Genomic DNA, 55,560 nt, shown 5'->3' with positions numbered 1-55,560 from the left:
TTGTTGGCTGCACTGGCGGGGACTTGCTCTACATGCGGCTTGTTGACGCGTCACCTCGCGCGCCAGTCTGCACGCTGAGCGATGCGGCCGTCATTGCGCCGATGCCGCGCCGAGGTTCGACACACACGCCGCACCACGAAACGCGCGAGGCATTAGCGCTTACCGGCTCTCATCAACGAAAGCGGAATTGCGACATGCCAGCTCATGGAGTGCCGCCACTTGCGCTTCCGCAGTGTGCATCAGGGCCCCGCGATTGCGCTGATCGTGACACAGCATTCGCGCCTTGGTGGCCCGCCCATGTCGGAAGGCCGCGCCGTGGCGGCACCAACGGCGCTCAGGAGAAAGGCACAAGAGTGGTGGGCGCTCCGCTCCGCTCTGCGCTCCGGAGAAATGAAATGATGAAGCAGGATGGGCCCGGTGCACCCCAGACCCGTCTTGCTGCTCGGGGGGAACCTTCTCGCAGCGGGGAGGCAGGTAGGTGAGCGACAGGATCAAGTTTGGGCTGTCCATGCCGAAGTCGCTCGAGAAGCGAATAAGCGTGTGCGCCAACCGGGCGCGCATGGATCGATCGCCCTACATCGTGTCCGTTCTCGACGACGCACACCCGGAGCCGACCCCGGCATTGGCTGCCCTCGGGGAGATCATGGCGATCAAGGAGTACCTGCTGTTGTCCGGGGAGCGATCGGTCGACATGGAGCGCCTGGAATCCCTGGTCCTGCAGCTCTGTAGAGCGGCCGCCCGTGAGGCCGGACAGTGATCGGCAAGCTGATCACGATGCGAGGGACTCGCCTATGGAAAGGCGTACCTTGGGCTGCCCAGCGCGTGCGCGGTATACGGAGCAGCGTGGTTGCGCTCACCACCTACATTGTCGATGCCGACCCACATGCCCTTGTCGTTGAGCGCGCGGCCGAGGTGCTTTCGCTGACCAGCTACGCCATGGCTCTGGACATGCTTGGGGTTGAACCGGGCGAAAAGGTCGAGGAGTGGGGCAGCCGCAATCTGGTCGGCCAAGATCTCGAAAGCTGGCAGCAGCAGATGATTGCGGTAGCAACGATGGCACCAGCAACAGCCAAGCCCATGCTCCACATCATACTTAGCCTCGTGAATGGGGAGGAATGGGCGGAGGGGCAGGCCGACGAAGCCATGGACATCCTTCTCCAGATTCTTGGACTGGCACGGTGCATGATAGTCTGGTCACGGCACGGGAACACAGCGAACCCACACCTTCACTTGTGTGTCATCAGAGTCGATCCGGTAACTGGCAGCACAGTCGGGTCGGACTGGTTGATCGACGACCTGCACCAAGCGGTGGCGCTAATCGACGAGCGTCAAAATCGGGCGAGGACGCCGGACGCGCTTTATGTTGCGCGTGGCGGCGCCGTTTATGACGTCGCCACAAATGCGCTCGTTCGCGACGCGCAGGGAAAGTACCAGGCCGGGTGGTACAAGCCGTTCGACCGGAAGAGAAACCACCTTCCGGCCGCTCTCCGTGAGGCCAAGGCGGAATTGATTGCGGCTGCCCAGCAAGCGTCCACTTGGGCCGAACTTCATCTCGCGTTCGCCGAGGCAAAAGCCGTGTACGAACGCAAACCCAGTGGTGCCCGCATCCGCCGTGGCAGTAGCGAAGTAAAGGCGTCACTGGTCGATCCCAGACTATCGCGCACGCGGTTGGAAGAGCGACTGGGAGCGTTCGAGCCCGACCCGGCCAAGGTGAATCTTGCCTTCGAGGCCTTTCGAGCCAATCTTGATGCCCAGCGGGCAGACCTCCGGGCGCGCCGGGAACGCGAAAAGGAGCGCGTCAGGACGCGAGCGGCGGAGACCCTGACGCGCCTCCCGGCCGGAAAGAAGGCCGTTTTCAAGGAATTGATCGAGGCGGAGGCCCAAGCAGCCCGTTCCGCAATCGGTGATGCTTTCAAGGCGGCCATCAAGCATTGCACGGATCAGCGCCGCGTCGAACATAAATGGATGGCGGAAGGCCAGCCGGCCTACGCGCCCGTCTCTATCCCAGCTATCTTTCTGCCCGGAGATAACTCGGTTGACGCCGAAACGCGGGGCAAACGCGATTCCCTCCCGAAAACCTTGGACTGGTCGACCGAATACCGGGACGAGGCCGCGCGGCACCTGTTCACGGACCATCGCCATCTGATCACCCTGGATGAACCGGAATGCATACAGGCAATCGACGATGCTCTTTCTCTCGCCGCGGAGCGGTGGCGAGATGTTTTAGCAAAAGGCCCTCCAGCATTCCTGCATCTCGTCGCAGAGCGATCGGCCGAGCTTGGCTTGAATGTTGTCGGCGAAGACGGCCACGCCCTTGAGCGGAAGCCCGACATTCCGTCGCCTGCAGAAGAGACCGAACCGAAGCCGGCTCGTGAAGCCGACCCGGTTCCCGACCCCGAACATGAAAAACGCGTGGCAGAGGCAATCGAGCGGCTTTTGGCGCTGACTTACCTGCCCCTGCGGCGAACGAGGCCTTCAGTAGATGGAAAGTCGCGGAGGACTGGTGACCTTGAGCTTGTACTCGACGACCCCTTTGGCTTTTACGATGACTATTTGAAGGACGTTCCATCTCTCGCGGCGGATAGGCGTATCCAGGAGGTGTTTGAGGAGCATCGGGAAGCGCTTTTCATGGACCTCAGCGCGAGGCTGCTCTCGTCCCCTGCTGGCGCTTTTCCGACAACATTTGAGGAGTTTCGCGAGTGTCTCCCGAAAACAGATCTCAAGCTCCATCGGGCATTTCGCCTTGTGCGAGATGATGAGGATTTCGGCGCGATGGTTCAAAAGACGCATACTATCAGGTCACGCCTTGAGCGCGAGGCGCAGACATTCAGCCGGCAGCAGCAACGACAGCCGCCGCTGCAACACACTCAGAAGCAACAGGATGCGGCAACTTTGAGCGTCCCGTCAGGGCCTGAGTTCGACGTTCTGGACGCAGTTTGGTCCAAGACTCGCGGAAAGTCTCACGAGTAGGGCTAAGGCAGGATCGTCCTTCTGTCTCCATCTGGCCAGCTTGCCGAAGCGTCGCCGGTCAGCCGTGTTGCGGTCTGAACGACGCTACCCAGTGGGATATCGCAAAGACTTAGGCCGGCGCCCCGCGAAGGAGAGGATCGCCGCGAAAGCGCGGCTCGAAATCAGGAAGAGGGAAGGCTGGTTGAACCGGAAAGATGAAAATGCCGCGTGGCGGCTCGGTTCGGCTGATGCCTCAACCTCTGGAAAGACAAGAATATGCTACCTGTGCTCGACCTCGCACCCGACGGTCACATCGACCCGATCCCGCCCGTCTGCGCCCGCCTCCAGCGCCTGATGCTCGCCACTGCCACGATCCACGAAGGAGACGTCGTTACATCGCCCGAGCAGCGTTACCCCGAACTTCGGAACACGTTCTTGATGCCGATCGCCGGCACGATCATCGCAGCCACCAAATGCGACCGGCCGCTCGGCACCCGCGAAGTGCAGGGTGTAGCCTCTGTCCTCAATCAGGATGCAATCGTCATTCGACCGAACGAGAAGGCGCTCGCAACCTTCGACGTGATCCTTCGCGGGGCTGCGCGACCGTTTTGCGGCTACCGGCTGTGGGTTGCTCAACCCTCGGGTTGTGCTTGGCTTGTGCCTACCGCTGGCGAGATGGCATTCATCCGCTTTGATCCACTCGGCCTCGAGGTCACTTGCCTCCCGCCATATGACAGCCAAACGCAGCGGCAACGCGGCTTGCGCCACGGCCGCGAGTTTCTCAACGTTGCCATGCAGGGCTGGTTCTGATGTCGCGCGCAAGGAAGAAAAAGCTCCTCGCTGAGGCCGCCGCGCCTGAATTCTTGCGGGCGTTGAGAACGTTCTACCACGGGCGGCCCGGCGATCTGTTCACTTCTGCACGCTTTTACTGGCCGGCAGGAAGCGGGCTTCGTCAAAGCATCGCCACGCACTTCCTTGCGAAGCGTCGGCCCGCAGGAGCAGACAGCCTGGTTGATACTGCTGCCAAGGTTGAGGTTCTGCTGCCTGCGGACGTGCCGGAGGACTATACGGATCCGGACTTTCTGGTCGCGAGTTACATGGCCAGGCTGCCGGTTGAAGAAACATCCGCCTTCGCGCAGCTTACAATGAGTTTTCCGGATGCCACGAACCTGCACGGCCCATGGGAAGCGGCCCGGTCCTGGCTGCGGGACTATTACGTTGAACGTTTGGGGGTGCCCGTGGTGGCGATCCTCCACGCACCGTTCCTCGCGGAGAGTGCCTCACCCGTGCATCTGCACGCCTTAGTCTTGCTACGGAAGGCTACGGCGTTCGGATGGTTGTCGACGCGTCGCGACTTGGCAGGAGATAGCGGGCTTGAGGCCGCGGCGGCGAGCTGGCAAGCTTGGCCTATGCGCTAATCTTTCGGGGGGTCGAATTCTCAATGAGTTCGACCTCACCACCCGAAGGACAGTCGCGAGCCCATGATGAGGGATTTGAGAATGCTTGTGGGCGTCAGTTGGGCAGATAATAGTTTTGATACTGCTAAGTGCATGGTAAAACGATCAAAAATCCTTCCTAGTCCCGGCATTGACATCGCAGGGGTCGCAAGTTGAATCCTTGCTAACCCCCACTTTGCCTTCAATCGCTGGAGATTGCCTAGCTCAGCGCGGCTTCACAAACTTGAGTGTCATACGGTCGCTTTCACCGATGGCGGCATATTTGGCGCGGTCCGTATCCTTCAATGCGTAGCTGGGCGGCAGCGTCCAGACGCCGTTGGGCCAGTCCGCCGTATCTTTCGGATTGGCATTGATTTCCGAGGCGGCTTCCAGCTTGAAACCGGCGGCTTCCGCGAGACGGCGAACTGTAGAAACCTTGATGTATCCGCTGCTGCGCTCGCGCTCGTCGCTGGCGTCTTCGGGCAGGCGGTGATCGACTACTCCCAGAACTCCGCCTGGCTTCAGCATGGCGTATGCTTGGCGGAAGGCCTCCGCGCTGTAATCCTGCTTGTCGTCGCGGCGATACCCCATGCGCCAGTTGTGCACGTTGCGGAAGGTCAGCACGACGTCGGCGGTTCCATCCGGAACGCGCGTTGCGTTGGCATCGAATGCAGGGAAGTCCGCGGTCTCGATTGAACCATAGAGCGGCGCATTAGCATCCTTCAGCTTTTTGATTCCGCTCATCCCCCAATCTGGCGCCACGGCGTACAATCGCCCGCCACCGGCCGCGAGATAGGGGGCAAGGATTTCCGTGTACCATCCGCCGCCGGGCCAGATTTCGACAACCGTGTCAGACGGCTTCACACCGAAAAAGCGCAGCGTCTCTGCAGGATGGCGATAGGGGTCGCGCAGCCGGTTGGCTTCACTGCGGGTCGGGGCCGCGACGGCGGCGGTCAGCGCGGCGTCCTGCGCAGCGCCCCACTGGGTTCCAGCGACGGTCTGGCAAGCGGCAATCGGAAGCGCCGCTCCCAGCAGGATGGCGGCGAACAACGGCTTCACGGTCATCGATCTTCCCCTAGAGATGGACTGGGGAAGATGTGTGGCAAGACCGACGGCGGCACGCAACCGCCGCCCGTCGAAAACCAAAGTTAGAGGCAGCTTTCCAGGTAAGGCTGGTCGAAGCCGAACTGCTTGGCCTTTTCGAGCGTATAGGGACGGAGGCCCATCGAGCGATATTCGCCGATGATTTTTCCGTCCGCGGTCTCGTCCAGATATTCGAACTTAAACAGTTCCTGGGTGACGATGACTTCGCCTTCCATCCCGATAACCTCGGTGATGTTGGTGGTGCGGCGCGAGCCGTCGCGAAGGCGCTTGACCTGAACGATCAGATCGACCGAGTCTGCGATCTGGCGCGAAATCGCATCCTTCGGGATCTTGATGTCGCCCATCATGACCATGTTTTCCATACGGGCGAGGCATTCGCGCGGGCTATTGCTGTGGAGCGTAGCCATCGAACCGTCGTGACCCGTGTTCATGGCAGCCAGAAGATCGAAGCACTCCTGGCCACGAATTTCGCCGAGGATGATGCGGTCGGGACGCATACGCAGGGCGTTAATGACTAGATCGCGAATCGTGATCGCGCCCTGGCCTTCGAGGTTAGGCGGACGGGTTTCCAGCGGCAGCCAGTGCGGCTGTTGTAGCCGGAGTTCGGCCGCGTCTTCGATGGTGATCACGCGCTCGCCCGGGTCAATCATCTTCGACAGGGCGTTAAGCATGGTCGTCTTACCGGAACCCGTACCGCCGGAAATAACGATGTTCATCCGGCTGGCGCCTGCGATCTTCAGGCAAGTCGCCATTTTCTCCGACATCGACCCGAACCCGCGCATCATGTCGAGCGTGATGGGTTTCTCGGAGAACTTACGAATGGAAATTGCCGTGCCACGCAGCGACAGGGGCGGGATGATGACGTTGACGCGGCTGCCGTCCTGAAGGCGGGCGTCAGCCAGCGGCGTGGTCTGGTCGACGCGGCGGCCGACCTTGTTGACGATACGCTGGGCGATCTGGAACAGGTGTTCCTCGTCGCGGAACTGGATTTTTGCCAGTTCAAGCTTGCCCTTGCGTTCGATGAAAGTCTGGTCTGGGCCATTGACCATGATGTCGCTAACGGCCGGGTCGGCGAGCAATTCTTCCAGCGGACCGAGGCCGAGCAATTCATCGACCAGCACCTTTTCCAGCGCAAAGGTTTCGCGGCGGTTGAGGTTAATCTTCAACTCGGCAAGGACTTCCGAGATGATCGGCCGGAATTCCTCGGCCAACTCGTCCTTACCCAAAGTGGCTGCTGCTTCGGGATCGACACGCTCCAGCAGGCGGGGAAGCACTTGCTCCTTGATACGGTGAACCGCCGCTTCGAAACCTTCAGTCTTCGATGAGGCAGCGTCGCCACTGGCGTTCTGGCGGTTGTTAAGCCGGTCCATCGCCCCCATTGGCGGCCCGGAAGAAGCGGGGGAATCGCTCTCCGGCTCGGATTCGGCCGGGAAGTCGTCGACTGGCGGAAACTGATCGCCACCGACTGGTGCCCCGCCGCCCTTCATGGGACGCGCCACGCCGAAGGAAGGACGCTGACCTGCGCCACCCAGTCCATTGCGTTTGCCGAATGCGTTCATGAGAGCCAACCGTTCCCGTTTTGCATCAATTGAATTGGTGAATAGCCGGCAAACTTTGAGAAAAGACTAACTTCAATCAAAGAAGGCACGGCTTAGCGCTTGGTCCAGGTGAGCCAACCGCTCGCGACATAATTCCAGACGGAGCCGACGATCGCACCGGCGATGCCGGCCAGCCACCAGCCATGATATTGTTCGTAGACCAGGCTGCCGATCCCGACGTTGGCGATCGCTCCAAGCGCGCAGACCAGATAAAAGGACAGGAGGCCGCCGACCCAGGCGAAGCCTTTCAACTGCCGATCGCGATAGGTGAAGCGGTTGTTCAGCGCGAAGTTGAAGGTCATTGCGCCAAGCACGGCAGCAGCCTGTGCTACGGCGAACGCGGTCCCGAGCATGTTGAGGGTGAAGTAAAGCAGCGCGAGGTGGACGGCGACGCCGAGTGTCCCGATTGCTCCGAACTGGACCAACTTGACCGGAACGAAGCGCCCGACGGTCTTGTCGAGTAACAACTCGAGATATTCGAGCGCTACCATTTCATCGAGCTTGCTGGCGCCATGCTGGCGAGTACCGAATGTGTAGGGAACTTCGCCGACGCTTAAGGGACGGGGCGATGACGCCACTAAGTCGAGCAAGATCTTGTACCCGACATTGCTGAGCCTTGGCGCCGCTTCCAGTAGCACGTCGCGGCGTACGGCGAAAAAGCCGCTCATGGGATCGGACAGGCGGGTCTTCATGATCGGCGAGGCGAGGGCGGTAGCAAAGCGGCTTATTTTCAGGCGCGTGTCGTCCCATTCACCGGTAGAGCCAGCGCCCGCATAACGGGTGCCGATGGCAAGCTCATGTCCCTCGCGCGCAACGGCGCGGAACAAGTCGGGCAGCACTCGCTCGTCATGCTGGAGGTCAGCGTCGATGACTGCGACGATGGGGGTTGTCGATGCAAGGGCGCCTTCGACTACTGCGGAAGACAGGCCGCGTCGGCCGATCCGACGGATCAGACGAACCCGGCGATCTGCCTGCGCAATGGTCGTCAGGAGTTCAGGCGTGCCATCAGTCGACCCGTCATCGACGAAAATCGCCTCCCACTCGATACCAACAAGCGCGACGCCCAGCTTTTCAAGGAGCAGCTCGACATTTCCGACTTCGTTCAGCGTCGGGACGATAACGCTGAGTTCGAGCGGTGCATCGGCGACCGTAAGACTGCGTTCGACGACTTGGTGAAACATGGACGAGTGACCCCCTGGAAGGAGCCGCCACCCAAGCAGCTTAAGGTAAAAGGCTAGTTAACGTTGCCTGCCCTTGGTCCGACCTTCAGCTGCCACACGGTCACGCCGTCGACGCTTTTCGATTCTCCGTCCGCTGTCCGAAGCACGGGCCGATAATCTCTTCCCAGCGCCTGGCGGAGGATGGCGATAATCTCGCGCGGATGGCGACCCTTGCGAGCCTTCCGCGTCACGACAACCGCCGGCCGCGCAGCCAGGATGAGCGATAGCTCATCCGCCGTGTCCACGCCAACGGCATCGCGCTCGGTGATAAGGACGAGGTGGTCGGGGAACAGGTATCGGGTGGGGCGGCAGTCGGGGAAGTCCATGTACAGCCTACTCGGCCCGTCCGCGACATAGACACAACCATCACCTTTAGCTTGCCGTACCGTCTCCCGAATGTCCCGATAGAGCGCAGCTTCGCGCCGGTTGTCGGGCCAGTCGAGGATAGACCCCTGGATCAGGCAGAAAGCCATGTAGCCGGCGAAGAACAAACGGCCCGGCCGCAGGTCGTAGAAGATTGCCGCGGCTACGCACAAGGGCGAGATCAGAGGCAGCGCGTAGTGATCGAAGAATGCGGGGACGGACAGGTAACCGAGCAGCGCCGCCCCCAGCCAGCCGGCCAGCAAAGCCGTTGCCGTAGTCCACCGCGATACCCGCGCCAGACTCACCATCCCGATGCCGCTCATGATGAAAAGCGGGAAGAGATAAAGGAACAGCAGGCCGACGCCGGCAACGCGAGCCAGAGGCGACCAGCTCTGCCTCTCGAAGATTGAAACGAAGTTGGCGTAGACGTAAGCATCGGCCGACGCCGGTCCTTGGAGCCAATACGTGACGAAACAGGCCAGCGTCGGCGAGAGTGCTACGCCAACCATGGCAATGGCCGCCCCGACAATAAACGCTAGGCTCCTGCCGGAGTGGTGAAGCAGCCAAAGGAAGCCTAAACCGACAAACGCGCCCTCGACGAAGGTCGTCTGTTTTATTGTCATCGCTAGACCGCACAGGAGCATCGCGACGAGCGCATTCGGAACGATCGCTGCCTTCCGCTCAATCGAACGGAAAAGGAGCAGGACTGCGCCTGCGATCAGCAGGTTGTAGAAAACGGGGCTTTGGCCATTTTGCCCGCCGTAGAGCGGCAGTACGACCAAGTAGGTGACGGCCGCCATCAGCGCCGCAATCGGACTGGTGAACCGTAGCGCGATCTGCCGGATGGTCATCGCGGTTGCTGCTGCAAAGGCGGTCGCAACCAGGTTCAACGCGATGATCGAGCCCCCGCCGATCGCTGCGACTAGGGCATAGACTACAAACAGGCCGAGTGGCTTGCGGTCCCACACATCGAGATAGGGCCAATGGCCGCGCAGCAATTCCTGCCCGGCGAGCAGATAGAATTGGTCGTCGACGTGCGCGACTGGGTTCCACCAGCTAACGATCCGCGTGGCGATCGCTACTGCAATGATGATTGCGAAAGCAGGCGCGGCGGCGGCGAGGCGTTCGCCGCCCTTCGAAACTGGCTGCACGGTCTGCATATTCCCCCGAACCCCCGGCGTCACGGCCGACGGTCATGCATTCCTTAATGGGGGAGCCTTGTCTAGGCTTCGGCGCTTTCCGCTAGAACGGTCAGGCCCTTGTCGCCGACTTCAGCGAAGCCGCCCGAGACCTTGATGGTTTCCGGCTGGCCGCCCGCGGTCTTGAACACCTGCAGGCTCCCGTCCTTCAGCGTCGTCATGAACGGCGCGTGGCCCGCCATCACGCCGAAATCGCCCTCGACGCCCGGCACGACGACCATGTGCACTTCGTCCGAACGGACGAGCTTTTCCGGAGTCACCAGCTCGAAATGAAGGTCGGCCATCGTCTTACTTCTTTCCCTGGGCGGCGGCGTCGAATGCCGCGGTCGCCTTTTCGAACTTGTCCCGGCAACCCGGGTTGCAGAAGCCGACGACCTGACCTTGATAGAGCGTCAGGCTGTCGGCCTGCACCGGGTCGCCCGACCAAGGGCAGACCCGGTTGATGCAGTCGTCGAGGCGGAGAGAGCCCGCCATGACTTCTTAGGCGTCCTGCGCCAGCTTCTCAGCCTTGGCGACGGCTTCTTCGATCCCGCCGACCATGTAGAACGCCGCTTCCGGCAGGTGGTCGTATTCGCCGTTCACGACCGCCTTGAACGATGCGACGGTGTCTTCGACCTGGACGAACTTGCCCGGAATGCCGGTGAACACTTCGGCCACGTGGAACGGCTGCGACAGGAAGCGCTGGATCTTTCGCGCGCGGCTTACGACCAGCTTATCTTCTTCCGACAGCTCGTCCATGCCCAGAATGGCGATGATGTCCTGCAGCGACTTGTACTTCTGCAGCGTCTCCTGAACCGCACGGGCCACTTCATAGTGCTCCTGACCAACGACCGCCGGCGTAAGGACGCGGCTGACCGAGTCGAGCGGGTCGACCGCCGGGTAGATGCCCAGCTCCGAGATGGCGCGCGACAGCGTGGTGGTGGCGTCAAGGTGGGCGAACGAAGTTGCAGGCGCCGGGTCGGTCAAGTCGTCCGCCGGCACGTAAATGGCCTGCACCGAGGTGATCGAGCCCTTGTTAGTCGAGGTAATGCGCTCCTGAAGCGCGCCCATGTCGGTCGACAGGGTCGGCTGGTAGCCCACGGCCGACGGAATACGGCCGAGCAGCGCCGACACTTCCGAACCCGCCTGGGTAAAGCGGAAGATGTTATCGACGAAGAAGAGCACGTCCTGGCCTTCCTGGTCGCGGAAATATTCCGCCTGGGTCAGGCCCGACAGCGCGACGCGGGCACGGGCGCCCGGCGGCTCGTTCATCTGGCCGAACACGAGAGCGACCTTCGAACCTTCCGGCGTCGGGTTGCCGTCGGCGTCCTTGGCGATAACGCCCGCGTCGAGGAACTCGTGGTAGAGGTCGTTGCCTTCGCGGGTGCGCTCGCCGACGCCGGCGAACACGCTAACGCCGCCGTGGCCCTTGGCGATGTTGTTGATCAACTCCTGGATCAGAACGGTCTTGCCGACGCCGGCGCCGCCGAACAGGCCGATCTTGCCGCCCTTGGCGTAAGGGGCGAGGAGGTCGATGACCTTGATGCCCGTGACAAGGATGCTGGCTTCGGTCGACTGGTCGACAAAGGCGGGGGCTTCCGCGTGGATCGAGGCGGTCATGTCGCTGCCGATCGGACCGCGCTCGTCAATCGGTTCACCGATGACGTTCATGATGCGGCCGAGTGTCTTCGGGCCAACGGGCACGCGAATCTGCGAACCGGTGGCGGTAACGCGCTGGCCGCGGGTCAGCCCCTCGGTCGAGTCCATCGCGATCGTACGGACGACGTTCTCGCCCAGATGCTGCGCGACTTCGAGGACCAGGCGGTTGCCGCCGTTGTCGGTCTCAAGCGCTGCGAGGATCGGGGGAAGCTCGCCTTCGAACGCGACGTCGACGACGGCGCCGATAACCTGCGCGACGGAGCCGACGAGGTTGCCGCCGGTGGTCGTTGCGGTCGCTGCGGCGGCGGCCTTCTTCGGCGCGGCCTTCTTGGTCTTGGGTTCAGCGGCGGTGGCCATGATCGGTATCCTTGCCTGTGTTCTTTAGAGCGCTTCGGCGCCGGAGATGATTTCGACGAGTTCGGTGGTGATCGCCGCCTGGCGTTGGCGGTTATACTGGATTGACAGGCGATTGATCATGTCGCCCGCGTTGCGCGTCGCATTGTCCATCGCGGTCATCTGCGAGCCGTAGAAGCCAGCGGCGTTCTCCAGCAGGGCGCGATAGATCTGAATGGCGACGTTGCGCGGCAGTAGGTCGGCGAGGATCGCTTCCTCGTCCGGTTCATATTCGACCGCAGCTGATGCGGTGCTGCCCTTGTTGTTCGCGGCGGCGGGTGCCGGGACGACCGGGATGATCTGGTCGACCTGCGGCTCCTGCGCCAGCACCGACTTGAACTCGCTGTACGCGAGGTGGGCGACATCGAACTGGCCGCTCAGGAAGCGGTCGGTGATGTCGTCTGCGATCGCCTGGGCGTCGGCATAGGCCGGCGACTTCATCCCGCTGGTATCGTGGTCGGCGATGATCGATTTGGGGAAGGAGCGGGCAATCACCGGCCGGCCCTTGCGGCCAACGATGTAGAACAGGACAGTCTTGCCCTGCGCCTGAAGTTCTTCCGCCTTCTTGCGAGCTGCACGGACGATGTTGGTGTTGAACGCACCCGCGAGGCCGCGATCGCCGGTGGCGAGCACGATCAAGTGGGTCTCGTCCTTACCGGTGCCCGCAATCAGCTTCGGCGACTGCGGACCGACGGTCACCCGGCTCGCCAGCGAACTGACGACTTCCGACAGCCGTGTCGCATAGGGGCGGCCGGCCTCGGCGTTCTGCTGCGCACGGCGCAGCTTCGCCGCTGCGACCATCTTCATCGCCTTGGTGATCTTCTGCGTCGACTTCACCGAGCCGATGCGAAGCTTCAATGCCTTGAGGCTGGCCATTGCCTACGCTTCCTTCAGCGACTGCTTAAGCGAACTGCTTGCCGAACGCGGTGAGCGCGTCCTTCAGCTTCTTCGCAGTGTCGTCGTCCAGCGCCTTGGTGTCGCGGATCGTCTTAAGAACGTCGGCGTGGTCCGAGCGCAGGAAAGCGAGCATCGCTGCTTCGTAGCGGGTCACGTCCTTGACATCGACGCTGTCGATGAAGCCGTTGGTGCCGGCGTAGATCGCTGCAACCTGCTCTTCAACCGGCATCGGCTGGTACTGTGGCTGCTTGAGCAACTCCGTCAGGCGGGCGCCGCGGGCCAGCAGCTTCTGGGTCGACGCATCGAGGTCCGAACCGAACTGGGCGAAGGCAGCCATTTCGCGATATTGCGCCAACTCCAGTTTGATGGAGCCGGCGACCTTCTTCATCGCCTTGGTCTGTGCGGCTGAGCCGACGCGGCTGACTGACAGGCCGACGTTAATCGCCGGGCGGATGCCCTGGTAAAAGAGGTCGGTTTCAAGGAAGATCTGGCCGTCGGTGATCGAAATAACGTTGGTCGGGATGTAGGCCGACACGTCGCCCGCCTGCGTCTCGATGATCGGCAGTGCGGTCAGGGAGCCGTTGCCATTGTCGTCGTTCAGCTTGGCGGCGCGCTCCAGCAGGCGTGAGTGGAGATAGAACACGTCGCCCGGATAGGCTTCGCGGCCCGGCGGACGGCGCAGCAGCAGTGACATCTGGCGATAGGCGACGGCCTGTTTCGAAAGGTCGTCGTAAACAATGACGGCGTGCATGCCGTTGTCGCGGAAATATTCGCCCATCGCGGCGCCGGTGTAGGGCGCGAGGAACTGCAGCGGGGCAGGCTCAGACGCGGTCGCGGCGACGACGATCGAATATTCCATCGCGCCATTTTCTTCGAGCGCGCGGACGATCTGGGCGACGGTCGAACGCTTCTGGCCGACGGCGACGTAAATGCAATAGAGCTTCTGGCTCTCGTCATCGCCGGCGTTGGCCGCCTTCTGATTGATGAAAGTGTCGAGCGCGACGGCGGTCTTGCCGGTCTGGCGGTCGCCGATGATCAGCTCGCGCTGGCCACGGCCAACGGGAACGAGTGCGTCGAGCGCCTTGAGGCCGGTCTGTACCGGCTCGTGAACCGACTTCCTCGGGATGATGCCCGGCGCCTTCACTTCGACGCGGCTGCGCTGCTCGGCGACGATCGGCCCTTTGCCGTCGATCGGGTTGCCCAGCGCGTCCACGACGCGGCCCAGCAGGCCCTTGCCGACGGGGACGTCGACGATCGTTCCGGTGCGTTTGGCGGTCGTGCCTTCCTTGATGGCGCTGTCCGACCCGAAGATCACGACGCCGACGTTATCGGCTTCGAGGTTGAGGGCCATGCCCTTGGTGCCGTCCTCGAACTCGACCATTTCGCCGGCCTGGACATTGTCGAGGCCATGGATGCGGGCGATGCCGTCACCGACCGACAGGACGCTGCCGACTTCGGAGACCTGCGCGTCGGCGTCGAAATTCGCGATCTGGTCGCGGATGACGCGGGAAATTTCAGCGGCGCGGATGTCCATCATTCAGCCTTTCATCGCCAAAGCGAGCGTGTTGAGTTTGGTTTTGATCGAGGCGTCGATCATCTGGCTGCCCAGACGGACGACGATGCCTCCAAGAAGCGAGGGATCGACCCGGGCGTCGATCGCGACATCGCGGCCGATGCGGGCCTTCAAATTGGTCTTGAGCGCGGCAATCTGGCCATCGTCCAGCGGGTGGGCTGAAACGACTTCCGCCGTGGTCTCGCCGCGGTGGCCGGCGGCCAACTGGCGAACCGACTTGATCACTGCCTTGAGCTGCGACAGCCGGCCGTTGTCGGCCAGCACGCCCAGGAACTTGGCGGTGATCGGGTCCAGGCCCAGCGAAGGGACAAGGGCACGGACTGCCTTGCCAGCTTCGGCGCGGCCGACCAGCGGACTGGTCGTCAGGGCGCGGAAGTCCGCCGATTCGGCAATCGCCGCCTCAAGCGAATCGAGGCTGCGGCTAACCGCGTCGATCTGATTTTCATCACGGGCAAGACCGAATAGAGCAGTGGCATAACGCCCCGCTAAACTGGCCTGAATGCCGCCGGAATTCTCCACGCGCTCGAAGCTCCAGACAAAGAAATTTGCCCCATGCGTTGAATGGGGCACAGCGGAAAAACCGCGCGCCCCCCATGGGTTGGCGCGCCCCTAGCAGGGGGTGGCGAACTAGGCAAGGCGGCTATCGCTGGTTTCAGCGCAAGCGGCGGGAAGCGGCACGCCTTTGCTCCGCTTATGGGGGCGCCATGACCTACCGAATCCAGGGCCTCGACCCATCGCCATTCGCCCATCTCAAGGGGCAAACCGACCAACAACTCGCGGCCCATGGCGCGACGAGGGTAATCGCCGACGCGCCGGTCGGATTTCCATGCCGCGTTACACTTGATGATGCGCAGCCCGGGCAGGCGATGCTGCTCGTAAATCACGTTTCGCACGACGGTAGGAATCCTTACCGCGCGTCGCACGCCATCTTCATCAGCGAGGATGCCTGCGATCCGGCGGCCTTTGTGGACGAGATACCTCCGGCGCTTGACCGACGTATTCTGTCGCTCCGTGCCTTCGGAACGGACGGCATGATGATCGATGCGGCGCTGGCACAGCCCGGAGAAGCTGATGATGTGATCCGTCGCCTGCTCGATAACGGCGCGGTCGACCATGTCGACGCTCATAATGCAGTCCGTGGCTGCTTCGCTGCGAGGGTCGATCGTGACTAGATCGCCTTGCTGAAAAAGCGGGTGAAAGGCGTGTCTAGGTAATCCGAGAAAGGGCCACTCGGCTCAAAACCTTCTCGCTCGTAGAGTCGGGCGGCCGCCGCAAATTGGGCGGTCGAGCCGGTCTCGAGGCTCAGCCGCGTCATGCCTTCTTCCCGTGCCACGGCGACAATATGGTCGAGGAGCGCTTTGCCAACGCCTCTACCCCGCGCGCCATCCCCGGTCCGCATCGACTTCACCTCGCCATGGTCGGGTCCCAGCCGTTTCAACGCGCCGCACCCGAGCAGTTCATTCTTTTCGCGCAGGGTGAAAAAGCGGATGTCCGGTGACTTGAGGCCGTCGGCCGGAAGGACGTGGCAGGCAGAAGGCGGGGATCCTGCCCTCATCTCCGTAAAATGCTGGTCCAGCAGCTGTTGGACATCGCGATGGTCCAGCTCGCCTTCATGCACCGACCACAACCGTTCGTTTGCAGTGTTGGAATTCATATGCTCGACCAGTTTCCTTTCTTTCAAACTGTCAATTCCTTGGTGCTGAACGTTATAAAGCTGGCGCCACGTTCGTGGTCTGCGCACTAACTTTGGTGCTTTGACCGCAAGCGATGGGAAGCGCGACCTTGGGGCGTGACCTATGTTAGGTCCATGCTGATGCGAACAATTGACGCGATAGACTCTTGGGACGCCGCTTGGGACGCCTTCGACCGGCGGGACCGCAGCTGGGACGGGCGGGTGATTGGTGCCGTGAAATCCACCGGCATTTATTGCAAGCCAAGCTGCCCGGCGCGGCGCCCGAAACGCGAAAATGTCGAATTTTTCCTCGATGCAGAGTCGGCGCGCTCCGCCGGCTATCGTGCCTGTCTGCGCTGCAAGCCCGACGAGGTCGGACGCGACCGCGAGGCGGTGGCGCAAGCGGTACAACTGATCGAAGCGGCAGAAGAGCCCCCGCTGCTTGCTGAACTCGCCGCCGCCGTGGGTTATGCCGAACATCATTTCCAGCGGCTGTTCACCCGCGACATGGGCGTGTCGCCCGCCGCTTACGCCCGCGCCGTCCGCGCCCGCCGGGCGGAAGCCCATTTGCAGGAGGATAAGCCGGTGACTGAAGCAATGTATGATGCTGGCTACGCCGCTCCCAGCCGCTTTTATGCCGATGCCAGGGACCGCCTTGGTATGACGCCCTCCGCATGGCGCGACGGCGGTCGCGGGGAAACGATCCGCTATGTCGTCACGGACAGTCCGCTGGGTTCATTGCTGGTGGCTGCCACAGCTAAAGGGATTTGCAGACTAACTTTTGATGAGGATGATGCGGCGCTCCGCAACCGCTTTCCCAACGCAGATATTCAGCCTGATGACGGTACCATTGCGGCTTGGGTCGAGGGCGCACTGTCAGCCATCAACCATCCGGAATCCGCGCCTGAACTCCCGATTGACGTCCGCGGCACGGCTTTCCAGGAGGCCGTCTGGCGCGAACTTCGCAGGATTCCTGTTGGGCAGACCCGCAGTTATGCAGACATTGCCAAGGCCGTGGGCGATCCTAATGCGACCAGGGCGGTCGGTACCGCGAATGGCGCCAATCCCGTGGCGGTGCTCGTGCCATGCCATCGCGTCATCCGGTCGGACGGGTCGCTGGGCGGCTACGCTGGCGGTCTGGACCGCAAGCGGAAATTGCTAAGTGCCGAGGGAGCCCGCTGGAAAGAGCAGGCGTCCCTCGACTTCTAGTGTCTCAGCTGTCGTCGCCGGACCTGCGCTTGCGCTCGGCTTCAGCCATATCGGCGGATAGCTTTTTGTAAGCTTCGTCCACCTTGTTCGCCTCGATCAGGTCAACGACGTCCCGCATCTTCTTCGCATTCTTCGATTCATGCGGGGCGATTGCGTAGGGCATCAGGATTGACCGGGCGAGTGGGCCCTTCTTCTCGGCTAGCAGCTGGCGCGCCAGCACTAGGCGGACTTCCGGGTCGAACAGCGCCATGTCATAGGCTTTTTCCAAGCCAATCACCGCGCTCTCCGGCGGTGTCACGCCTTCATAATAGTAGGTCAGATAGTTGTAGTAGAGTGGCGTCGGATGGTCGCTGTCGTTCTCGAAGGCCTTCGAGAACCATGTGCGCGCTGCCGCCATCTGCGCTTTATCGGTCCGGCCACGCTCGAAATGAATGCGACCCTTGATGATTTGGGCGTCGATCGAGTCGGGCTTGATCGCCAAGGCCCGATCGACGGCTGCTTCAGCTGCCGGCAATCGGGAAGCGTCGAAGTCCGACCAGTCGAGTTCGGCCTCCGCCAGCGCAAGCTGCGCTGCAAAGCTGCCCGGGAGCCTCTGCGCAATTTGCTGCGCGTCTCGGGCAACGTCTGGAGCCAGCTTCTTGTCGACGCCGCGCTTGCTCCGCATGACGACATCCATGACTGCTTCCTCGTCCGAGGCCAGCCTGCGCATCGTAACCTGCGGCGGAGAGTAGTTGGCAGGACGCACCTGGACGCCAGGCAACCTGCCGCTCTTATACTTGATCAGCTCACGATTGAGCTTGTCGAGGTCGCCGAAAGCGGCGCGGGCGGCCTCGGCCGGAGCGGTGCCAGCGTTGATGGCGCGGAGATACTGCTTGAGCTGGCCTTTGCGGCTCGGTTCGAACGTCAGATAATGGTTCAGCAACCAGCCGACGGAATAATAAGCATAAAAATCTTCGCCGGTCGGCTTGTTGCGACTGGCCAACAGCCGTTCGACCGGAACGTTGATATAGTTTCCGAAGAGCGCGTCGGACCGATATTGGGGCGGATTGCCTAGATGGAAGCTGCCATCGTCGTTTAGCACCATGGTCGCTGCCGTTTCAGCAAAGCCTTCCACATACCAGGACGGATAGGCCGCCGAGAAATGCTGGAACATGAAGTGATGGGTATATTCGTGGAACATCACGCTCTGGGGATCGAGGTCGGTTTTGCTGCTCCGCCCACGGGCACCCAGCAGTTCCCCGGTCCCGCGCTTCTCGTTCTTAGCCGGGGTGAATGAAACCGAACCGCCCAGACGCGGAATATAGAAGCCGGCAACGCTACCGGAGCCTGCGAGCCTGCCGATATCGCGCGTATCGCCGGTGCGGAAGACCGTTAGGCGCTGCGAATCCGACTTGATCGGGCTGAAGTCGACATTCTGGAGAGAGCGAAGCGAAATATCGACGCGTTCCATCTTCTCGGCGAACTCTTTCGCGTCCGCGGCCGAACTCTCGGAGTAAACGATGAAGTGGTCGGTTTTGGCTTCCCACCATTCCGCATAGGCTGCACTCGGAAACATGACTGTTGCGGAAAGCAACGCCGCAAATTGAAAACGCATTCTCACTCCCCCGATAAATCCCCATCAAACTGTAACGAGCCAGAACCGTTTGAAAAGACCCCTTTTTTTGAAACGCCTCAGACAAAGCTATAAGGGTCGACATCCACCGCGACCCTGACTTTCGAACTCCACTCAACCCCGCCCAGCCAGTCGCGAATAACGTCCTGGACGTCCAGCTTCCGCGCCGCGTGCACCAGCAGCCGCTGCCGGTGACGGCCGCGCAGCATTGCGAGCGGGGCGGGCGCCGGACCAAATACCGCCATCCCCTCTACCGACGGCGCGGCTAAGCCGATCCGCCGAGCGACCGCCTCCGATTCCGCCTTGTCTTCACTGGACACGACGATCGCGGCGAGCCTGCCGAACGGCGGCATTCCGGCGTCGCGCCGCGCCTCGGTCTCTGCTGCGTAAAATCCGAGCGCGTCACCGCCCACAAGCGCGGCAATAACGGGTGCATCCGGATCGTGCGTCTGGACTAGCACGCGGCCGGGCTTATCGCCGCGGCCGGCACGACCCGCGACCTGTTGGATCTGCTGGAAGGTTCGCTCCGCCGCTCGAAGGTCACCGCCCTGCAAGCCAAGGTCGGCGTCGACCACCCCGACCAGCGTTAAGTTGGGAAAGTGATAGCCTTTGGTGATAAGCTGGGTGCCGACGACGATGTCGATCTTCCCCGCCTCCATGGCATGGACGAATTCGGCAGCGCGGGCAGGGGACCAGATGGTGTCGGACGTGACCACTGCGGTGCGCGCCTCCGGAAACAGTTCGGCAACTTCGTCGGCGATGCGCTCGACGCCCGGGCCGCAAGCCACGAGGCTGTCCTCGTCACCGCATTCAGGACACTGCTTTGGCGGCGGCATGACATGGCCGCAATGGTGACAGGCGAGCCGGTGCATCAGGCGATGCTCAACCATCCACGCCGTGCAATTGGGGCACTGGAAACGATGTCCACAGGTCCGGCAGAGGGTCAGCGGCGCAAAGCCGCGGCGGTTTAGGAACAGAAGCGACTGCTGTCCTGCCGCGAGGTTCGCCTCCAGCTCCGCGACCAGGCTTGGCGCGATCCAGCGTCCCCGCGGCGGCGGGTCCTGCGTCAGGTCGATCGCGCGGATGGACGGCATTTCCGCCGCCCCGTGTCGCTCGGTCAGTTGGAGTTCGCGATAACGGCCGATCTGGACCATGTGCCTTGTTTCAATTGCGGGGGTAGCCGAGGCCAGCACGACAGGAATCTCCTCGAAGTGCCCGCGCATCACGGCCACGTCCCGAGCATGGTACTGGACTCCTTCTTCCTGCTTGAAGCTCGGCTCATGCGCCTCGTCGACGACAATCAGGCCGAGGTTGGCGTAGGGCAGGAAGAGTGAGGACCGGGCTCCGACCACGACTTTCGCATCGCCGTTGGCGATGGCTCGCCACGCGCGGCGGCGCTGAGAAGATCGCAAATCGCTATGCCAAGCGACCGGTTCACAACCGAATCGGGCCGTGAAGCGAGTAAGGAAGGGCTCGGTCAGCGCGATTTCAGGCAGAAGGACTAGAACCTGCCGACCTTGCCGGATCGCTTCAGCAATCGCTTCGAAGTAGACTTCGGTCTTGCCCGATCCCGTGACGCCGTCGAGCACGACAGGGTCGAACCCGCTGCCGATGGCTGAGATCAGGCTATCAGCGGCCGCGGCCTGTTCTGCGTTAAGAGCCGGCGGTGCAAAATCCGGATCGGGTTCGGGTAACGGCTGGTCGGCGTCGACCTCGACGCGCTCCAGTGCCCCAGCGTTTACCAGTCCGCGAACCACCGCGTCGCTAACCTCGGCGTGGGACGCAAGCTCCCGCACCGTACCTTGCCGTCCTTCGATGCGCGACAGCGCCTGTTCGCGCTGCGGGGTCAACCGAGGCGGCACCAGACCGGTCGGCCGATACTCGATCATCTGGCGGGGACCCGCCAACGCGGATGAAGAGGGCAGGACCATTCGCAGCACGGCGGCGAGCGGCGAGAGGTAGTAATCGGCGGTCCATTCGCAAAGCCGGCGAAGAGGAGCGCTAATCGCCGGAACGTCGACGACGCCGGCCAGCGGGCGAAGCCGGTTGTCGCCAATCTCTTCAGTCGGAAGGCGGTCAGCTTCCCATGCAACGCCAATCAACTGGCGCGGCCCCAGTGGCGCAACGACAACGCTTCCCGGTTTGACCGCCATGCCATCCGGCACCCGGTAATCGAGCGGACCTAGAGCGGCATTTAGCGTAACGACCCGAGCGCGGGGAAGCGGCACCTTGGGTTAGCGGCCGCGCTTCTTGCGGTGGCTGTCGAGGTCGAGCACGGCGGTTTCTTCGCCTTCTTCCGGCATCAGGCCAAGGCGGCGAGCGACTTCCTGATAGGCTTCGGCCTCACCGCCAAGGCTCTGGCGAAAGCGGTCCTTGTCCAGCTTTTCACTCGTCTTCATGTCCCACAGGCGGCAGCCGTCCGGGCTGATTTCGTCAGCCAGGATGATGCGGCTGTAGTCATTGTCCCAGATGCGGCCGAACTCCAGCTTGAAGTCGACCAGCCGGATGCCGATGCCAGCGAACATGCCGCACATGAAGTCGTTTACGCGGATTGCCATGTCGGCAATATCGTTCATTTCGTCTTGGCTGGCCCAGCCGAAGCAGGCGATATGCTCGTCGGCGATCATCGGGTCGCCCAGCGCGTCATCCTTGTAGTAATATTCGATGATCGTGCGGGGCAGCTGCGTGCCCTCCTCGATCCCCAGCCGCTTCGACAGCGAACCCGCCGCGACGTTGCGCACGACGACCTCGATTGGCACGATCTCGACCTGTCGGACCAGCTGTTCGCGCATGTTGATCCGGCGGATGAAGTGAGTTGGCACGCCGATTGTCTGCAGCGCCGTGAAGATATGTTCTGAAATGCGGTTGTTGAGGACGCCCTTGCCGCTGATCGTTCCGCGTTTCTGTGCATTGAACGCGGTGGCGTCGTCCTTGAAATACTGGATCAGGGTGCCCGGCTCGGGACCTTCATAAAGGATCTTGGCCTTGCCTTCGTAAATCTGGCGGCGACGAACCATGGGCGCTGGAGACTCCGGTCGGAACGAGAAGAGGGGCGGCTATAGGCGAGCCGCCCCCCGTCCGCAATCGAACCGTCCTGCCATGTTCAGGCAACGCCCGCGCGCCCGCCACGTGAATGGGCGGAGCCGCTCCACGGGGCCCGAAACTGGATCGCGGCAATCAAGCTGAATGTCCGTGAGGTGCTGGCGATCAGCCGATCGATGCCGTCGTGCAGCGCGTCACGGCCATCCTGGTAATTGCGGTCATAAAGTTCGTCACGCATGTCGTCCTCCCTTTTGGCGTTGAAGATAATCAGGCGGCCAGGTTGACCGGCCGCTCGTCGGACCGTTCCGACCAGTTGCGATGAAGAAGCTCGAAATTGCGCGCCGTGCGTCGTGCCTGGCTGGTCAGCGCCGCGCGAATGGCGGCGCCGTTCTCGACGAACTGCGAAGGTTTGAACTGGTAGGTCATAGCGACATCCTCCTTTCCGGCGGCGCCGGCGGTGGGCTGGGGAGAGGGCCGCCGGCGCTAGGGGGGATTTAATGGACCAGCGCAGTCGCCGCCAATGAAAGACTGGACGGTTTCGATAAGCTCAGCTTATATATTCACCGACATGCGCAGGTTGCCGCCACTATCCGCCATCCGCGTCTTCGAGGCCGCGGGCAGGCTGGAAAATTTCACTGCCGCAGCGAATGAGCTGGGGATGACGCAGGCAGCCGTTTCCTATCAGGTGAAATTATTGGAAGGCCGGCTGGGGGCGGCATTGTTCCTGCGCGAAAAGGGCCGCGCGAAGCTGACTCCGCTGGGCGCCCGCCTGCTTCCCCAACTGACTCAGGCATTTGACGCGATTGCGACCGCCTTCGCCTCGCATCGTGAAGAGGACGAAGGTCTGCTGACCGTTTCGACCACCTTCACCTTTGCGAATACCTGGCTAGCCTGGCGGCTCGGGGGTTTTCAGGTCGAGCATCCCGATCTCGCGGTGCGGCTGGCCACCGGTAATAAGTTGGTAGACCTGAAAGCCGGCGAAGCCGATGTCGCGATCCGTGCTGGAGTGGGTCCTTGGGACGGCCTTGAATCGACCGAGCTGATGCCGGTCGATTTCTCGCCGATGTGTGCGCCCTCATTTCTGAAGCGGATTGAAGCGCAGCTGGGCAGGGCAGTGGAGCCCCGCGACCTGCCCAACCTTCCGCTCATCAGTCCCGAAGACATTTGGTGGGATGCCTGGTTCAAAGCGGCGAACGTCGAAGGATCCAGTCGACCGAGGCGTGCAGGACTCCGGCTGGACAGCCAGGCCGATGAAGGTCACGCGGCGATGGGCGGGCAGGGGTTCGTGCTGCTCACACCCGCTTTCTGGCATAACGACATTTCGGACGGTCGGTTGGTCCAGCCCTTCGACCTCACTGCGACGGCGGGGTTTCGCTACTGGCTGGTGGTTGCGCCCGAGCGACGGCAGGTGCCGAAGATCAAGCGCTTTCGCGAGTGGTTGTTGGCCCAGGTCGCCGAGGCCGGCCTGCCGCCGCAGCCACCGCCTCTTCCTGCTGCCTGATCATAATACAAGAAACCCCGGGAAGCAGCTGCTTCCCGGGGTCGCTTTGCTTGGCCGTAGCCTCGCTCTCGCTTAGCCGCGCTCCGGCTCCGGCGGCGGCGGGGGCGGCGGCGGCGGCGGCGGCGGCGGCGGGCAAGTGTCCGTCGCCAGGATCACCGAACCGTCCGGGCACGTCTGCGTCGCCGGAGGCGGCGGCGGAGGCGGGGGCGGGGGCGGCGGGGGCGGAGGGGGCGGCGCGGCCGATCCGAAGTTGAAGATCAGGCTCGCAAGCAGGCTGTGCGAGCGGAACTTCTGCTCGAAATCAGCAAAAGCCACCGCGTTGGTCGTGACGACGGTCGTGACCGGAGCGGTGGTGCCGACAACAACCGTTTCCGGGTTGCCTGCCAGCGCGAGGCCGACATCATCCGAGAAGTTAAGGTTGCCGGTCCGGAAGTAGCGATACTTCAGGCCCAGGTCGACGTTCGGGCTGAGCGCGTAGCGGACACCGGCGATGAGCTGGTAAGCCCATGCGCTATCCTTCTCGCCGCCGAACTTGACGCGCGCACGGCCGAAACCGCCGCCGCCGTAGAAGGAAAGGCCGTCGTCATCGCCAAAATCAACGAGGGCATTGATCATGCCGGAAAGGACGGTGGCCTTACCGTCAAGATCGAAGTCCGCTGAGCTTAGTGCCGGCAGCGGGTCGACCGGATCCGGCGCAACGTCGGCGTCAGGCCGATTCAGGTCCGCATTCAGCGCATTGATGAAGTCGTCGTCGACCTGGAATTCATCGAGCTTGGCGCGCTTGTAGCCCAGTTCGGCTTCCAGCCGGAACATGCCGAAGTCGTAGCCGATGATGGCGTCGACATCGAGGCCCTTCTTGTAGTCGAAACCGAAGGCGTCTTCGGCGGTGAAGTCGGACGGGCCCGCAATGAGCGGAGTCGTCGCGACAGTCTGGGTGGTGGTGTAGTCGACGAAGACATCGCCGTCCTGGTCCTTGGGGAACATGATGCCCCCTTCGATCCCGACGTAAGCCTGGCCGTCCCGCGCCTGTGCCGGCGCGGCGATCGCGACTACCGCGACCGCTGTGAGTAGGTATCTCTTCATGCAACTTCCCCTTTTCGCTGAACTTGCACCGGCCAAACCGTGGCACCGCATCAAAGGTTGCAGCGAATTAGCGCTGGGAAGCGTTTGGCCAGCCCGCTGTTGCAAAGCGGCCACAGTCTCAGCCAGTTTCAATTGAACGGGGAAAAACTTTTTGTCCTGCCGGTTGTGCAGTCATTGGCAGCTAGGGTTAATATGCGGCCGTGTAAGGAGCTGGATGTGCAACGGAATTTTTTGAAGACCGCCGCTTTTGCGACCCTCTCGCTGCTAGCTACGCCCGCTGCTGCCGCGACGCAGGCAGCGCCCGGGGCGGTCGCTGTCCAGTCGACCGCATCGGTACGTCCCGATGTCACCCAATTTTACCAGGTCCGCAAGAATCCGCCGGTCTGGTTCCGTGCGGGCCAGGCGGATGCGGGGCCTTTACTGGTTCAGATGCTTCGCGATTCCTCGATCGAGGGCTTTGCCCGCGGTCCGCAACTCGCCGGCGAAGTGGAAGGCGCGCTTGCCTCGGCACAGGGAGGAAATGCTGCGGCGGTCCAAGCCGCCGAGCGCGTGCTGTCCAACGCTTGGCTTCAATATGTCCAGTTCCTCCGGTCGCCGACGCCCGGGATGATCTACGGCGAGAAGTGGGTGACGCCGATCGTCCCCAATGCTTCGCAGGTGCTGGTTCCGGCCATGGCCGCGCCGTCGCTGTCGGCGCATATGAAGTCCGTCGCCGCGGTCAATCCAATCTACTCCTCGCTTCGCGATGCCGCGCTGGCCCAGGCGAAGCTGCCCAACGGTGGGACCGCTGCCAAATATGCTGCAAACCTCGAACGGGCCCGCTCTATTCCCGGCAAAGGCAAGTATGTCGTCGTCGACGCCGCCACCGCGCGCCTGTGGATGTATGAGGACGGCCGTCCGGTCGATTCCATGAAGGTCGTTGTCGGAATGCTCGACTTCGCAACCCCGATGATCGCAAGCGCAATTTGGTACACGACGTTCAATCCGTACTGGCATGTCCCGGATCACTTGGCGCGTCGGGCCGCTGCGAAGGTCATCAAGGAAGGTCAGCCCTATCTGAAGCGGGTGGGCTATGAGGTTGTCGACAGCTGGAGCGATAACGCAAAGGTGCTGCCGTGGGACAGCGTCGACTGGAAGGCGGTTGCTAACGGCACCGCGAGCGTGAAGCTTCGCCAACTTCCAGGCGGGGCAAATTCGATGGGCAGAATGAAGTTCAACTTCGCCAACAGCGAAGGCATCTACCTGCACGACACGCCTCAGAAAGAATATTTCAAGCGGTCTAATCGGCATCTCAGCAATGGTTGCATCCGGTTGGAGGACGCGAAGCGTTTCGCCGACTGGCTGTTCGGGCGCCCGGCTGCTGCGCCGACTGCGGCGGCGGAGCAGCATGTGCAGTTGCCGCAGGGCATTCCCGTCTTTGTGACGTACCTAACGGCCCAGCCTCAGTTGGGTGAGGTGGCTCTGGCATCGGACGTCTACGGTCGAGATGCACGGGCTAGCGCTCGCACTGCAGGAGTTCAGGCAGGCGCTGGTAACTGATTACTTCGATCAGGGATCAGCCGACCTCGCCTTGTGGCTCACTAGACTTCGCTTTCGCGTCTTTCTGCGATGCGTGACGAAGTAAAAACTGCGTAATTGAGCTGCTGGCACACGAAACCTTCCGCGCGCCGGCAACACCAATACGTATTAAGCGAACCTGGCGATCAATAGGTAGGGGTGGCGGCACGTGGTGTTTGCTAGCCTGAAGAGACGTGCCGAATTAGCTCATTAAAGGCGCCCGTTTTCTACCCAATTGCGTAATTAACGCAGTTTTGACGCTTGATTATTCAAATAACTAACGATTGTTAATAACAATCCGCATGCCGTTGCCAGGTGCTGGGTCGGCAGAGCGGAGGAAGCCATGTTAAAATTCAACGTGCTTATCGCGGCCATCTGCATTTCCAGTGGGCCCGCGCTGGCCGAGCCGGTCGTAGTTCGCGCCAATCCTCAGCCGGTTTTAACGGTTTACGTTGGCTTTGCGGACCTAAACCTCGCATCCTCGACCGACAGAGATTTGCTCCGGAAGCGGATCGGCCGAGCAGCAGCTGAGGTGTGCGACTATAGCTACGGCCCGACGACCTTGTATGAATATCGTGAAGCTCGGGGCTGCATGCGGACGTCACGGGCGGATGGGTATCGCCAGATGGAACAGTTGATTGCGATGCGATCAGCCGGAATTGCGTTGGCCGCATCCACCGTTGCGATACGCGGCAACTAGTGTCGAACGTTCACTGGATTCAGGCGGGACACTGGCCTGTTCTAGATGGCCCGTCGGCTGCTGAGTCGGCAGGCCTAGTTAAGCATTAAGAGTGCTTGGCCGACCCGCTAATTCAAATAAACAAGGATAGCGCTGGTGAGCCGTGCTGGATTCGAACCAGCGACCTACTGATTAAAAGTCAGTTGCTCTACCGACTGAGCTAACGGCCCTCGACCAGCGAGAGCGACCCGTTAGCGGGCGGGACGGCGCTTGCCAAGGCGCATCGCGAGTTGGCGGGGTGTCTTTTTCCCGTCGATCCGCCAATCGGGCGCAATTGCTGCGAGCGGACCCAGCACGAACTCCCGCTCGTCAAGGCGGGGGTGGGGGATGGTGAGCGTACGGGAGTGATACCTGTGGCCATCCCATGCGACCAAGTCGAGGTCGAGGACACGCGCCGACCAGCGTCTCCCTGGGCGGCGCCCGAATTCCCGCTCAATCGTCTTGACCGCCCCGAGCATCTCGCACGGCTCCAACCTGCTCTCGACCAGTGCGACGGCGTTGGCAAAGTCACGCCCCGCACCGCCGACCGCCTTGTTCAGGATGATCGGGGAGGCGTCGAAAAGAGTGAAGTCGGCATCAAGGCGGGCGATCGCAGCCTCCACTACGCCGGACGGCCGGCCGTAACGAACGTGGCGCCGGTTCGAACCGATCGCGACGGCATAGAGATGCGTTGCCTGAGCCATTGGCGCTCGCCTAGGCTCAACCCATGGATTTCACCAGCCCTGCCGACCTGTCGCCTCTTCCGAACGCGGAGGCGCCGCGTGATTGCCCGCTTTGCCCGCGACTCGTCGCGTTCCGAGAGGATTGCCGCGCGGAGCATCCTTCTTGGTGGAATGCGCCGGTCCCTGCTTTCGGCGACCCGGCGGCCTGGCTGGCAATCGTCGGCCTTGCGCCGGGCAAGCATGGTGCAAACCGGACGGGACGGCCGTTCACGGGCGATTACGCCGGCGACCTCCTTTACGCGACCATCGCAAAGTTTGGCCTTAGCGACGGCGAATATCGGGCGGATCGCGGCGACGGACTGCGCCTGAATGGCGCCATCATCCTCAACGCGGTTAAATGTCTGCCTCCGCAGAACAAGACGCTACCGGTCGAGGAATCGAATTGCCGTCCCTTCTTGATGACGGCGATCGACAACCTGCCTAACCTCGATACGTTCATCGCTCTCGGTAAGGTCGCCCACGATACGCTTTGCCGCAGTTTCGGAATCCCGGTCGCGAAGGCCCGTTTCGCGCATGGCGCCCAACACGAATTGCCCGGCGGCCGCCGGCTGATCGATAGCTATCATTGCAGCCGCTACAACCAGAATACTCGGCGTCTCGACGCACCAATGTTCGAAGACGTTTTTCGGGAGGCATGCGATGGCCGATGAACTGCGAACCGCCCGCCTTGTTCTGCGCCGGGCGACGATGGAGGACACCGGGGGGATGCACCGCGTGATGAGCGACCCGACGGCGATGCGCTACTGGTCGACCCCGCCGCACCGGTCGATGGACGAAACCGAACGCTGGATGCGGTCGATGGTTGATGCCGACCTCTCGATCAGCGATGATTTTATCGTCACCCTGGACGGTGCGCTGATCGGCAAGCTGGGTGCGTGGAAGCTACCGGAAATAGGCTTCCTGCTGGCGCGGGAAACATGGGGGCAAGGCTATGCCAGCGAAGCATTATCGGCGTTTCTCGAGCGTCGAAAAGCTGCCGGATCCGATCGCCTGACGGCAGACGTCGACCCGCGAAACGAACCCTCGCTGCGCCTCCTCCAAGGTCACGGCTTTGTCGAAACGTGTCGCGCGAAACGGACTTGGTTGGTCGGCGACGAATGGTGCGACAGCGTCTACCTCGAAGTGAAGCTGACCTAAATATCCTGAGTGAGGCGACCGTAGAGCTCCGGCCGGCGATCGCGGAAGAAGCCGAAGGCGGCGCGATGGCGCTTGGCCGCAGTGATGTCCAGCGTCGCCACCAGTACGCCTGTCTCGTCCGCACCGAACTCCGCCAGCAGGTCGCCCCGCTCGTCGCAGATGAAGCTGTGGCCGTAGAAGCGCTGGCCCTGCTCGGTCCCGATCCGGTTTGCTGCGACGACCGGCACGACGTTGCTGACCGCATGGCCGATCATCGCCCGGCGCCACAACCGCGAGGTATCGAGGTCGGGGTCGTGTGGTTCGGTGCCGATTGCGGTCGGGTATAACAGGATTTCCGCGCCCATCAGCATCATCGCCCGCGCCGTTTCGGGATACCACTGGTCCCAGCAGATGCCGACGCCCAACGTCGTCCCCGCACCCGGCCACACTTTGAAACCCGTGTTTCCCGGCCGGAAATAGAATTTCTCCTCATAGCCAGGTCCGTCGGGAATATGGCTCTTGCGATAGACGCCGGCTACCTTGCCATCTGGCCCAATCATGGCGAGCGAGTTGTAATGATGCGGGCCGTCAGCTTCGAAGAAGCTGGTCGGGATCCAGATATCCAGTTCGTCCGCCAGCTTCTGCATGGCAAGGACGGACGGATGCTCTCCGGTTGGTTTCGCCGTCGCGAACAGCCCTTCGTCCTCGACGCGGCAAAAATAGGGACCTTCGAATAATTCGGGCGGGAGTACGACCTCGGCCCCCTTGCCGGCTGCCTCGCGAACCAGTTCCGACACATTACTGATATTCTCGGCCGTATCTTCGCCGAACGCCAGTTGAAGGGCCGCGACCGTGATTTCCTGGCTCATGCTGGCACCTGCTGGCTGATGCAGTGAAAGCTTCCACCGCCGGTGAGGATATGGTCGGCGCGAAGGCCCACAGCGTTGCGATCGGGAAACAGCTCCTGGATCGCCTCAACCGCCAGCGCATCGTTCGGTGCGCCATAGAGCGGCACGACGACCGCCGCATTGCCGATATAGAAATTCATGTAGCTCGCCGGGATGATCTCGCCGTCCCGCTCGATCCTGCCGGGCGAGGGGATGGCGACCACGTCGAGGTCCGCATCGAGTAAAGTTTCCGCGGCGTCGGCATAGATCGCGGCGTTGGGATCGTCCGGAACCGCTTCGGGGATCGCGACCCGGCCCGGCCCTATGAAGCGCGCCAGGTTGTCGACATGCCCGTCCGTATGGTCGTTCTCCAGTCCGTCGCCGAGCCAGACGACGCGCGTCGCGCCGAGATCCTGCTTCAGCCGCTCCTCAACTTCTTCCTTGCCGAAACCCGGGTTCCGGTTCGGATTGAGCAGGCATTGCTCGGTGGTCAGGAAGGTTCCCGTCCCGTCGCCCTCGATCGCGCCGCCTTCAAGGATCCAGTCGGCCTTCGAATAGGGCAGAGACGCAAGTGCGGCGAGTCGCTCGCCGATGCTTTCGTCGCCTTCCAGCTCATATTTGCCGCCCCATCCGTTGAAGCCAAAGCCCTGGCCGCGGCGGTTGGTGCCCGTCCCGGCGACGATCGCGCCCGTGTCGCGCAACCAGATATCGCCGAACGGCTCAACGATCACCTTGGCGAACGGCGCAAGACTGCGCGCTGCGCCTGCGGCTGACTCATCAGCTGCGACCAGCCATACTTCTTCGCCCTTGCCGTCGGCGTGGACGGCGGCGGCAAAAGCGGCAACCTCGGCCTGCGCGGGGCCTAGGTCGTCTTCCCACAGGTCGGCGGCGCTGGGAAAGCCGATCCAGACGGCGTGGTGCGGAGCCCATTCGGGAAGTGGCAGGAAAGTCATGGGGAGGGCGCCTAGCAATCGACGGCCCATGCGCCAAGCACCACCTTGATTTTCGAGGTGTGATCGGCCCTAGTGCATGCGCCGAACCGGGGGGTGTAATGCGTTTAATTGTTCGCGCGATGTTGTTCGCGTCCGTTTCCGTTGCGGGTATTTGCGCCGAGGCCCAAACTCTCGAACAGGATGCCGCCGCGTTCGGCGCACGAGAAGCGGTCGCGGCGCCCGACTTATCTGCCGATGGCAGCACCGTGCTCTATCTCACGCCCGGCCCGGGTGCGAAGACCGTTGCCGTCACATCCAACCTCGTCTCCGGAAAAAGCGCGACAATTGTCAGTTCCGATGGAAACCCGGAAAGCTTGGGCGCTTGCCACTTTGTCAGCCCGACCCGCATCGTCTGCAACTTCGGTGGGCTGGTCGAGAACACTACCACAGGCGACTTGATCGGCTTCAATCGACTGGTGGCACTCAATACTGACGGCGGCGACGCAAAGCTGCTCGGCCGCTCGGAGTCGGTTTGGGATTCACGGCTTCGTCAGAACGACGGCTACATTATCGACTGGCTGGACGGGACCGACAACAGCGTCTTGATGAGCCGAGACTATGTCGCCGAGCAGGGAAAGATCGGCACGAACATCGTGCAGAAGAAGGACGGGCTGGGCGTCGACCGTCTCGATACTTTGACAGTTCGTGGCAAACCAGTTGAATCGCCTCGCGACGGCGCCGGCATGTATATGAGTGACGGGCGCGGCAATGTCCGCCTGATGGCCATCGTCGGTGCGCGGGACAGCGGCATGCTGACCGGCCGGGTCAAATATTTCTATCGTACGCCGCACTCTCGCGACTGGAAGCCGCTCGCAGAATCGGAAGATTACGACCTGCAACCGCTCGCGATCGATGCCGCATCAAACCAGCTTTACATGCTCAAGAAAAAGGAGGGGCGTGACGCCCTCTACACGGTGAAGCTGGACGGCAGCCTGGCCACGTCGCTGGTCGCCGAAAATGCGCGGGTCGATATCGACGATGTCGTACGATTTGGCGGTGGTCAGCGCGTGATTGGCTACACCTTCGCCGAAGAAAAGCGGAAGACCGTCTATTTCGACCCGGAATTCCGCGGCCTCGCCTCCTCCTTGTCCAAGGCACTGCCGCATCTTCCGCTAGTCGAGTTCGTCGACGCCAGTCCGGACGGTCAGAAATTGCTGGTTTTTGCGGGCAGCGACAATGATCCGGGCCGCTACTATCTATTCGACCGGACTGCGAAGAGCCTCAACGAGGCAATGCTGGCACGGCCAGGCCTTGAGGGCCGCACGCTCGCCACGGTCAAGCCGGTGACCATCCCCGCGGCCGATGGCGCGTCGATTCCAGCTTATCTGACCCTGCCACCGGGCAAGGAAGCCAAGAACCTTCCGGCAGTTGTCCTTCCGCACGGCGGCCCGTCGGCTCGCGACGAATGGGGTTTCGACTGGCTCGCCCAGTTCCTCGCAGCGCGGGGTTATGCCGTGCTGCAGCCGCAATACCGCGGGTCGGCGGGCTTTGGTGACGCCTGGCTCAACGAGAACGGATATCGCAACTGGCGGACGTCGATTGGTGACATCACGTCATCCGCCCGGTGGCTATCCTCGCAGGGCATCGCTGACCCCGGCAAGCTCGCTATCGTCGGCTGGTCCTATGGAGGCTATGCGGCCTTGCAGTCGGCTGCGACGGAGCCGTCGCTCTATAAGGCGGCCGTGGCTATTGCGCCGGTGACCGATCTTGCGCAACTGAAGTTGGATTCCAGGAATTTCACCAACTCGCGGTTGCGGGATCGGCAAATCGGCTCGGGCCCGCACGTTGCGGAAGGCTCCCCGATAAAAAATGTTACTGCGATCCAGGCCCCGGTGCTGCTCGTCCACGGCGATATGGACGCCAACGTCCGCTACGCGCATTCGCAGCGAATGGACTCGGCTTTAAGGGCAGCTGGCAAGAGCAGCGAATTGCTCTCGTTAAAGGGCCTCGACCACCATCTCGATGACGGCACGGCCCGGGCTCAGATGCTGACCCGCATTGGGTTGCTGCTCGATCGGACGATTGGCAAATAAGCATAAAAAAGGGGCGGTCCCGATTGGAACCGCCCCATTTTTTGTAAGCCAGTAGAACCGATTAGCGCGAATAGAATTCGACGACCAGGTTCGGCTCCATCTTCACCGGGTAGGGAACTTCATCAAGCGTCGGGACGCGCGCGAAGGTCACCTTGGAGTTGCCGTCCGGCGAGACGTAGTCGGGAATGTCGCGCTCGGCCAAGCTCTGCGCTTCGAGAACCAGCGCCATTTCCTGGGCCTTGGGTCCCAATTCGATGACATCGTTCAGGTCAACGCGGCGGCTGGCGATGTTGCACTTCACGCCGTTTACGCGGATGTGGCCGTGGCTGACCAGCTGGCGCGCGGCCCAGATCGTCGGCGCGAACTTGGCGCGGTAAACGATCATGTCGAGGCGGCGCTCGAGCAGGCCGATCAGGTTCTGGCTGGCGTCACCCTTCATCTTCGATGCTTCGAAGAAGGTGCGCTTGAACTGCTTCTCGGTAACGTCGCCGTAATAACCCTTCAGCTTCTGCTTGGCGCGCAGTTGGATGCCGAAGTCCGACACCTTGCTCTTGCGGCGCTGGCCATGCTGGCCGGGGCCATATTCGCGGCGGTTGACCGGGCTCTTGGGACGTCCGAAGACGTTTTCGCCCATGCGGCGGTCGAGCTTATACTTGGCGCTGCTGCGCTTCGACATGTGTTATCTCCAATTTGCTTCACTCATGTCCGGACCGCACCGCCTGGCCATTTGCCAGCCGCGACCACCGCTTCACCGGACGTGCAGGGTCAATTGCGAGCCGCGCGCCTAGCGGAGCGGCCCGGCATCGTCAAGTTTCGTGCCGCTCAATCGGGACGGCCGCGCTTCAGTTGGCCGCCACCGCTGGTCAAGCTGTTATTAGCCTCGTTTTGCTCGCGGCAAGTCTCGCAGCTTCGGCCCGAACGATTCAGCGTTGAGGCAGGCGGGGCGGATTGCCGCACCGATGCTGTGATCGCATTCGAATCTCCCAAAACGAAAATTGGGCTGGTGCGGTCCGCCGAGGCGGATTTCAGCTGGAAGTGACGGAGGGCGACCCAGCGACTTTGGCCCGCCGGCAGGCGGCCGAGACGTGCGGGCTGCGCTTCCCCATTGATACCATTGGCAATTGCCCGTGCCGAGACGAGGATTGGGCCATCAGCGCGATAGCCCCCCTCATTGGCCACAAGGACATGAAGTGTGTCGCCGTCCAGCCGCATCTCCTTGATAGCCAGGTCCGGAAACATTCGGTCGTCGGCATTAAGATGCCATTGTGACAGCGTCCGGTTTTCGCCTGCCATCGGACCTTGGGGAGGATCGATGCCGTAGACGATGTCGGGATTCCCCTGCGCGGCGGCGGCAAGGAAGGCGAGAAGAAGAGTGGCGGACATCGGCCTGTCTCCCTTTGCTGGGACGGCCTTAATGATGCGCCTCTCTTTGGCGGCCTGCAAGCCACTCGACAGTCGGCGGCTCGCCGTTACAAGGCCGGCATGGATCCTGAAGATTGCAAGACGATGGTCGATGTTCGCGCGGGCGTCGACGAAGTCGACCGCCAGGTTGTGGCGTTGCTCGCCCGCCGGTTTGGCTACATGGACGCAGCAGCGCGCATCAAGCCTGATCGCGAGGCGGTGCGTGACGAATGGCGCAAGGCCGACGTCCTCGCCAAGGTTGATGCAGCGGCCGAACAATTGGGTGTCGATCGCCGGCTCATGGCGCGGTTATACGAGGATCTCATCGAGACCTCGATTGCGCATGAATTTGAAGAATTCGACCGCCGACGCTCATAGAGCGGCCGGCAGTTCAACCGGGCTTAGCCTTCGGATTTCTTGCGCAGGGCCCATTCTTCGGCCGTCAGGCAAACCCGCGTGCCACCCAACCGGGACTCCGTCGCGCCTTCGCGCTTGCAAATCTTGCGCTGCTTGGTGGCCGGCTTGGCAGCCGCAGGCGCCGGAGTCGCGACGGAACCGGCGTCCGCAGCAGGGGCGGGCGTCGACGTGGAGTTTTCCGGGGCGCCGGCAAGCAGAAACAAGCTGAGGAGGACGGTAATCATTGGTTTTTCCTGGCAGATTCGACGAACAAAGGATGCCTTTAAGCAGCAGCGTTTGAGAATTTGAATAGCAGCTAACTGTTTTTCGACGAACGGATGGTTGTCAGCGCCCGGAGCATTCCGCGAAGCGCATTAATTTCGCGGCTCGACCATTGCGGTTTAGTCAGGATTGTCCGGATAGTTGCTCGTGTCGCGGGCGTTCGTTCGGGTGGATAGTAATAACCCGCATTTTCCAGCGATTCGTCAAACTGTCCGATCAGGCCTTCAAGGTCGGCCATTGGGGCAGGCGGCTCGATTTCCTTGGCGGTGGGTTGCGCAAGGTCCGCCCCTCGCGACCATTCATAGGCCAGCAGGATGACGGCCTGGGCCAGGTTCAGGCTACCGAATTCGGGATTGATGGGCACGGTGACGATGCGATTGGCGAGTGCTACATCTTCGCTTTCGAGGCCCGAGCGTTCCGGCCCGAACAGGATGGCCGCCCTGCCCGCGGTCGCCCAGATTTCGCGCGCCATTTCTTCCGGCCCTACGACCGGCATGATGAGGTCACGTCGCCGGACCGTCGATGCGAACACCAAGCCGCAATCCGCGATGGCGTCGGCGACCGTGTCGAAAATTTGGGCCTTTTCCAACACTAGGTCTGCGCCGCTCGCTGCGGGGCCGGCGTCTGGGTTCGGCCAACCGTCGCGCGGCGCTACCAGCCGCAACTCGGTCAGGCCGAAGTTGAGCATCGCCCGCGCCGCCTTACCGATATTCTGGCCGAGTTGCGGGCGAACGAGGACGACGACCGGCGGCATGCTGGTCAAAGCAGCTTGTCCTGCTCGCCCGGGGGCGTTTCCTGGCCGACGCGCTCGGCAATCTCGGCGAAATCGCCCGGCTCGCTGAAGTCCTTGTAAATGCTGGCGAAGCGAATGTAGGCGACATGGTCCAGCGCCTTCAGGCCGACCATTACCGCCTCGCCAATGGCGACCGTGGTGACCTCGTCGCCGCGAGTTTCCAGCTGCCTCTGCACGCCGCTGATCAGCTGATCTATCTTGGCCGGATCGATATCGCGCTTGCGGCAACTGTGGCCAATGGCGCGTTCAAGCTTAGCCCGGTCGAAGGGCTCCCGCTTTCCATCCTTCTTCACGACCGTCAGTTCGCGAAGCTGGACGCGCTCAAACGTGGTAAAGCGCGCGCCGCAGCCTTCGCATTGCCGCCGACGCCGGATGGCCGCACCGTCTTCCGACGGGCGGCTGTCCTTCACCTGGCTGTCTTCATGGGCACAAAATGGACAGCGCAACGGTCAGCCCTGGTATATAGGAAAGCGGGCGCACAGCGCGCGGACGCGGGCGTTAACCGCATTCTCGATTTCGCTGTTTCCGTCGATGCCATTCTTCTGCAGGCCTTCCAGGACGTCGGCGACCATGTCGGCGATCTCGCGGAATTCCGCTTCGCCAAAGCCGCGCGTGGTTCCGGCCGGCGAGCCAACGCGAATGCCGCTGGTCTGCATCGGGGGGAGGGGGTCGAACGGAACGCCGTTCTTGTTGCAGGTGATCCCTGCATGCTCGAGGCTTTGGTCTGCGTCCTTGCCGGTCAGTCCAAGCGGACGGAGGTCTACCAGCGCGAGATGGGTATCTGTGCCGCCGGCCACCAGGTCGGCTCCGCGCTCCTTCAACCGGCTAGCGAGCGTCTGCGCGTTCCTGATCACTGCCTTCGCGTAAGATTTGAAACCCGGCTCCAGCGCTTCGCCAAAGGCTACCGCCTTGGCTGCGATGACGTGCATCAGTGGCCCGCCCTGAAGGCCCGGGAATACCGCCGAGTTAATCTTTTTCGCAATGGCCTCGTCATCGGTCAAAACCATCCCGCCCCGCGGACCCCGTAGCGTCTTGTGCGTCGTTGTCGTGACGACATGCGCATGGCCGAATGGCGTCGGATGTTCGCCCGCGGCGACCAAGCCGGCAAAATGGGCCATGTCGACCATCAGGTAGGCACCGACCTCATCCGCGATGGCGCGAAACTTCGCGAAATCGAGATGACGAGGATAGGCTGAGCCACCGGCAATGATCAGCTTGGGCCGGTGCTCCTTGGCCAGTGCCATCACCTCGTCGAAATCGACCAAGTGATTGTCGGCGCGGACGCCATACTGGATCGCATTGAACCATTTGCCCGATTGGGCGGGAGGCGCGCCGTGGGTCAGGTGGCCACCGGCGGCGAGGCTCATTCCCAAGATCGTGTCGTTGGGCTTGAGCAGCGCCATCATCACCGCGCCATTGGCCTGTGCACCAGAGTGCGGCTGGACGTTGGCGAAGCCGCAGCCAAACAGCTGCTTGGCGCGCTCGATGGCGAGCGATTCTACCGCGTCGGAAGGCTCGCAGCCCTGATAGTAACGGCGACCAGGATATCCTTCCGCATACTTATTTGTGAGGACAGATCCCTGCGCCTCCAGCACAGCGCGGCTGACGATGTTTTCGGAGGCAATCAGCTCAATTTGCGTCTGCTCGCGGACCAGCTCCGCCTTGATCGCTTCGGCCACCTTGGGGTCCGCTTCGGCAAGGCGCTGGGTGAAGAATCCCAGCGGCTGGACGTCGGTCAGGTCGGGGGCGGTAGCCATCAGTCGGAGTCCTCTAGGAGGTTTGAGAGTTGGTCGATGCGGCGCTGGTGGCGTCCGCCGGCGAAGTTGGTTTCGAGAAAAGCCGAAACGCATGCTTTGGCCATGTCACTGCCGATCAGGCGTGCGCCGAGCGCCAGCACGTTGGCGTCATTATGTTCGCGGGCGAGCGCGGCGGAGAGCGGATCATCAACGCGGGCACAGCGGCATTGCGGGTTGCGGTTAACGGCGATCGAAATCCCTATTCCCGACCCGCAGACGACGACGCCACGATCGGCATCGCCACTGGCGACCGCCGTGGCAAGCTTTGTCCCAAATTCGGGATAATCCACGCTTTCGGGTCCATTAGTGCCGAGGTCGGTAACGGCGTGCCCGGCTTCTCTCAGCCAGGCAACAAGTTCGTCTTTCAGCAGATAGCCAGCATGGTCGGCCGCAAGTGCAATTCGCATGGCCGTCCCGTAGGCCAAGTACTCGGGATTCGCCAGCATCAAGCGGCCGTTGTAGCGGCCATTGTCTTTATTTGTGTGAACCGGCCTGCGAGGGCGTCAAATAAGTTTGCGTCCCCGGTGCCGACTAACAGCTCAACATTGTCGAAACGCGACTTATCGTTGAAATTATAGCTGCCGACCCATGATGTCCGGCGCCCACCGCCCTCAATCAGCAAAAATTTCGCATGCATCGGCAGATCGTTCGGATCAGCAACCCGTCGAACAGCCGCGCCTGCCTCGGAGAGGATTTGGATGGCCTTTTCGCTGACCCGACGGGTCGTGTCGTGAACGAGTAGATCAACTTTGCCTCCGCGGCGCGCGCATCTTGCCAGCGCCCACGTCAGCGGGCCCTTTTTCAGGTGCGAGATAGCGCCGCGGATATGGGCTCCCCGCCCTAACAGGGCGATCGTTGGCTCTACTACCAGGTTACGCAGGCGTGGATAAAAGTACAGGCGGGTGTCGCCATCCGTAGCGGGCAACCAGGACATATACCGGAGCCACTTCGACTCGATCGTGGCCATTCGATCGACCATTCCTCTAAGCGCTCGCGTAAGCTTCGGACGTTCGATTCCGATGAGGAGGTTATGTCCGCGGTCCTGATCGCCGATTTCGGCGATTACGTCGGGGTCTTCGGGTTCATCCCCGGAAGGGTTAAATGAGCCGATCCAGCCAATGTCTGGATGAGAAAAAGCATAAATTTTGGCATGGATGTGGCCTTTTTCACCGCGCCCCCCGCGGCTTGAAGAGACGTGAAGGCCGCCGCCAAGACCATGCTGGCGAAGCATCGCGATGACGGCGTCGTTTGCACGAGGTTGCCGCGGGTGTTCTTCCAGCACCAGTTGCACTGCGACGCCACGGTCGCTTGCCCGCATCAGTGATTCTGCAAGCGCACGATCGCGAAAATAGTAGGTCATCCAGTCGATGCGGCTGCCGGGCGGCGAAGCATCAACATAGGACTGGAGCAAGTTTCGGAGGCGTCGGGGCTGGAGATCCGGCCCGCCGAACTCGACGCGACCCAGACTCATGATCAACCTACTTTGCCGAGCAAGCGGGATATAAGTCGCTTCCTGCGTGGCGACGGCAGCGAGCGGATCGCTTCGCCGATTGCGACTGCTCGCGCCTGTCCGATCATGTCGCGCCCGACATCGAGCAGGCGGGCCGCCAGATCCGCCTTGCCGTATGCAACAAGGGCGACCACCGCGCGTAAAACGGATTGCCCGCCGTCGGACTTTCCAATTTCCAAGACGAGAGCTTCCCTGCGGAAAAAAATGGCGTCGGCGTAAGCCAACCGACCCGATCGTTCCCCCTCGCGCAAGCCAGCATTGCGAATGCCGAATGAATTATCGGCGCGATAACGCTTCAACTTGAGAAGGTCGATCAGTTCGAATCCCTGCGCATTCATAAATGCCTCAATGTCCGCAAACAGCGGCTGGCCCTTGTATCGTGCGAAGAACGACACTTCGATTTCGGCAAGGATGACAGATTGTAAAGCCGACCGCGCGCCTTTCAGCACGAGCAGTTCGCTACCCTGCGTATCGACCTTCAGAACGTCCGGTTTGAAGCCGTCGCGTTTTGCGAGGTCATCTAGTCGCTCGATCTTGACCATCTCGCTCGCAGTCACAGCGCTGTCGCCTGACTTTTTCCTGTAACGACCAAACTGCTCCGGATCGGGCTCGAGGAACGACGACATGTTGACCATTTCGGTCAAAAAGAGTTCCGCCTCGCCCGCCGCCTCTCCAAGCGCGACCGGGTAAACCCGCGTCGCGCCACGTCCGAAGCTACCAGTGGCAGCGGCTTCGCGGGGATCAAACAGGATGTTCGAAAGCAGAGGGCGGAAGTCGTCCCATCGGCTATGTGTTCCGCCAGCGGACCCGACGTCAACCAGCGTCAGCGTTAGGTCCGCGGGGAGTGCCTCGATGAGGCTGGAAACCTGCACGAGCGGTCAGGCCGCCTTGCGAAATTCGAGTTCCAGCCGGCCCCAGATCTCGACAAGCGCCGTCGTAAGTTCCGCCATCATGGCTTCGCTGTGCGTCGGCCCGGGTGTAAAGCGCAGGCGTTCGGTTCCGCGCGGAACCGTCGGGAAATTGATTGGCTGGACGTAAAGACCATATTCGGCGAGCAGGATGTCGCTGATCCGCTTCGCCTTGACCGGGCACCCAACCAGCAACGGCACGATGTGCGTCACGCTCTCCATGACCGGCAGGCCCGCGTCCCGGAACCGTGCCTTTAGGCTAGTCGCCCCTGCCTGCTGGGCGAGCCGCTCTTCGTTAGATTGCTTCAGGTGCCGAACGGACGCGAGCGCTCCGGCTACCAGCACGGGCGACAGGCTGGTCGTGAAGATGAAGCCGGGCGCGTAGGAGCGGATGCAGTCGATGATCGTCCGGTCCGCGGCGATGTAGCCGCCCATCACGCCGAACGCCTTGCCGAGCGTTCCTTCTATGATGGTCACCCGATCGGCGACTTGGTCGCGCTCCGAAATTCCGCCGCCATGATCGCCATACATGCCGACCGCGTGGACTTCGTCCAAGTAGGTGAGGGCGCCATACTTGTCCGCAAGATCGCAGATTTCTCCGATCGGCGCGACATCGCCGTCCATCGAATAGACGCTTTCAAACGCGATTAGCTTGGGTGTTTCCGGAGCTTCCTCGCGAAGCAGTTGCTCGAGATGTTCGAGATCGTTGTGCCGGAATACTCGCTTCTCGCAACCAGAACTGCGGATGCCGGCGATCATCGAAGCGTGGTTGAGTTCATCCGAAAAGATGACGCAGCCGGGTAACAGCTTGCCGAGCGTCGAGAGCGCGGCCTCGTTCGACACATAACCGGAGGTAAACAGTAGGGCCGCCTGCTTGGCGTGAAGATCCGCGAGCTCGGCTTCCAGGTCCACGTGATAGTGAGTATTGCCGCCAATATTGCGTGTTCCTCCCGAACCGGCGCCGACGCTGTGCAGGGCTTCTTCCATCGCAGTGACGACGGCCGGGTGCTGGCCCATGCCCAGATAGTCGTTGGAGCACCACACCGTGATCGGCTTGGGCCCGTTATGCCCGTGGAAGCAGTGAGCGTTGGGAAAGCTGCCCTTGGTCCGCAGGATGTCGATGAAGACGCGATAGCGCCCCTCATCGTGCAGGCGATCGATCGCCGCCTTGAATATCCGGTCGTAGTCCACGCTAATCCCTTCGCTCGTCGCGCCTTTACCGTTGGAGGCGGGCGATTTCCATTGCGAACGACTCGCAACTATTCACAGAATGACCACCGTATTTAGGCCAAATCCGGCGAGTGACGTCACCAATTGCTTCGGTGGCGGTGCGGTGAAGACCGCAATGCCGTCAGGAGCGCTTTCCGGCCAGGCCTGTCCTTTGGTGAGAGAGGAAATCCGGCGCGCGATGCCCGGGCCACCGTCGACCTGCGTGACGTTTGGCAGTGCTTCCGACAACTCGTCGGCCAACAGGGGGAAATGGGTGCAGGCGAGGACCACAACGTCGAGCTCATGGCCGCGCGGATGGTCGAGCATGGCTTCGACCGCCCGGTGAACATCTTCGGCGGCGACCGCCACCCCTGCCAATTTCGCTTCCGCCAGCTCGACGAGCTCGGGGCTGCCGTGCCGAATGACCGTGCAGTCGGAGGCGAACCGATCGGCCAGGTCATCCACATAGGGCTGACGGACGGTCGCCTCAGTGCCCAGCACGCCGATCACTCGCGATAGCGACAGCTCGGCTGCTGGCTTGATCGCCGGAACAGTGCCAACGACGGGAATTTCCAGCGCTGCGCGGACATGGTCGAGCGCAATGGTCGAGGCGGTGTTGCAGGCTATGACAGCCAGCCGGGGGTGGAAGCGTTCAACCAACCTACCAAGCAATGCGGGGACACGAGCCGCAATCTCCTGTTCGGAGCGGGTACCGTAGGGAAATGCAGCGTTATCGGCCGCGTAAACGATCGGAGCGTTTGGCAGCAGAGCCCGCGTTGGTCCCAGAACTGACAAGCCGCCGACACCTGAATCGAAAAAGAGAATAGGAGCGGATGGATCCATCGGCGACGGGCTAGGGCCAAGTGCGGGTCCGCGCAACATTGCGACCGACAAACGATCTGCTACGCAAGCGCGTCATGACGACTTCTCATTTGATTGCCCTCGCCGTCGGCTACTGGCTCGGCTCCATTCCCTTCGGGCTATTGCTGACCCGGCTGAGTGGTCGTGGCGACATAAGGGAGATCGGGTCGGGCAACATCGGCGCCACAAACGTCCTGCGGACCGGATCAAAGGGACTGGCCGCTCTGACGCTGCTCCTTGACGCTGCCAAGGGTGCGTTGGCCGTGATGCTGGCCCATCGTTTCTGGCCTGAAGCTGTCAGCTATGCTGCGGCAGGTGCCCTGGTGGGGCATCTTTATCCGGTGTGGCTGCGCTTCAGAGGCGGGAAGGGCGTAGCGACCTTGCTCGGAATCCTGATTCCGTTGCTGCCCGTCGCGGCGGCAGTCTACGCACTGGTCTGGATCGGGCTGTTGCTCGTCATCCGCATTAGCTCGGTTGCAGGCATGGCCGCAGCAGCAAGCGCTCCAGTTACTGCCGCGATAGTGGGCGAGACCGCGCTCTTTCCGATGCTGCTTGGTTTTGCACTGCTGATCATATGGAAGCACAAGGATAACATTCGGCGCCTTGCTAAAGGTGAGGAGCCCCGCGTGGGCCGCAAGGCAAAGTGACGTGCACGCGCCAGGTTTGCTTAACCGGTTACGGCTAACTCGCACGCCCGGCATCGCACCCATAGCCTATCGCGAAATCATGTTCCGCTTTGGTATTGAAGCGGCACTGAAAGCCCTTCCATATTTTGCCCCCAGAGATCGCTGCGGACGTGCCGGAAGCGCCTCGGCCGATTGGCGGCGTGCTAGCGCTCGTGCGCCAAGCGAATGGGGAGGGCCCGGCGTGCGGATGAACGCAAAATTCAATGGGCGGGTGCTCCCCGAAGACTGGGCTCGCTCGTCGCCAGTCCCGTCAACATCTCTTCCGCCAATCTGGCGCCCACGCGAGCGCGCCCCAATAGTTGCTGGTGGAGCTGAGCTCGACGAGCGTTTTGAGCGTAGCGCGGCGGCAAGGCCAGTCTTCCTTAGCGGCTTGACGGCCAGCTGTGCCGCCCGACAATCGCGCGTACGTACGTAAAGGAATGCGCCAAGTTGAAACTCGTCGTCGTTGAATCGCCTGCCAAGGCGAAAACCATCGAAAAATATCTCGGTCCAGGCCACCGTGTGCTGGCCAGCTATGGCCACGTCCGCGATCTGCCGCCGAAGGACGGATCAGTGAACCCCGAAGACGGCTTCGCGATGGATTGGGAGACCTACCCCGACAAAGCAAAGCAACTGAAGGCGATCAGCGATGAGGCGAAGAAGGCCGACGCCCTAATCCTTGCGACCGACCCCGATCGTGAAGGCGAAGCAATCAGCTGGCATGTCCAGGAAGTGCTTAGAAAGAAAAAGGCACTTCCCCAAACGGTTGAGCGCGTCACTTTCAACGCCATCACCAAGTCTGCGGTGACCGAGGCGATGGCCCACCCGCGCGGGCTCGACGAAGATTTGATCGATGCGTACCGGGCCCGTCGCGCGCTCGATTATCTGGTCGGTTTCACCCTTTCTCCGATTTTGTGGCGCAAGTTGCCGGGGGCCAAGTCGGCCGGCCGAGTGCAATCGGTGGCACTTCGATTGATCGTCGACCGCGAGCGAGAGATCGAACTCTTCAAGGCGCAAGAGTATTGGCAGGTCTCGGCAACCTTCGAAGCTGACGGAACGCCGTTCACGGCGCGCCTCGTCGGGCTGGACGGGAAGAAGCTGGACCGCCTGTCCATCGGCGACAAGGGATCGGCCGACGCTGCAAAACAGGTGGTCGAAGACGGCCGGTTTACGGTTGCCTCGGTCGAGACCAAGCCCCTAGCCAAGAATCCGCCGCCGCCGTTCACAACCTCTACGCTGCAACAGGAAGCGGCGCGAAAGCTTGGCTTTTCCGCGAGCCACACGATGCGTCTTGCACAGTCGCTCTATGAAGACGGGTTGATCACCTACATGCGCACGGACGGGGTCCAAATGGCAGGGGAGGCGATCAGTGCCGCCCGTAAGGTCATCGCGGACCGTTATGATGCGGGTTATGTTCCCGACAAGCCGCGCCAGTACAGCAGCAAAGCAAAGAACGCGCAGGAAGCGCACGAGGCAATTCGTCCGACGGATTTTGCCAAAGATCGCGCGGGGTCGGGCGACCACGCTCGTTTGTACGCGCTGGTGTATAATCGCGCGCTTGCCAGTCAGATGGCGTCGGCCCGGTTAGAGCGAACCACGGTCGAACTGACCGACGGGGCCGGGCGGGCGACGCTTCGCGCGACGGGACAGGTCGTTCTTTTCCCCGGTTTCATGGCCCTTTATGACGAAGGTCGCGACGATCCGCAGGATGAAGAATCGGGCCGCATGCCCGCGCTCCGTACCGGCGATTCACCAGTGAAGACGCGTGTCGATGCGGTGCAAAGCTTTACCCAGCCGCCGCCGCGCTTTTCGGAAGCGAGCCTGGTCAAGCGACTGGAAGAGCTCGGCATCGGCAGGCCCTCGACCTACGCCGCCACTCTGCAGACGCTCAAGGACCGCGAATATGTGCGGCTCGATAAGCAGCGATTCATTCCTGAAGAGAGCGGGCGGCTCGTTACCGCGTTCCTCGAGCGGTTCTTCGAACGTTATGTGAACTACGACTATACGGCCGAGTTGGAAGAAGAGCTGGACGATGTGTCTGGCGGCCGGCTGCGCTGGCAGAAAATGCTCGAGGACTTCTGGCGCGACTTCAAGCCCAAGGCGGGCGAGGTCATGGACCAGAAGCCCTCGGAAGTGACGGCGGCGCTCGACGAATTCCTTGCGCCCTACCTGTTTCCTGACAAGGACGATGGCAGCGATCCACGCGTTTGTCCGCTATGTGGGATAGGAAGGCTAGGTCTTCGCGGCGGAAAATTCGGCGCCTTCGTCGCCTGCTCAAACTATCCGGATTGCAAATATACGCGCCGCTTTGGCCAGGGCGAGGAAGCGGCCAGCGATGGGCCAGCGGAGATCGGCAACGGCATCGAGCTCAAGAGCGGGCGTTTCGGACCTTATCTGGAGCGTGACGGCACGCGGGCGTCGCTTCCCAAGGACGTACCCCAGGACTCGCTCACGCTGGAGATGGCGGAAAAGCTGCTGTCCCTACCGCGCGAAATTGGCGCTCACCCCGAGACCGGCCTACCCATCGTCGCGTCGATCGGTCGTTATGGCCCCTACCTGCTGCACGACGGCAAGTATGCGCGCTTGTCCTCTACCGCCGAAGTGTTCGACACCGGAATGAATACGGCGGTCGTCAAACTGGCGGAGGCGGCGGCAGGCGGCGGCCGTTCGCGAGGCGCCTCACGTGAGCCGATTGCCGTGCTCGGTGCGCATCCTGAGTCGGGCAAGGAGCTCAAGGTGCTGGAAGGCCGCTTCGGACCGTACGTCAGTGACGGCGCAACGCATGCAACCTTGCCGAAAAGCGCCGATCCAAAAGCCGTGACGCTGGGCGAGGCCATCGCACTGATCGATGCCAAGGCAGCGAAGGGGCCCGTGAAAAAGGCGAAGCGCAAGGCTCCCGCGAAAAAGAAGAAGAAAGCCTAGCGCATGCTGCAGGTGCGGCATTCCGGATCGGCAACGAGCCGGATCTGGCGCCAGGTCAAGGTCGCACCGTCGAACAGGTGAAGGGTTCCGGCTGCATCCGGGCCGATGCCGGAAAGCGCCCGTATCGCCATGAGCGCGGCGAAATTGCCGACGGTTCCCGTCAGCGCGCCGAGTACGCCGAGCTCAGCGCAGGTATCGCAATCGTCCGTGTCGAAGGCGTCGCCTACGAAGCAGCGATAGCAGGGACGACCGTGAAATAGAGCGACCTGACCCTGGAACTGCTGTGCGGCTGCCGATAGCAGGGGAATGCCGAGCGAAACCGCAACATCACTGACAGTCAGGCGCGTGGCGAAATTGTCCGTGCCGTCGAGGATCAGGTCGTGCCCAGACAGCAAGGAGGCAGCATTGTCCCCGTCGATGCGCGTCTTGATGGCGCTGAACCTAACGTGCGGATTGCGCGCCCTCGCAAAATTGACCGCCAGCGTCGCCTTGGCATTCCCAATGTCCGCTGTTTCATAAAGCGGCTGCCGCTGCAGGTTTGACAGGTCGACCGTATCTGCATCAATGATCGTCAGCTGTCCGATACCGGCTCCGGTAAGAGCCGGGATAACGGCTGCACCGATCCCACCCGCGCCAACAACCGCCACCTTGGCCTGCTTCAGCCGAAGCTGGCCGGCTCCGCCAAGCTGGGGAAGAACGATATGCCGCGCGTAGCGGTCAAGCTCGTCGTCAGAGAGAGCCATGACCGCCGGTCGAGCCGAACCCGCCCGCGCCGCGCTCCGTTTCGCATAGCTCCTGTACCTCGTCGAACTCCGCGAGGGTCACGGCAGCCGGAACCAGTTGGGCGATGCGCTCGCCGCGGCGAATAGGGAATGCGTCGCGGCCGTGATTGATCAACAGCACCTTGAGCTCCCCGCGGTAGTCGCTGTCGATGGTGCCAGGAGTGTTAGGAACAGTGATGCCATGCTTGAAGGCGAGGCCTGAGCGGGGGCGAACTTGGATTTCGTAGCCTTCGGGAATGGCGACGCGAAAACCCGTCGCAACCGCATGCCGCTCCCCCGGCTGCAAATCAACGTCCTCAGCCGCCACAACATCCATGCCTGCCGCACCTGGTGTTGCATAGGTCGGCAAGGGCAGCCCCTCCCCGTGGGGGAGGCGCGTCAGTCGAATACGGATGGTCATGAAAGTTCCTGTGCTATTCGGGAAATCAGGTGTCGCGCGACGTCTTCCTTGGCGGCTTCGGGCCAATCTTCGACCCCGTCCGTTGTTACCAGATGGACGCGATTGCGCGAGCCGCCCATCACATCGCCCGACACGTCGTTGGCGACGATCCAGTCTGCCTTCTTCGAAGAGAGTTTTGCCTGCCCGTTTGCGACCACATCTTGGGTTTCCGCCGCGAAACCGATTAGCAGGGAGGGGCGATCGGGTCGTGCCGCCAGCGTCGCCAGTATGTCGGGGTTGGGCGAAAAGTGCAGCATTGGAGGTCCCGACGACTTCTTGAGCTTCTCCGCCGCCGCTTCGACTCGCCAATCGGCAACTGCGGCAACCAGAATGGCGACATCAGCGGGAAGCGCCTCAGCAACGGCATCGGCCATCTGCTGCGCCGTTTCGACATCGATGCGGACCACGCCGCCTGGCGTCGGCAGGGCGACAGGACCGGAAACGAGCGTCACCCGCGCTCCCGCCTGAGCCGCCGCTTCGGCAATGGCAAAACCCTGCTTGCCGGACGAACGGTTGGCAATCACGCGCACCGGATCGATCGGCTCGTGGGTTGGGCCTGCGGTGACGAGGACATGCTTTCCCGCCAGCAAACCGGACTCGGCAGGGGTATGGCGAGAGATGCTGCCAAGGAACGGCTCCATGCGCCGGTAGATATCGTCCGGCTCGGGCAACCGGCCCGGACCGAACTCACCGCAGGCCATTGGACCCTCATCTGGCTCCAGCACCGTGGCCCCGTCGGCCTTCAGTTGGGCGATGTTCCGTTTCGTTGCTTCATGTTGCCACATGCGGACGTTCATCGCCGGCGCAACGACTACCGGCTTGTCGGTTGCCAGCAGTAGCGTGGTCGCTAGGTCGTTGGCGTGGCCGCTCGCCATCCGCGCGATGAGGTCGGCTGTCGCCGGACAAACGAGAATAATATCCGCGGCCCGTGAGAGTTGGATGTGGCCCATCTCTGCTTCGTCCTTCAGGTCCCACAGCGACGTATAGACAGGGCTTTCTGCAAGCGCGGCTAGGCTCATCGGGGTTACGAAGTGGGCGCCCCCCTCGGTGAGGACGGGCGTAACCCGATGGCCTTCCTTACGGAATAGACGGATTAGTTCGGCCGCCTTGTAAGCCGCGATTCCGCCGCCAACGATCAAGAGGATGTGGCTCATGAGGCTGGATATGGAGTGCGGCGCATGGCCTTCGCAAGGTCAGACACAGCCTTGGGTAGAAACACCAGCCCCATGAAAGACAGCGGCGCCGCGATCAGCGCCCAGTAGAATGTGTCGGCGCGCGCAAAGAGCGCCAGCATCGCGCCATACCCAAGCAAGAGTAGGAATGCCCTCAACGCCCAACCCGTTCGAACCGATGCCCAGCCGAACAGGGATAGCAGCAGCAGCGACGCGGCCAGAGCGTCGGGCAGCTGGATTCCAAATGTGACCTTGGCAAGGCTTTTGAGCGCAAAGTGGACGCCGAGTAGGCCCGACCAGCCCGGCGACGCCGGATCCTGCGGTTGAATGACTTGCCCAACCCAGTATCCATGCAGCGTCAGATAGCCCGCAAAGACCGCAACGATTGCCGCCCAACCTGCCGCTTCGCGCCAACGCCGTTCAATCACCGCCAGCCCGCCCATCGCTAGGATCATCGGCAGCGAAAGTTCACGCACCATCAGGGCCAGGCAACCCGCAAGGAGAGCAGGCCAGGCGCGGGTAGGGCGTCGTAGCGCGATCATCAGCGCCATCAGGAGCGCCGCCCAGCTTTCATGGAACAGGCCGGTCATCGGCTGCAGCAGGCCACCTAGGCCGCCGCCGATCAGCACCATCGATGCACCCAAGAGTGGCAGCTGCAGTATCGGCTTCAGCAAAACCCACCAGGCAACAATCAATGCCGCGGACAGGGCCCAGACCAGGCCAATCATCACCGGCTCTCCAAGCGCGGCGTAGATGGTGGCATGGGTCGGCAGGCGGACGGTATAGAAGGGCTTCAATGGGTAGTTGGCGGCGCGCTGCTCTCGGGCGGCGGCGTCATAATAGCTCTCGCCGCTGCGAACGTCTCTAATGATGTCGCGATAAAGCTGGAGGTCGCTGTGCTGTGCTTCCGATGTCCGGAGCTTGGGCGCGGGGGCCCGTTCCGGTGACCAGCTTGCGAAGGCAATCAGCGCAACCAACACCGCTACGACGACGAAAGCTGGACCCCGGCTCCACCCTTCGAACCTCGTCTGGAAGCCCCCCAGCTCCACGTCAGGCGACCAGGGAGTAGGTGACCCCTGCCGCAACCGCAGCGGATATCGCCGCGATTGCCAAGGGCCCAAGCCAATTCTTGCGCTCGATTACTTGCACATCGGCGAGTGGTGGTGGCGGTGGTGCCGCGCCGGCGGGCGGGTATGCGGCATCGATGCGCCTGATGAGGTCCGGGATCACCTTGAACGCGCGAACCGTCTCGACAATGCGGTCGGCATAATAGGCCTCGGGCCCCAACTCGGTTCGCAACCAGTCCTTCAGAAAGGGCTCGGCCGCTTCCCACATGTTGATGTCCGGATCGAGCGCAGTCGCCACGCCTTCCTCCATCACCATTGTCTTTTGCAGCAGGAGCAGGTGCGGCTGCGTCTGCATCTCGAAGTCGCGCGTAATGCTGAACAGACCCTCCAGCATCCGGCCGATGCTGATGTCCTTAACCGGGAGGCCGCGGATCGGCTCACCGACGGCCCTAAGTGCGGTCGCGAATTCGTCGACATTGTGATGGGCGGGGACATATTGCGCTTCGAAATGTATTTCGGCGACGCGGCGATAGTCGCCCGTGATGAGGCCATAGAGAATCTCGGCAAGCCACAACCGGGCGCGCCGATCGATGCGCCCCATGATACCAAAATCGATGACGGCTAGTCGGCCGTCGGACAGTGCGAACAGGTTTCCTTGGTGCAGGTCGGCGTGGAAATAGCCGTCGACAACTGCCTGGCGCAGGAAGGCGCGAACCAGGATGAAGGCCAACTGCTTCGGGTCGTGTCCGGCGGCAATCAGTTCGTCGCGCTTGGACAGCTTGATGCCGTCCAGCCATTCCAGGGTCAGGACCCGCCGAGCCGTTCGTCCCCAGTCAATTTCTGGAACGTGGAAGCCGGGCTCGGCAACCATATTGTCGCGCAGCTCTGACGCGGACGCGGCTTCCCGTTGCAGGTCCAGCTCGCGCCGTGTCCATTGTTTGAAATGAGCGATGACCATCCGCGGTCTGAGGCGCTCGGCTTCATCCCCGCCGTGAACTTCGACATGCGCAGCTGCCCATTCATAGGTCTCAAGCGCTCTTGCGAACTCATCCTCAATCCCCGGCCGAAGCACTTTGACGGCGACCTGCCGCCCTTCGGTGGTAACCGCGCGATGAACCTGCGCTATGGAAGCCGCGCCGACTGGAACTTCGTCGAATTCCTTGAACAGAGTTTCGAGCGGCGCTTCCAGCGCCAGTTCAATCGCTGCCTTGATCGCCGGGAAGGGCGCCGGGGGAAGAGAATCCTGCAGGCGCAGCAGGTTTTCCGCGGCAGCCTCGCCGACCAGGTCGGGCCGAGTCGCCAGTGCCTGACCCAATTTGATCGCTGCCGGGCCAATCTCCTGCAGGGCAGCGGCGTAATCCGGCACCGCGGGCTGGCGCGTTCCAAAGCGGGCAAGCCGAACCAGGCGGCGCACGTTCGGCGGAGTGAGCGGGTCGTGCTCGATCCCCTGCAAGGCGCCGTGCCGGGCAAGCGTCCGGCCCCACCGTAGCAGGCGCCAAAGATGCGTGACGGCTGCGGTCAAATCAAATCTTCCAACCGCCGTGAATGGCGACCAGCCCGCCAAGGATCGGCTCGACGCTCGTCGACTTGAAGCCGGCGTCCTCGATCATCTTGCGGAAGGCCTCCATGCGCGGGAATCGCCGAATGGATTCGACGAGGTAGCGGTAGCTGTCTTCGTCCTTGGCGACGACCTTGCCGATCTTGGGGATCAAATGTTCCGAATAGCGATCATAAAGTTCGCCAAAACCGGGCCATTCGCTGGTCGAAAATTCGAGGACATAAAAGCGGCCGCCACGCTTCAGAACGCGGTGCGCCTCTCGGAGGGCCGCGGGAATGTCGGTAACATTCCGGATCCCGAACGCGATCGTGTAGGCGTCGAAATTGGCATCGCCGAAACTTAGCGTTTCGGCATTTTCAACCTGCCAGGTCAGCCCGTCGATCCCGCGGCTTTCGGCGCGCTCCATTCCGACGGCCAACATGTCGGGATTGATATCGCTCACGGTGACGGCGGCGCCTTTGGCCGCCATACGGAAGGCGATGTCCCCGGTTCCGCCTGCCATATCGAGGATACTCTCGCCCGACCGCGGCTTCACCTTGGCCACAAAGCGGTCCTTCCACAGCCGGTGCATACCGCCCGACATCAGGTCGTTCATCACGTCATAGTTTCGGGCAACAGAGGTGAAAACGCCGCCGACGCGCTTTGTCTTCTCTTCGGGCGTGACCAGTTCGTCACCGAAATTGACCTTGTCCATGACAGCGCCCTAGCAGGGAGATTGGAGGGGCGAAACGCCTCTTGTGCCGCAAAGGATGTCATGCCCGAACTTCCCGAAGTCGAAACCACTGTGCGTGGGCTGGAACGTGTGTTGAAAGGGCGGCGTCTAACCCGCGTGGAAGCCCGGCGGGGCGACCTGCGCCGCCCGTTCCCGAAGGATCTGGGCCAGCGGCTAACAGGTTCGACGGTCACGCGACTGGGGCGCCGCGCCAAATATGGGCTCGTCGACACCGACCGCGGCGACACCATGGTCTTCCACCTTGGGATGTCTGGTCACTGGCGAGTCGATCCAGCGTCACTGGACAAGCATGATCACCTTGTCATCGACCTGGACGACGGGCGCCGCGTCAGCCTTCGCGATCCGCGCCGGTTCGGATCGATCGATCTGGTCGCGACCAAAGACCTCGCCGATTGGCCGGCATTCACGGCGCTCGGACCCGAGCCGCTCGGGGAAGAAGTCGATGGCGACTGGCTGAGGCGCAAATTCGACGGCCGGATCGCCGCGGTGAAGCTGCTACTGCTCGATCAGCGCATTGTAGCGGGCCTTGGTAATATCTATGCCTGCGAAGCGCTGTTCCGCGCGCGCATCGATCCGCGAAAGCAGGCCGGGCGGATCGGGAAGGCTAAGCTCGCGGCGCTGGCCGATGCGATCCCAGCGGTTCTCAAGGATGCCATTGAAGCTGGAGGTTCGACGCTACGCGACTTTATCGCTCCCGATGGCGAACTGGGCTATTTCTCGAAGCAATTCGACGTCTATGGACGGGAAGGGGAGCCGTGCCGCGATGGCTGTGCCGGGAAGGTCAAGCGGATCGTCCAGGGTGGGCGTTCGACCTTCTTCTGCCCGTCCTGCCAGAGGTGATGCCTCCGGTTGACGCGAATCGCCCTTCCGGCTAGGGGAGCGCCACGCCGGTGCGACCCACACGGGTAACGCGCCGCTTTTTCTTTGATACACATGAGTTTGTGAGGACGATCGATGGCGAACACGCCGCAAGCCAAGAAGCGCATCCGCCGCAACGCTAACCGTGCGGCGATCAACGGCGCCCGCGTCAGCCGTATCCGCACCTTCATCAAGGCCGTCGAGTCGGCGATTGCTGCCGGTAAGAAGGACGATGCCGCCGAAGCGCTAAAGAAGGCCCAGCCGGAAATGGCTCGCGGCGTTGCGCGCGGCGTGCTGCACAAGAACACCGCGTCGCGGAAATTCTCGCGCCTGACCAAGCGGGTCGCCTCGCTCGGTTAATTGCGCGTTTACGTTCTGTTTCGAGACGGGCTGTCGGTTTACCGGCGGCCCGTTTCTTTTTGATGACTCAAAAAAGTCTAGGGATTCCCGCGATTCGCGAAATCGTCATTTTGGCGTTCCCGGGATAAATGCCAGAAAACTGCCAATTTCGATGGTTTTTGGCCGCTTCCCTCTGTCAAGTCCGTTTATTTCATGTTGATGAAAATTCGGGTCTTGAATCCCGCGCCCCACACTTTCAAAACGGCCTTTCCGGCGGCGAATCCCGCACCGGGGGGCTAGCGACTGGGAGCGACCTGGACGTGCCGACTCGTGTCGGCCGCGACGGTGTCCCATGTCCGGCAAAGTTAGGTTTGGGGAGGCGCGCGCCAGTGCACGGCAGTCGGGAAAATTTGTCTTTGTCCGACGCCGGCATTCCAGTCAGCGACCATGGCGTTCCCGCCCCGCTCGAAGCGGCCTGGGAATCCATTCGGGCCGGCCTCCGGCGTGACTGCGGCGCGCGAACTTTCGACGGCTGGCTGAAGCCAGCCGAACTCGGCGCCTTCGACGGCGAGTCAGGCGAGTTGGAAATCGTCATGCCGAGCCAGTTCATGGCGGACTGGGTGCGAAACCACTTCGGCGAGCGGCTGGCCCTTGCATGGCGCTCCGTACTGCCGATCGTTCGCGACGTGATGGTCACGGCCGCAGCAGACGGGCCGCGCCCGTCGCCGCTGCTGATCCTCGAGGAAATTCCGGCCGCGCCCGTGGCGCCGGCCGAGCGCGATCCGGCAGCTCCCAACTTCGATCCGCGCTACCGATTTGAAACCTTCGTCATCGGCAAGGCGAACGAAGTAGCTGCCACCGCGGCACGCACGCTTGCGACCGCGGACAGCGTGGCGTTCAATCCGCTGTTCATTCATGGCGGCACGGGCCGGGGCAAGACCCACCTGCTGCATGCAATCGGCCAGACCTTCCTCGAACGGCGTCCGGGCGCACGCGTCGTGTCGATGTCGGCCGAGAAGTTCATGGTCGAGTTCATTCGCGCCCTGAAAGAAAACGACACGATTGGATTTAAGGGCCGGTTGCGGTCGGCAGACTTGCTGCTGATCGATGACGTCCAGTTCATCGCCGGCAAAGATTCGACGCAGGAAGAGTTCTTTCACACGATGAACGAGATCATCACCGCGGGCCGCCGCCTGGTGATCACTTCTGATCGCGCGCCTCAGGACCTGGATGGGATCGCGCCGCGCATCCTGTCGCGCCTCAGCTGGGGCTTGGTCGCGGACATCAACCCAGCGGACTATGAGCTCCGCCTCAACATTATCGACGTCAAGCTTGGCGCTCTTCCGGGCATCGATATGCCCCGCGGCGTAGTGGAGTTCCTTGCCCGCCGGATCTCCAGCTCGATCCGCGAGCTTGAAGGCGCGCTCAACCGTATTGCGGCTTATGCGATGATGACGGGCCGCACGATCGACGTCCCGTTTGTCGAGGAAGTGCTGGCTAATGTGCTTCGTGCAAATCAGCGCCGCATTTCGATTGACGAGATCCAGACCCAGGTCGCTGAGCATTACCGCATCCGCAAGGCGGAGATGACTTCGGCACGCCGCGCGCGAGAAGTCGCTCGGCCGCGCCAGGTCGCCATGTACCTGTCCAAACAGCTGACGCCCAAGTCGCTTCCGGACATTGGCCGCCGCTTCGGTGGCCGCGACCACACGACCGTCATTCATGCGGTCAAGCAGATCGAACGCTTGCGTGCCGCGGACTCGGAACTTGATGCCGACATCCGCCTGCTGACACGCCAGCTGGAGGGCTGAGGGGGGTTAAGGGCTTAGGGTCGGTTCGCCGGCCAGCGCCCGATTGAGGTCCAGTCCCCAACTGGTCGGGGACCCGTCCAGACCAAAAGTCTGGACGGGTCCCGTTCTTTCCGTTGCGGCAAAGCGAAAGGCCTGCCAGGTTTCCCGGGCAGGCCTTCGTCTATGGGCGCTAGCTGGCGCTTACCCCTTGACCTTCCGTTCCGGCGGGACGGTAATCCGCACCGTTTCGCCCGACCGGCCGGGGAAGCCCGTAAACATGGCCTCAATTAAGTTGGGGACAATCGTGCCGAGGTTATCGGTTGCCGACTTCGCCTGAGCACGACCCTCAAACAGCGAAGCATTGTCCGCCTTGCGGCGAATGTTCACGTCGAGTTCGCTCTTGTAATAAGTGTAGGTCCGGACCGGGTCGCCGAACGGCGAATACCAGTAGGGATCATCCCAGCCCCAATAGAAGGCCGAGCGTGGCCCGTAGTAACGGTAGCGCGAATAGAAAGGCCGCCCGTAGAAGCCGCGATAGAATGGATCGTAGCGGTTGTATCGGAACGGATCCTCGACCACGGCGAGGTTACCGTCGTCGACCTTATACCCGACCTGAACGACCATCGTTGCATCGTTGACCGAGGAAGCTCGCGCATAACCTTGCGCCTGCATTGCCTGCGAAACTTGCTCCGCATAACGAGAGAATTCCAGGCCGCCCATATTGCGGGCATCCATCGGGACCACCACGAAGCTCTGGCCCTGTGGAGCCGGCATCGCCTGGTAGCGGGAAACCTTGGTCGGGAAGCCCGTCGCACAGGCCGACAGGCTTAGCGCAGACGCGCCGAGCATGATCGCGGCGCCGAGTAGTTTGATACGCATAATTACATCCCCGAGTCGAAAAACTCTTGTCTCGCGGGAGGATAGCACGAACCGTGCTGAATAGGCGATGAAGCGTGGGAGTCGCCTGGGCGACTCGAATCAGGATCGCAGGCCGACGGCGCGATAGGCTTCGTGAAGCGTCGGCGCTGCCAGCTCAACGGCTTTCTCCGCACCCGCCGCAAGGATGCCATCGAGCATCGCCGGATCATTCCGCAATTCGATCAAACGCTCGCGGAGCGGCGCAAGCAGGGCGATCGTCGCATCCGCCAGCGCGGGCTTGAAGGCACCGAAGCCTTGGCCGGAAAACCGCTGCAGAACCGCTGCCGGAGATTCCCCGGTTACCGCAGCCATGATTCCCACGAGATTCCGCGCTTCCGGCCTACCGGCCAACAACTCCGGATCGTCGGGCAGGGGCTCCGGATCGGTCTTCGCCTTGCGAAGCTTTTGCGCGATGACGTCATCACTATCAGTGAGATGGATGCGGCTCGCCTCCGACGGGTCCGACTTGGACATTTTCGACGCTCCGTCGCGAAGGCTCATCACGCGAGCTGCGGTGCCGCCGCCGATGTAGGGCTCCGGCGCAACGAACAGCTCGACGTCGAAATCATTGTTGAACTTCACCGCGATGTCGCGAGCCAACTCGATATGCTGCTTCTGGTCCTCGC

The 55,560-nt window shown here is 62.1% G+C and carries 58 protein-coding genes and 1 tRNA gene (1 of these 59 cut by a window edge); 19 read left to right on the top strand and 40 right to left on the bottom strand.

Features of this window, described 5'->3' with window-relative positions:
• Positions 1-478 precede the first annotated feature (478 nt).
• From D3M59_RS02285 to D3M59_RS02270, 4 genes are all read left to right on the top strand, one after another.
• A complete protein-coding gene (locus D3M59_RS02285) occupies positions 479-757 on the top strand; it encodes a hypothetical protein (RefSeq protein WP_119531205.1) in 279 nt (92 codons plus the stop codon).
• Between the two features lie 17 nt (positions 758-774).
• Complete coding sequence (locus D3M59_RS02280; RefSeq protein WP_147416679.1) at positions 775-2,970, top strand: relaxase/mobilization nuclease domain-containing protein; 2,196 nt, start codon at positions 775-777, stop codon at positions 2,968-2,970.
• Positions 2,971-3,225: 255 nt separating this feature from the next.
• Positions 3,226-3,759, top strand: a complete 534-nt coding sequence (locus tag D3M59_RS02275; RefSeq protein WP_119531201.1) for a hypothetical protein — start codon at positions 3,226-3,228, stop codon at positions 3,757-3,759.
• Complete coding sequence (locus D3M59_RS02270; protein ID WP_119531199.1) at positions 3,759-4,367, top strand: hypothetical protein; 609 nt, start codon at positions 3,759-3,761, stop codon at positions 4,365-4,367. The genes D3M59_RS02275 and D3M59_RS02270 overlap by 1 nt, the downstream gene beginning before the upstream one ends.
• A gap of 243 nt (positions 4,368-4,610) precedes the next feature.
• On the opposite strand, the gene D3M59_RS02265 is transcribed toward D3M59_RS02270, so the two are convergent.
• The 10 genes from D3M59_RS02265 to D3M59_RS02220 all read right to left on the bottom strand — a co-directional run bounded on the left by D3M59_RS02265 (position 4,611) and on the right by D3M59_RS02220 (position 14,889).
• Complete coding sequence (locus D3M59_RS02265; protein WP_119531197.1) at positions 4,611-5,450, bottom strand: class I SAM-dependent methyltransferase; 840 nt, start codon at positions 5,448-5,450, stop codon at positions 4,611-4,613.
• A gap of 83 nt (positions 5,451-5,533) precedes the next feature.
• Positions 5,534-7,048 (bottom strand): CpaF family protein, encoded by a 1,515-nt coding sequence (locus tag D3M59_RS02260; RefSeq protein ID WP_199662405.1) that lies wholly within the window; start codon positions 7,046-7,048, stop codon positions 5,534-5,536.
• Between the two features lie 92 nt (positions 7,049-7,140).
• A complete protein-coding gene (locus tag D3M59_RS02255; RefSeq protein WP_119531195.1) occupies positions 7,141-8,268 on the bottom strand; it encodes a glycosyltransferase family 2 protein in 1,128 nt (375 codons plus the stop codon).
• A gap of 53 nt (positions 8,269-8,321) precedes the next feature.
• On the bottom strand, positions 8,322-9,821 hold the full coding sequence (locus D3M59_RS02250; RefSeq protein WP_147416678.1) for a glycosyltransferase family 39 protein: 1,500 nt from the start codon (positions 9,819-9,821) through the stop codon (positions 8,322-8,324).
• A gap of 71 nt (positions 9,822-9,892) precedes the next feature.
• A complete protein-coding gene (locus D3M59_RS02245) occupies positions 9,893-10,153 on the bottom strand; it encodes an ATP synthase F1 subunit epsilon (protein WP_119531191.1) in 261 nt (86 codons plus the stop codon).
• Between the two features lie 4 nt (positions 10,154-10,157).
• Positions 10,158-10,343: a glutathione S-transferase gene (locus D3M59_RS02240; RefSeq protein WP_119531189.1), complete on the bottom strand. Its 186-nt coding sequence runs from the start codon at positions 10,341-10,343 to the stop codon at positions 10,158-10,160.
• A 6-nt stretch (positions 10,344-10,349) separates the two neighbouring features.
• Complete coding sequence (gene atpD, locus D3M59_RS02235) at positions 10,350-11,864, bottom strand: F0F1 ATP synthase subunit beta (protein WP_119531187.1); 1,515 nt, start codon at positions 11,862-11,864, stop codon at positions 10,350-10,352.
• A 24-nt stretch (positions 11,865-11,888) separates the two neighbouring features.
• Positions 11,889-12,776, bottom strand: coding sequence for a F0F1 ATP synthase subunit gamma (locus tag D3M59_RS02230; protein ID WP_119531185.1), 888 nt, complete (start codon positions 12,774-12,776; stop codon positions 11,889-11,891).
• A 25-nt stretch (positions 12,777-12,801) separates the two neighbouring features.
• The gene (gene atpA / locus D3M59_RS02225; protein WP_119532826.1) at positions 12,802-14,331 is read right to left on the bottom strand and encodes a F0F1 ATP synthase subunit alpha; all 1,530 of its coding nucleotides are present in this window, start codon (positions 14,329-14,331) and stop codon (positions 12,802-12,804) included.
• 3 nt (positions 14,332-14,334) lie between these two features.
• Positions 14,335-14,889, bottom strand: coding sequence for a F0F1 ATP synthase subunit delta (locus tag D3M59_RS02220; RefSeq protein ID WP_119531183.1), 555 nt, complete (start codon positions 14,887-14,889; stop codon positions 14,335-14,337).
• 185 nt (positions 14,890-15,074) lie between these two features.
• Between D3M59_RS02220 and D3M59_RS02215 the strand changes: the two genes are divergently transcribed.
• Positions 15,075-15,542, top strand: a complete 468-nt coding sequence (locus D3M59_RS02215; RefSeq protein WP_119531181.1) for a DUF1203 domain-containing protein — start codon at positions 15,075-15,077, stop codon at positions 15,540-15,542.
• Here D3M59_RS02215 and D3M59_RS02210 read toward each other — a convergent pair.
• Positions 15,539-16,051: a GNAT family N-acetyltransferase gene (locus D3M59_RS02210; RefSeq protein WP_233543105.1), complete on the bottom strand. Its 513-nt coding sequence runs from the start codon at positions 16,049-16,051 to the stop codon at positions 15,539-15,541. The genes D3M59_RS02215 and D3M59_RS02210 overlap by 4 nt on opposite strands.
• Positions 16,052-16,177: 126 nt before the next feature.
• Between D3M59_RS02210 and D3M59_RS02205 the strand changes: the two genes are divergently transcribed.
• Positions 16,178-17,251 carry a bifunctional transcriptional activator/DNA repair enzyme AdaA gene (locus tag D3M59_RS02205; RefSeq protein WP_233543104.1) on the top strand — a complete coding sequence of 358 codons (1,074 nt, stop codon included), beginning with the start codon at positions 16,178-16,180 and terminating at the stop codon, positions 17,249-17,251.
• A 4-nt stretch (positions 17,252-17,255) separates the two neighbouring features.
• On the opposite strand, the gene D3M59_RS02200 is transcribed toward D3M59_RS02205, so the two are convergent.
• The 5 genes from D3M59_RS02200 to D3M59_RS12015 form a co-directional block, all read right to left on the bottom strand.
• Entirely contained in the window at positions 17,256-18,845 is a 1,590-nt protein-coding gene (locus D3M59_RS02200; protein WP_147416677.1) for a tetratricopeptide repeat protein, read from the bottom strand.
• Positions 18,846-18,922: 77 nt separating this feature from the next.
• A complete protein-coding gene (locus D3M59_RS02195; protein ID WP_119531175.1) occupies positions 18,923-21,091 on the bottom strand; it encodes a primosomal protein N' in 2,169 nt (722 codons plus the stop codon).
• Positions 21,092-21,097: 6 nt separating this feature from the next.
• Entirely contained in the window at positions 21,098-21,880 is a 783-nt protein-coding gene (gene purC / locus D3M59_RS02190) for a phosphoribosylaminoimidazolesuccinocarboxamide synthase (RefSeq protein WP_119531173.1), read from the bottom strand.
• A gap of 86 nt (positions 21,881-21,966) precedes the next feature.
• Positions 21,967-22,143 carry a hypothetical protein gene (locus D3M59_RS12020; RefSeq protein ID WP_158581924.1) on the bottom strand — a complete coding sequence of 59 codons (177 nt, stop codon included), beginning with the start codon at positions 22,141-22,143 and terminating at the stop codon, positions 21,967-21,969.
• Between the two features lie 29 nt (positions 22,144-22,172).
• A complete protein-coding gene (locus D3M59_RS12015) occupies positions 22,173-22,331 on the bottom strand; it encodes a hypothetical protein (RefSeq protein ID WP_158581923.1) in 159 nt (52 codons plus the stop codon).
• A 94-nt stretch (positions 22,332-22,425) separates the two neighbouring features.
• Here D3M59_RS12015 and D3M59_RS02185 point away from each other — a divergent pair, with 94 nt between their 5' ends.
• Positions 22,426-23,406, top strand: coding sequence for a LysR substrate-binding domain-containing protein (locus D3M59_RS02185; protein WP_233543103.1), 981 nt, complete (start codon positions 22,426-22,428; stop codon positions 23,404-23,406).
• A 72-nt stretch (positions 23,407-23,478) separates the two neighbouring features.
• Here D3M59_RS02185 and D3M59_RS12300 read toward each other — a convergent pair whose 3' ends face one another.
• A complete protein-coding gene (locus tag D3M59_RS12300) occupies positions 23,479-24,489 on the bottom strand; it encodes an outer membrane beta-barrel protein (RefSeq protein ID WP_158581922.1) in 1,011 nt (336 codons plus the stop codon).
• A gap of 216 nt (positions 24,490-24,705) precedes the next feature.
• On the opposite strand from D3M59_RS12300, the gene D3M59_RS02175 reads away from it, so the two are divergent.
• Entirely contained in the window at positions 24,706-26,028 is a 1,323-nt protein-coding gene (locus tag D3M59_RS02175) for a L,D-transpeptidase family protein (protein WP_158581921.1), read from the top strand.
• 361 nt (positions 26,029-26,389) lie between these two features.
• Positions 26,390-26,746, top strand: a complete 357-nt coding sequence (locus D3M59_RS02170) for a UrcA family protein (protein ID WP_119531167.1) — start codon at positions 26,390-26,392, stop codon at positions 26,744-26,746.
• A 133-nt stretch (positions 26,747-26,879) separates the two neighbouring features.
• On the opposite strand, the gene D3M59_RS02165 is transcribed toward D3M59_RS02170, so the two are convergent.
• Positions 26,880-26,955 (bottom strand) — tRNA-Lys (locus tag D3M59_RS02165).
• 21 nt (positions 26,956-26,976) lie between these two features.
• Positions 26,977-27,468 (bottom strand): 2-amino-4-hydroxy-6-hydroxymethyldihydropteridine diphosphokinase, encoded by a 492-nt coding sequence (gene folK, locus D3M59_RS02160; RefSeq protein ID WP_119531165.1) that lies wholly within the window; start codon positions 27,466-27,468, stop codon positions 26,977-26,979.
• 23 nt (positions 27,469-27,491) lie between these two features.
• Between folK and D3M59_RS02155 the strand changes: the two genes are divergently transcribed.
• Both D3M59_RS02155 and D3M59_RS02150 read left to right on the top strand, forming a co-directional pair.
• On the top strand, positions 27,492-28,157 hold the full coding sequence (locus D3M59_RS02155) for a uracil-DNA glycosylase (RefSeq protein WP_119531163.1): 666 nt from the start codon (positions 27,492-27,494) through the stop codon (positions 28,155-28,157).
• Positions 28,147-28,644: a GNAT family N-acetyltransferase gene (locus D3M59_RS02150; protein WP_119531161.1), complete on the top strand. Its 498-nt coding sequence runs from the start codon at positions 28,147-28,149 to the stop codon at positions 28,642-28,644. The genes D3M59_RS02155 and D3M59_RS02150 overlap by 11 nt, the downstream gene beginning before the upstream one ends.
• On the opposite strand, the gene aguB is transcribed toward D3M59_RS02150, so the two are convergent.
• Together aguB and D3M59_RS02140 are read right to left on the bottom strand one after the other, a co-directional pair.
• Entirely contained in the window at positions 28,641-29,492 is an 852-nt protein-coding gene (aguB, locus tag D3M59_RS02145; protein ID WP_119531159.1) for an N-carbamoylputrescine amidase, read from the bottom strand. The genes D3M59_RS02150 and aguB overlap by 4 nt on opposite strands.
• Positions 29,489-30,463: an agmatine deiminase family protein gene (locus D3M59_RS02140; protein WP_119531157.1), complete on the bottom strand. Its 975-nt coding sequence runs from the start codon at positions 30,461-30,463 to the stop codon at positions 29,489-29,491. The genes aguB and D3M59_RS02140 overlap by 4 nt, the downstream gene beginning before the upstream one ends.
• A 98-nt stretch (positions 30,464-30,561) precedes the next feature.
• Between D3M59_RS02140 and D3M59_RS02135 the strand changes: the two genes are divergently transcribed.
• A complete protein-coding gene (locus D3M59_RS02135; protein ID WP_199662342.1) occupies positions 30,562-32,535 on the top strand; it encodes a S9 family peptidase in 1,974 nt (657 codons plus the stop codon).
• A gap of 61 nt (positions 32,536-32,596) precedes the next feature.
• Here D3M59_RS02135 and rpsD read toward each other — a convergent pair whose 3' ends face one another.
• Complete coding sequence (rpsD, locus tag D3M59_RS02130; RefSeq protein WP_119531153.1) at positions 32,597-33,211, bottom strand: 30S ribosomal protein S4; 615 nt, start codon at positions 33,209-33,211, stop codon at positions 32,597-32,599.
• A gap of 146 nt (positions 33,212-33,357) precedes the next feature.
• The gene (locus tag D3M59_RS02125; RefSeq protein WP_147416676.1) at positions 33,358-33,918 is read right to left on the bottom strand and encodes a hypothetical protein; all 561 of its coding nucleotides are present in this window, start codon (positions 33,916-33,918) and stop codon (positions 33,358-33,360) included.
• 99 nt (positions 33,919-34,017) lie between these two features.
• Between D3M59_RS02125 and D3M59_RS02120 the strand changes: the two genes are divergently transcribed.
• Positions 34,018-34,314 carry a chorismate mutase gene (locus D3M59_RS02120; RefSeq protein ID WP_119532823.1) on the top strand — a complete coding sequence of 99 codons (297 nt, stop codon included), beginning with the start codon at positions 34,018-34,020 and terminating at the stop codon, positions 34,312-34,314.
• Positions 34,315-34,337: 23 nt separating this feature from the next.
• Here the strand turns inward: D3M59_RS02120 and D3M59_RS02115 are convergent, their stop codons facing one another.
• From D3M59_RS02115 to murI, 9 genes are all read right to left on the bottom strand, one after another.
• On the bottom strand, positions 34,338-34,577 hold the full coding sequence (locus D3M59_RS02115) for a hypothetical protein (protein WP_119531149.1): 240 nt from the start codon (positions 34,575-34,577) through the stop codon (positions 34,338-34,340).
• Positions 34,578-34,648: 71 nt separating this feature from the next.
• Positions 34,649-35,368 (bottom strand): RNA methyltransferase, encoded by a 720-nt coding sequence (locus D3M59_RS02110; protein ID WP_119531147.1) that lies wholly within the window; start codon positions 35,366-35,368, stop codon positions 34,649-34,651.
• Positions 35,369-35,373: 5 nt separating this feature from the next.
• Positions 35,374-35,853: a transcriptional regulator NrdR gene (gene nrdR, locus D3M59_RS02105; RefSeq protein ID WP_119531145.1), complete on the bottom strand. Its 480-nt coding sequence runs from the start codon at positions 35,851-35,853 to the stop codon at positions 35,374-35,376.
• 3 nt (positions 35,854-35,856) lie between these two features.
• A complete protein-coding gene (gene glyA / locus D3M59_RS02100; protein ID WP_119531143.1) occupies positions 35,857-37,164 on the bottom strand; it encodes a serine hydroxymethyltransferase in 1,308 nt (435 codons plus the stop codon).
• Positions 37,164-37,610, bottom strand: coding sequence for a ribose 5-phosphate isomerase B (gene rpiB / locus D3M59_RS02095; protein ID WP_119532822.1), 447 nt, complete (start codon positions 37,608-37,610; stop codon positions 37,164-37,166). Before rpiB ends, glyA begins: the two co-directional genes overlap by 1 nt.
• 38 nt (positions 37,611-37,648) lie before the next feature.
• A complete protein-coding gene (locus D3M59_RS02090) occupies positions 37,649-38,674 on the bottom strand; it encodes a phospholipase D-like domain-containing protein (protein WP_119531141.1) in 1,026 nt (341 codons plus the stop codon).
• A gap of 2 nt (positions 38,675-38,676) precedes the next feature.
• Entirely contained in the window at positions 38,677-39,585 is a 909-nt protein-coding gene (locus tag D3M59_RS02085; RefSeq protein WP_119531139.1) for an FkbM family methyltransferase, read from the bottom strand.
• A gap of 6 nt (positions 39,586-39,591) precedes the next feature.
• On the bottom strand, positions 39,592-40,812 hold the full coding sequence (gene hemA, locus D3M59_RS02080) for a 5-aminolevulinate synthase (protein WP_119531137.1): 1,221 nt from the start codon (positions 40,810-40,812) through the stop codon (positions 39,592-39,594).
• A gap of 72 nt (positions 40,813-40,884) precedes the next feature.
• Complete coding sequence (gene murI / locus D3M59_RS02075; protein WP_119531135.1) at positions 40,885-41,673, bottom strand: glutamate racemase; 789 nt, start codon at positions 41,671-41,673, stop codon at positions 40,885-40,887.
• A gap of 74 nt (positions 41,674-41,747) precedes the next feature.
• On the opposite strand from murI, the gene plsY reads away from it, so the two are divergent.
• The 3 genes from plsY to topA are packed head-to-tail and all read left to right on the top strand — an operon-like array spanning position 41,748 to position 45,278.
• Positions 41,748-42,338, top strand: coding sequence for a glycerol-3-phosphate 1-O-acyltransferase PlsY (gene plsY, locus D3M59_RS02070; RefSeq protein ID WP_119531133.1), 591 nt, complete (start codon positions 41,748-41,750; stop codon positions 42,336-42,338).
• On the top strand, positions 42,304-42,792 hold the full coding sequence (locus D3M59_RS12405; RefSeq protein WP_407695432.1) for a hypothetical protein: 489 nt from the start codon (positions 42,304-42,306) through the stop codon (positions 42,790-42,792). Before plsY ends, D3M59_RS12405 begins: the two co-directional genes overlap by 35 nt.
• Before the next feature lie 14 nt (positions 42,793-42,806).
• Positions 42,807-45,278 carry a type I DNA topoisomerase gene (gene topA, locus D3M59_RS02065; RefSeq protein ID WP_119531131.1) on the top strand — a complete coding sequence of 824 codons (2,472 nt, stop codon included), beginning with the start codon at positions 42,807-42,809 and terminating at the stop codon, positions 45,276-45,278.
• On the opposite strand, the gene D3M59_RS02060 is transcribed toward topA, so the two are convergent.
• Genes D3M59_RS02060 through D3M59_RS02035 form a run of 6 tightly spaced genes read right to left on the bottom strand, consistent with a single transcriptional unit; the run spans position 45,275 to position 50,990 of the window.
• Positions 45,275-46,021 carry a HesA/MoeB/ThiF family protein gene (locus tag D3M59_RS02060; RefSeq protein WP_119531129.1) on the bottom strand — a complete coding sequence of 249 codons (747 nt, stop codon included), beginning with the start codon at positions 46,019-46,021 and terminating at the stop codon, positions 45,275-45,277. The genes topA and D3M59_RS02060 overlap by 4 nt on opposite strands.
• Positions 46,008-46,460: a dUTP diphosphatase gene (dut, locus tag D3M59_RS02055; protein WP_119531127.1), complete on the bottom strand. Its 453-nt coding sequence runs from the start codon at positions 46,458-46,460 to the stop codon at positions 46,008-46,010. Before dut ends, D3M59_RS02060 begins: the two co-directional genes overlap by 14 nt.
• The gene (coaBC, locus tag D3M59_RS02050; protein WP_119531125.1) at positions 46,457-47,653 is read right to left on the bottom strand and encodes a bifunctional phosphopantothenoylcysteine decarboxylase/phosphopantothenate--cysteine ligase CoaBC; all 1,197 of its coding nucleotides are present in this window, start codon (positions 47,651-47,653) and stop codon (positions 46,457-46,459) included. The genes dut and coaBC overlap by 4 nt, the downstream gene beginning before the upstream one ends.
• Positions 47,650-48,756: a glycosyltransferase family protein gene (locus D3M59_RS02045; protein ID WP_147416675.1), complete on the bottom strand. Its 1,107-nt coding sequence runs from the start codon at positions 48,754-48,756 to the stop codon at positions 47,650-47,652. Before D3M59_RS02045 ends, coaBC begins: the two co-directional genes overlap by 4 nt.
• Positions 48,722-50,260 carry a 2-polyprenylphenol 6-hydroxylase gene (gene ubiB / locus D3M59_RS02040; RefSeq protein WP_119531121.1) on the bottom strand — a complete coding sequence of 513 codons (1,539 nt, stop codon included), beginning with the start codon at positions 50,258-50,260 and terminating at the stop codon, positions 48,722-48,724. Before ubiB ends, D3M59_RS02045 begins: the two co-directional genes overlap by 35 nt.
• A gap of 1 nt (position 50,261) precedes the next feature.
• Positions 50,262-50,990, bottom strand: a complete 729-nt coding sequence (locus D3M59_RS02035; protein WP_119531119.1) for a class I SAM-dependent methyltransferase — start codon at positions 50,988-50,990, stop codon at positions 50,262-50,264.
• Positions 50,991-51,050: 60 nt separating this feature from the next.
• Between D3M59_RS02035 and mutM the strand changes: the two genes are divergently transcribed.
• The 3 genes from mutM (at position 51,051) to dnaA (ending at position 54,037) form a co-directional block, all read left to right on the top strand.
• Positions 51,051-51,869: a bifunctional DNA-formamidopyrimidine glycosylase/DNA-(apurinic or apyrimidinic site) lyase gene (mutM, locus tag D3M59_RS02030; RefSeq protein WP_119531117.1), complete on the top strand. Its 819-nt coding sequence runs from the start codon at positions 51,051-51,053 to the stop codon at positions 51,867-51,869.
• Positions 51,870-51,983: 114 nt separating this feature from the next.
• Entirely contained in the window at positions 51,984-52,247 is a 264-nt protein-coding gene (rpsT, locus tag D3M59_RS02025; protein ID WP_119531115.1) for a 30S ribosomal protein S20, read from the top strand.
• Between the two features lie 410 nt (positions 52,248-52,657).
• Complete coding sequence (gene dnaA / locus D3M59_RS02020; protein WP_407695431.1) at positions 52,658-54,037, top strand: chromosomal replication initiator protein DnaA; 1,380 nt, start codon at positions 52,658-52,660, stop codon at positions 54,035-54,037.
• A 180-nt stretch (positions 54,038-54,217) separates the two neighbouring features.
• Here the strand turns inward: dnaA and D3M59_RS02015 are convergent, their stop codons facing one another.
• Positions 54,218-54,895, bottom strand: coding sequence for a DUF4136 domain-containing protein (locus D3M59_RS02015; protein WP_233543101.1), 678 nt, complete (start codon positions 54,893-54,895; stop codon positions 54,218-54,220).
• A gap of 99 nt (positions 54,896-54,994) precedes the next feature.
• On the bottom strand, positions 54,995-55,560 hold the 3' portion of the coding sequence (gene trpS, locus D3M59_RS02010) for a tryptophan--tRNA ligase (protein ID WP_407695421.1). The gene runs 445 nt beyond the window's last position; 566 of the gene's 1,011 nt are visible here — the last part of the coding sequence; the start codon falls outside the window, past its right edge; its stop codon occupies positions 54,995-54,997.

Source organism: Sphingomonas edaphi (assembly GCF_003583725.1).
In the GTDB taxonomy this organism is placed as follows: Bacteria; Pseudomonadota; Alphaproteobacteria; order Sphingomonadales; family Sphingomonadaceae; genus Sphingomicrobium; species Sphingomicrobium edaphi.
The sequence above is the reverse complement of the archived record's forward strand: the minus strand, read 5'-3'. Positions and strand labels throughout refer to the sequence as shown.

Excerpts from the sequence above, each read along its gene's own strand:
- D3M59_RS02280 (WP_147416679.1), top strand. The coding sequence starts at position 775 with ATGCGAGGGACTCGCCTATGGAAAGGCGTACCTTGGGCTGCCCAGCGC.
- D3M59_RS02275 (WP_119531201.1), top strand. The coding sequence starts at position 3,226 with ATGCTACCTGTGCTCGACCTCGCACCCGACGGTCACATCGACCCGATC.
- D3M59_RS02270 (WP_119531199.1), top strand. The coding sequence starts at position 3,759 with ATGTCGCGCGCAAGGAAGAAAAAGCTCCTCGCTGAGGCCGCCGCGCCT.
- D3M59_RS02265 (WP_119531197.1), bottom strand. The coding sequence starts at position 5,450 with ATGACCGTGAAGCCGTTGTTCGCCGCCATCCTGCTGGGAGCGGCGCTT.
- D3M59_RS02260 (WP_199662405.1), bottom strand. The coding sequence starts at position 7,048 with ATGAACGCATTCGGCAAACGCAATGGACTGGGTGGCGCAGGTCAGCGT.
- D3M59_RS02255 (WP_119531195.1), bottom strand. The coding sequence starts at position 8,268 with ATGTTTCACCAAGTCGTCGAACGCAGTCTTACGGTCGCCGATGCACCG.
- D3M59_RS02245 (WP_119531191.1), bottom strand. The coding sequence starts at position 10,153 with ATGGCCGACCTTCATTTCGAGCTGGTGACTCCGGAAAAGCTCGTCCGT.
- D3M59_RS02240 (WP_119531189.1), bottom strand. The coding sequence starts at position 10,343 with ATGGCGGGCTCTCTCCGCCTCGACGACTGCATCAACCGGGTCTGCCCT.
- atpD (WP_119531187.1), bottom strand. The coding sequence starts at position 11,864 with ATGGCCACCGCCGCTGAACCCAAGACCAAGAAGGCCGCGCCGAAGAAG.
- D3M59_RS02230 (WP_119531185.1), bottom strand. The coding sequence starts at position 12,776 with ATGGCCAGCCTCAAGGCATTGAAGCTTCGCATCGGCTCGGTGAAGTCG.
- atpA (WP_119532826.1), bottom strand. The coding sequence starts at position 14,331 with ATGGACATCCGCGCCGCTGAAATTTCCCGCGTCATCCGCGACCAGATC.
- D3M59_RS02215 (WP_119531181.1), top strand. The coding sequence starts at position 15,075 with ATGACCTACCGAATCCAGGGCCTCGACCCATCGCCATTCGCCCATCTC.
- D3M59_RS02205 (WP_233543104.1), top strand. The coding sequence starts at position 16,178 with ATGCTGATGCGAACAATTGACGCGATAGACTCTTGGGACGCCGCTTGG.
- D3M59_RS02200 (WP_147416677.1), bottom strand. The coding sequence starts at position 18,845 with ATGCGTTTTCAATTTGCGGCGTTGCTTTCCGCAACAGTCATGTTTCCG.
- purC (WP_119531173.1), bottom strand. The coding sequence starts at position 21,880 with ATGGTTCGTCGCCGCCAGATTTACGAAGGCAAGGCCAAGATCCTTTAT.
- D3M59_RS12020 (WP_158581924.1), bottom strand. The coding sequence starts at position 22,143 with ATGCGTGACGAACTTTATGACCGCAATTACCAGGATGGCCGTGACGCG.
- D3M59_RS12015 (WP_158581923.1), bottom strand. The coding sequence starts at position 22,331 with ATGACCTACCAGTTCAAACCTTCGCAGTTCGTCGAGAACGGCGCCGCC.
- D3M59_RS02185 (WP_233543103.1), top strand. The coding sequence starts at position 22,426 with ATGAAAGACTGGACGGTTTCGATAAGCTCAGCTTATATATTCACCGAC.
- D3M59_RS12300 (WP_158581922.1), bottom strand. The coding sequence starts at position 24,489 with ATGAAGAGATACCTACTCACAGCGGTCGCGGTAGTCGCGATCGCCGCG.
- D3M59_RS02170 (WP_119531167.1), top strand. The coding sequence starts at position 26,390 with ATGTTAAAATTCAACGTGCTTATCGCGGCCATCTGCATTTCCAGTGGG.
- folK (WP_119531165.1), bottom strand. The coding sequence starts at position 27,468 with ATGGCTCAGGCAACGCATCTCTATGCCGTCGCGATCGGTTCGAACCGG.
- D3M59_RS02155 (WP_119531163.1), top strand. The coding sequence starts at position 27,492 with ATGGATTTCACCAGCCCTGCCGACCTGTCGCCTCTTCCGAACGCGGAG.
- D3M59_RS02150 (WP_119531161.1), top strand. The coding sequence starts at position 28,147 with ATGGCCGATGAACTGCGAACCGCCCGCCTTGTTCTGCGCCGGGCGACG.
- aguB (WP_119531159.1), bottom strand. The coding sequence starts at position 29,492 with ATGAGCCAGGAAATCACGGTCGCGGCCCTTCAACTGGCGTTCGGCGAA.
- D3M59_RS02140 (WP_119531157.1), bottom strand. The coding sequence starts at position 30,463 with ATGACTTTCCTGCCACTTCCCGAATGGGCTCCGCACCACGCCGTCTGG.
- D3M59_RS02135 (WP_199662342.1), top strand. The coding sequence starts at position 30,562 with ATGCGTTTAATTGTTCGCGCGATGTTGTTCGCGTCCGTTTCCGTTGCG.
- rpsD (WP_119531153.1), bottom strand. The coding sequence starts at position 33,211 with ATGTCGAAGCGCAGCAGCGCCAAGTATAAGCTCGACCGCCGCATGGGC.
- D3M59_RS02125 (WP_147416676.1), bottom strand. The coding sequence starts at position 33,918 with ATGTCCGCCACTCTTCTTCTCGCCTTCCTTGCCGCCGCCGCGCAGGGG.
- D3M59_RS02120 (WP_119532823.1), top strand. The coding sequence starts at position 34,018 with ATGGATCCTGAAGATTGCAAGACGATGGTCGATGTTCGCGCGGGCGTC.
- D3M59_RS02115 (WP_119531149.1), bottom strand. The coding sequence starts at position 34,577 with ATGATTACCGTCCTCCTCAGCTTGTTTCTGCTTGCCGGCGCCCCGGAA.
- D3M59_RS02110 (WP_119531147.1), bottom strand. The coding sequence starts at position 35,368 with ATGCCGCCGGTCGTCGTCCTCGTTCGCCCGCAACTCGGCCAGAATATC.
- glyA (WP_119531143.1), bottom strand. The coding sequence starts at position 37,164 with ATGGCTACCGCCCCCGACCTGACCGACGTCCAGCCGCTGGGATTCTTC.
- rpiB (WP_119532822.1), bottom strand. The coding sequence starts at position 37,610 with ATGCGAATTGCACTTGCGGCCGACCATGCTGGCTATCTGCTGAAAGAC.
- D3M59_RS02090 (WP_119531141.1), bottom strand. The coding sequence starts at position 38,674 with ATGAGTCTGGGTCGCGTCGAGTTCGGCGGGCCGGATCTCCAGCCCCGA.
- murI (WP_119531135.1), bottom strand. The coding sequence starts at position 41,673 with ATGGATCCATCCGCTCCTATTCTCTTTTTCGATTCAGGTGTCGGCGGC.
- plsY (WP_119531133.1), top strand. The coding sequence starts at position 41,748 with ATGACGACTTCTCATTTGATTGCCCTCGCCGTCGGCTACTGGCTCGGC.
- D3M59_RS02060 (WP_119531129.1), bottom strand. The coding sequence starts at position 46,021 with ATGGCTCTCTCTGACGACGAGCTTGACCGCTACGCGCGGCATATCGTT.
- dut (WP_119531127.1), bottom strand. The coding sequence starts at position 46,460 with ATGACCATCCGTATTCGACTGACGCGCCTCCCCCACGGGGAGGGGCTG.
- coaBC (WP_119531125.1), bottom strand. The coding sequence starts at position 47,653 with ATGAGCCACATCCTCTTGATCGTTGGCGGCGGAATCGCGGCTTACAAG.
- D3M59_RS02035 (WP_119531119.1), bottom strand. The coding sequence starts at position 50,990 with ATGGACAAGGTCAATTTCGGTGACGAACTGGTCACGCCCGAAGAGAAG.
- mutM (WP_119531117.1), top strand. The coding sequence starts at position 51,051 with ATGCCCGAACTTCCCGAAGTCGAAACCACTGTGCGTGGGCTGGAACGT.
- rpsT (WP_119531115.1), top strand. The coding sequence starts at position 51,984 with ATGGCGAACACGCCGCAAGCCAAGAAGCGCATCCGCCGCAACGCTAAC.
- D3M59_RS02015 (WP_233543101.1), bottom strand. The coding sequence starts at position 54,895 with ATGCGTATCAAACTACTCGGCGCCGCGATCATGCTCGGCGCGTCTGCG.